Source organism: Clostridium sp. AF21-20LB (assembly GCF_003478795.1).
In the GTDB taxonomy this organism is placed as follows: Bacteria; Bacillota; Clostridia; order Lachnospirales; family Lachnospiraceae; genus Otoolea; species Otoolea fessa.
Genome location: NZ_QUGD01000010.1, coordinates 1 through 57,671, shown reverse-complemented (window position 1 = coordinate 57,671; position 57,671 = coordinate 1). Strand labels below are relative to the sequence as shown.

Sequence of the window (57,671 nt, the reverse complement as noted above, 5' to 3'; positions counted from 1 at the left end):
AGAATATTATCGCTGAGAATGGCAATATCCTGTCGGAGTCAGCGCGATTTGAGAATCAGACGATCTACGCAGATATCGATTTGGAACGTCTGGAATGTGAGCGCCGCCGGATGACGACCTATCAGACAGAAGGCCGTGAGGATTACCGGTTTGTAAGCTTTACGCTGGATCGGAAACCGCTTGCGCTGGAGCGCGCGATCGATCCGACCCCGTTTGTCCCACACGATGCGGGCAGCCGGAACCGCCGTTGCGAGGAGATCCTTTCGATCCAGGCGATGGGATTGAAAAAACGTCTCAAACATACCGGATGCCGCCATGCTGTCGTTGGTATTTCAGGCGGTCTGGATTCAACGCTGGCCCTTTTAGTAACCGTGCGCGCCTTTGATCTGCTGGGGATTCCGCGTGAAAATATCCTGTCTGTGACGATGCCGTGCTTTGGTACGACTGACCGGACGTACCAGAATGCCTGCCAGCTCACGAAAAAGCTGGGTGCAACCTTGAAAGAAGTCGATATCCGAGAGGCAGTTACTATCCATTTCCGTGACATTGAACAGGATCCGTCGGTTCATGATGTAACGTATGAAAATTCACAGGCACGCCAGAGGACGCTGGTTCTGATGAATCTTGCCAATAAGATCGGCGGTCTTGTCATCGGCACCGGCGATATGTCGGAGCTGGCGCTTGGCTGGGCGACCTACAACGGCGATCATATGTCGATGTACGGTGTCAACTGCTCGGTTCCGAAGATGCTGGTGCGCCATCTGGTGCGCTATTATGCAGATACCTGTGGCGAGAAAGAGCTTTCTGATATTCTGCTGGATGTACTGGATACGCCGGTCAGCCCGGAGCTTCTGCCGCCGGAGGAGGATGGAAAGATCGCACAGAAAACGGAGGATTTGGTTGGTCCTTATGAGCTGCATGATTTCTATCTCTACTATATATTAAGATTCGGCTACCGTCCGGGCAAGATTTACCGCCTGGCGCGTCAGGCATTTGACGGTGCTTATGATAAGGAAACGATCCTTAAATGGCTGAAGGTGTTCTACCGCCGTTTCTTCAACCAGCAGTTTAAGCGTTCCTGCCTGCCGGATGGTCCGAAGGTAGGTTCTGCTGCAGTATCGCCGCGCGGCGACCTGCGTATGCCGAGCGATGCGTGCAGCCGCCTGTGGCTGGAGGAGCTGGAAACACTGGATGAGGATTGCGTTTACGGAGTGCCGGAGACGAAAGCGGCAGGAGGCAGCCTGTGATCGCGAGCACGGGCAACGCCCGTGTCAGAGCGGTGACGGCGCTTGCAAAGAAAGCAAAAGCAAGACGGGAACAGGGCGTCTTTTTGGTGGAAGGTCCGAAGATGTTCGGGGAACTGCCGGTGGAGAGACGCCGCGAAGTCTATGTGTCGGAAAATTTTCTGCGCCAGCAGGGGGAAAGAGCAGAAAAACTGCTGGCTGGCTGCCGGTATGAGACGGTGACGGATGAGGTCATGCGCCATATGTCGGACACCCAGACACCGCAGGGTATCCTGGCGGTAGCGGAACAGTTTTCTTATCAGCTCTCAGATGTGCTGAAAAATAGCCCGGACGGAAAGGCACCGGAGCTTGTGATTCTGGAGACGCTGCAGGATCCGGGTAATCTGGGAACAATCCTGCGTGCCGGAGAGGGGGCGGGTGTGACAGGCATCATTCTTGACCGTGGTTCAGCTGATATTTACAGCCCGAAGGTCATCCGTTCCACGATGGGCTCGATCTACCGGGTGCCGTTTATCTACACGGACGACCTGCATCAGACGATCGGGGAAGTAAAAAAGCAGGGAATCCGCCTCTATGCGGCACATTTAAAGGGGAAACATAACTACGAAGAAGAAAATTATACAGGTCCGTCCGGCTTCCTGATCGGAAATGAGGCAAATGGTCTGACCGAGGAGACGGCGGCGCTTGCTGACGCGTGGGTGAGGATTCCGATGGCTGGAAAGGTTGAATCCCTCAATGCAGCGGTGGCGGCTTCGGTGCTGCTGTTTGAGACGGCACGGCAGAGACGGCAGTAAATTGCATTTTTTGAAACAATGTTTTAAGCCGGATAGTTTGTGCAAATAGAGAGCTGTGAAGAAATAAATTGAACTGCAGATCGATATGTTCCATTAAGAAGTTTGTAATAAAACCGTAAGTTCAAAAACAGAGCTGATTGGTTGATAAATGTCAGAAAATATCGTATACTAGTTTTAAGATATCAGGGTCAAAAGACCTATATGGAAGGAGGGGATGACATGGCAGTATGGTGTGTCTGGCTGGCGGTGTTTGTAGTGTGTATCGGGCTGGAAGCAGCGTCGATGGCGCTGACTTCGATCTGGTTTGCTGGAGGCGCTCTGATTGCGTGTGTCCTGTCGATCGCGGGAGTGAATCTTTACATTCAGCTGGCAGTGTTTGTCGTTGTTTCATTCCTTCTTTTGTATTCAACAAGACCATTGGCACTCCGGTATATCAATCAGAAGACGGTGCGAACCAATGTAGACGCGCTGGTGGGTAAAAAAGCGCGGGTAACCGCAGAGATTGATAACGACGAGGCGAGAGGGACGGCGATGGTGTCCGGTCAGGAATGGACGGCACGCTCGGCGGATGGAAGCCGGATTCCGAGAGATACGATGGTACAGATTCAGGCGGTCAGCGGCGTCAAGCTGATTGTCAGCAAATGTAAGGAGGAGTAGGAAATATGGGAGCAGTTATCAGTTTTCTTGTCATTGCGATTGTGGTACTTCTGATTTTGTCATCCTGTATCCGGATCGTGCCGCAGGCACAGGCATTAGTCGTAGAGCGTCTGGGTGCTTATCTGGAGACATGGTCGGTTGGCGTGCATTTCAAGGTGCCGTTCATTGACCGCGTGGCAAAAAGAGTCATTTTAAAAGAGCAGGTTGTAGATTTTGCACCGCAGCCGGTTATCACGAAGGATAACGTTACGATGAAGATTGATACGGTTGTATTTTTCCAGATCACGGATCCGAAGCTGTTTGCTTATGGTGTTGAGAATCCGATCATGGCGATCGAGAACCTGACGGCGACCACCCTTCGAAATATCATCGGTGATCTCGAGCTTGACCAGACCTTAACCTCCCGTGAGACGATCAACACGAAGATGCGCGCTGCACTTGATGTGGCGACAGACCCGTGGGGAATCAAGGTAAACCGTGTTGAGTTGAAAAATATCATTCCTCCGGCAGCTATTCAGGATGCGATGGAGAAACAGATGAAGGCAGAGCGTGAGCGCCGTGAGTCCATTCTCCGTGCCGAAGGCGAGAAGAAATCGACGATCCTGGTAGCCGAAGGTAAGAAAGAGTCCGCGATTCTGGAAGCAGAAGCAGAGAAGGAAGCGGCGATCCTGCGTGCAGAGGCACAGAAGGAAAAGATGATCCGCGAGGCAGAAGGTGAGGCGGAAGCGATCCTCAAAGTCCAGAAAGCGGAAGCAGACGGACTTCGTTTCATCAAGGAAGCAGGCGCGGACAATGCAGTGCTGCAGCTCAAGAGCCTGGAGGCATTTGCCAAAGCAGCGGACGGCAAGGCAACAAAGATCATCATCCGTCCGAGATCCAGGCATTGCCGGTCTGGTAAAGGGTCTGACAGAAGTTGGCGCGGATGGTCAAAAGGCAGAGTAGCCGGGAGTGAGCGGCTCTAAGTTATAAAAAGAAGGTATAAGAAAAGGCTGGTGGTTATGTAAAGCAGGAACCGCAGCCTTTTTCGATTTCTTTTTTGACAAGCCTGCGGACATTCGGTATAATATCCCATAGTGATATGTGTACCCATATATGTTGATGAAAGGGTACGTGCAAGAAGCTATGTGCTATATGAAGAATGAAGCTGTTGTTTGCGAATATAAGTAAGGAGTGGATGCGTTGAACCTGCAGGAAAAAAGAAAGAAAAGCGCGAATATCGCGTTTGCCCTGGATATGCTTCATATCGTAGTGGGTATATTGATCGTGATATTTGCGGTTCTTGCGTTTCTGAACCCGGATGAAAACCGGATTTTGTTTCCGGTAATCTTTCTTCTGGCGGCGGTACTGAATTTTGCCAATGGCTATGACCGCTATCGCCGGGGAAGGGGAAGAAAGCATCTGCGGACCGGCGGAATGATCCTGATGGCTGTGGGAGCAGGATTGTTCCTTTTATGTATTGTCAGTACACTTACAATATGGTGGGGGTAATAAAAGTGAAAACAGAAGTTTTGCGAATGTTAAAAGAAACGGATGATTACCTGTCCGGACAGGAGATCTGTGAGCGTTTAAATGTATCACGGACGGCAGTCTGGAAAGTTATCAAACAGTTGGAGGCAGAAGGATATGAGATAGAGGCGGTCCGGAACCGCGGTTACCGGCTGCGTTTCCTGGGCGATGTTCTCAGCCAGGCAGAGCTGGAGAGCAGCATCGACAGCGAGTGGGCTGGAAAAAATATTTTATATTTTGACGAGACAGATTCAACTAATACTGAGATCAAGAAAGCGGCGGAGAAAGATGCCCCGCACGGTACGCTGGCAGTCGCGGATTATCAGTCGATGGGAAAGGGACGCCGCGGAAGAAGCTGGGCGGCGCCGCATGGCGTCGGCATCTGGATGAGCCTGCTTCTGCGCCCGGAGCTTCCTCCGACCTGCGCGTCGATGCTGACGCTGGTGGCGGCTCTGGCAGTTGCCGACGGGATTCGGGAGGTTTGCGATCTGGAGGCAAAGATCAAGTGGCCGAACGATATCGTCGTCAATGGAAAGAAGGTCTGCGGTATCCTGACCGAGATGAGCACGGAATTAGAGTGTATTAATTATATCGTGACTGGTATTGGCATCAACGTGGCAAATCACGAGTTCCCGGAGGAGATTCGGGATGTGGCAACGTCTCTGTATCTGGAGACAGGAAAAGAAGTGCGCCGCAGCCAGCTTATCGCCGCGATCATGCGTGCGTATGAGGGATATTATGATAAATTCATGGAAAACCAGAACATGAAATCCCTGATGGACGTTTATAACAGCCGTCTGGCAAACTGCGGTACACAGGTGCGCGTCCTGTCTCCGGGCAATGAGTATACTGGAATGGCGCTCGGAATTGAGAGATGGGCGAACTGCTGGTCCGCACAGAAGACGGAAAGGTGTGCAAGGTGATCTCAGGAGAGGTATCTGTCCGGGGCATTTACGGATATGTATAAAGATTTTTATGCGTCGTTGAAGCCTTTAGAGGGGGAAATACCTTATGCGGAAGAAGAGAGGCTGGCGGCATCCGGCGCTCCATTGCTCTCCTGGTACCGGAAAAACCGGCGGCTCCTTCCGTGGCGGGAGAATCCGGAACCGTATTCGGTCTGGATTTCGGAGATCATGCTGCAGCAGACGCGGGTAGAGGCGGTCAAACCGTACTTTGCCCGTTTTATGGAAGCACTCCCGGACATCACCTCGCTCGCGCAGGTGGACGAAGATCGGCTTTTGAAGCTGTGGGAGGGACTTGGGTATTATTCCAGAGCCCGGAATCTAAAAAAGGCAGCGGTCTGCCTGATGGAAGACTACGGCGGTCAGATGCCTGCGTCGCGGGATGAGATATTGAAACTTCCGGGCATCGGAAGTTATACAGCCGGGGCAGTTGCGTCGATCGCGTATGATCTGCCGGCTCCGGCGCTGGATGGAAATGTGGTGCGTGTTCTGACACGCCTGTTTGCTGACCCACAGGACAGCACGAAGCCGGCGCTTCGAAAGAAATATGAGCGGCTCCTGGAGGCGGAACTTGTGCGCCGGACGGAGGAAAGAGATTCCTATTTGTCAGCCGGTGATGATGCCGGTGAGGTTTCCACGGCATTACGGTCAGAAGAGCTATTTCATCCAGGTGAATATAATCAGGCATGGATTGAGCTGGGCGCGCTTGTCTGCATCCCGGGCGGACGTCCGCTCTGTGAGAAGTGCCCGCTGGAATCCCTTTGTCTGGCGCACCGGCGGGGAGAGGAGGAGCAATATCCGGTCAAGCCGCCGAAAAAGCCGCGCCGGATCGAGGAAAAAACGGTCTGCCTGATTGAGTGGGAGGATACGGTGGCGATCCGCAAGCGCAGTAGCAAGGGATTGCTGGCATCTCTCTACGAATATGTCAATCTGGACGGAAAAAAGAGCGCGGCGGAGGCAGCGAAAGAACTGGGGATCGCGGAGGCGGATATCAGGGAAACCGAGGATCTGCCGGATGCAGTCCACATTTTTTCCCATGTTGAATGGCATATGTGTGGACGCAGAATCCGCCTGAAACGGGCGTCCGGCTATCAGGATAAAGCAGTTTTGATGGTGTGCCGGGCACAGCTGCAGGATCGCTATCCGATCCCCAATGCATTTCGCGTGTATACAAATATATTAATATGAAATACTGTTAGTGTGGGGGAGCGGGAGAAATGGCGATTATGAAAAAAATGCTTTTTATCATCAATCCGAGATCTGGCAAAGAACAGATTCGAAGTCGTCTTCTTGAAATTTTAGATAGTTTTGTAAAGGCGGGCTATGGACCGTCTGTTTATATTACGCAGGGCCCGAAGGATGCGGAGTATCAGGCGGCACGTGCGAAAACGAAGGAACTGGTCGTGTGCAGCGGCGGGGACGGTACGCTCAACGAGGTGGTATCGGGGCTGATGACGATCACCCCGGAAAAGCGTCCGGAGTTAGGGTATATCCCGTCGGGTTCCACGAATGATTTCGCATCCAGTCTGGGACTTCCGAAAAATATGCGGAAAGCGGCGCAGACAGCTGCGCTGGGAAAACCATTTCTGGTGGATGTCGGTGTATTCGGTAAAAACCGATATTTCGTCTATGTGGCGGCGTTCGGAGCATTTACTGAGGTATCCTATTCGACCCCGCAGGAGACGAAAAATATTTTGGGGCATCAGCATATATGCTGGAAGCCATCAAACGCCTGACAGGCTTAAATCCTACCGGATGCGCCTTACGTGGGAACATCTGGGGGAGCAGAGAGAATTGGAAGAGGAATTTATTCTGGGAATGGTGACCAATACGACCTCGATCGGAGGTTTTAAAGGACTGGTTGGTATGGACGTGGCGCTGGATGACGGGGAGTTTGAGGTGCTTCTGGTCCGGAAACCGCGCACGCCGCTTGACATTGCAAGTATTGCTGCTTATCTGATTCAGAGAGAGGGCGAAAATGAATGCGTATTCAAGTTCCGCACCTCGAAACTGACGGTACAGTCGGAGGAGCTGGTGGACTGGTCGCTGGACGGTGAGTTTGGCGGAAGCCAGACAGAGGTCGTGATTGAAAATAAACCAAGAGAGATTGCGATCAGGGTGCCTGAAGTTACTGTTCGCGGGTAGCACTTTTGGAACCGAAAGTGCCGTAAGAGAACGTGGTGGCAGCAGGAATTTGCCGTATTTAAATGCGAAGCCACGGCAAATTGCGTTACTGGGCACGTATGCGTGAACAGTAACTGCCTAAATAGAAATAGATCGAAAAATTTCGAAAATTGTTGAAAAATAGAATTTAATCGTATATAATGTACTTTCGGGATATTGCAGGGAAAGGTGCAGGGAAATAAAAGCACACAAACAATCGAGGGACAATATCACGTTAGATATAAAGAAACTTCTAAGCGAAATAAATCGAAAGGACGTTAATTCGTGGAGAAAGAAAATTTTTTAGGTAAGTTAAGGAAACTGGTAGAGTTAGCAAAGTCCAAGCAGAACGCGCTGGACGTGACAGAGATCAATAACTTTTTTATGGGCGATAATCTGCAGACAGAGCAGATGGAGCAGATTTACAATTATCTGGAGCAGAATAATATTGATGTCATTCCGGAGGTGATCGATGATTCGATCCTCAAGGAAAATGATTCGATGCTCGATGATGATGTGGATGATGAATTCCTCAAGAACGAGGAAGAGGATATCGATCTGGATGCGATCGATCTGTTAGAGGGAATCGGCACGGAAGATCCGGTCCGCATGTACCTGAAAGAGATCGGTACCGTTCCGCTTCTGAGCGCGGAGGAGGAGATCCGCCTTGCAAAGCGCAAAGCAGAGGGGGATGTGAATGCAAAAGAGCGCCTGATTGAGGCAAACCTGCGCCTGGTTGTCAGCATTGCAAAGCGCTATACAGGACGCGGCATGAGCTTCCTGGATCTGGTTCAGGAAGGCAATCTGGGTCTTATTAAGGGCGTTGAGAAGTTTGATTATACAAAGGGTTATAAGTTAAGTACATATGCGACCTGGTGGATTCGTCAGTCTGTTACAAGGGCTCTGGCGGATCAGGCGAGAACTATCCGTGTCCCGGTGCATATGGTAGAGACGATCAACAAGATGTCCAAGATGCAGCGTAAGCTGACGCTGGAACTGGGCTATGAGCCGTCGGTGGCAGAGCTTTCCGAGGCGCTTGGCATGTCCGAGGATAAGGTCATGGAGATCATGCAGATCGCACGTGAGCCAGCTTCCCTGGAAACCCCGATCGGTGAGGAAGACGATTCCAATCTGGGTGATTTCGTAGCGGACGGCAACGTGGTAACGCCGGAAGGGAATGTAGAATCTGTTATGCTGCGTGAGCATATCGATGCATTGCTTGGAGACCTGAAGGAGAGAGAGCGTCAGGTTATTATTCTCCGGTTTGGTCTGGAGGACGGACATCCGAGAACCCTGGAAGAGGTCGGAAAAGCATTCAACGTAACGAGAGAGCGTATCCGCCAGATCGAGGCAAAAGCACTTCGTAAATTAAGAAATCCGGTCCGGAGCAAGCGGATTCGCGATTTCCTGTAAGAGTTGTATCATTTTGGTAAAAAGGGAAATTTGTTTGGAATTTCCTGAAAGGTTTAATAAAAAGATAAAGCAGTTTGTACCCGTCCGTGGGTACAGGCTGCTTTTTCAAGTTTTGAAGAATATGAATTATTGTGCATATCTTCATATGACGTCTAAGGATGGAAATGATGTTTGTCAGGAAAGAAGCGTTTCGGATAGAAGTATCGTGTGCTGGAAGGAAAATGCACGGACAGATGGGAACTTATAGAAAGAGGAGAGAAAAATGTCGGAACCAATGAAAAATCCGCCAGCCAGAAAGACACAGACGGCGAAACGGAATTATCAGAAAGAAATGGAAAAAGTGCTGGATGCAGCAGTCCGGGACGGTAGAGTTCCGACTTTATTTCTTCACAGCTGTTGTGCGCCGTGCAGCAGCTACGTGCTGGAATATCTGTCGCAGTATTTTTCGATTACGGTGTTCTACTACAATCCGAATATTTCACCGAAAGAGGAATATGAGGCGCGCACGGAGGAGGTACAGCGGCTGATCCGGGAGCTTCCAGCGGTGCATCCGATCCGGTTTGTAGAAGGAAAATACGACCCGGAATGCTACTATGAGGCAGTCCGGGGGCATGAGAAGGATCCGGAGGGCGGCGAGCGCTGCGGTATTTGTTTTGAGATGCGCCTCCGGGAAGCGGCGAAGCTGGCAGCCGAGGGCGGCTATGACTGGTTCACGACGACCCTCACGATCAGTCCGCTCAAAAATGCCGGGCGCCTCAATACGATCGGGCAGGCGATGGGAGAAGAGTATCATGTGGCATTTCTGCCGTCGGATTTCAAGAAAAAAGAGGGATATAAGCGCTCGATCGAGCTGTCGGCGCAGTATCATCTATACCGGCAGAATTACTGCGGATGCGTGTTCTCGAAGCGGGAGCGTGAAGAGCAGATGCAGAAGGAGAGGCAGGAAACATCGTGATTTGCGGGGCGATATGTTTGGTCGAAGATGAGTTTGTATGGATGATTGCCTGTAGCTGTGAAAGTATGAATCGGCTGTGAGGGGAAAAGTGGTACTGTTCACAGGTAGGCACTTTTGGAACCGAAAGTGCCGTAAGAAAACGTGGTGGCAGCAGGAATTTGCCGTATTTAAATGCGAAGCCACGGCAAATTCCGTTACTGAGCACGTATGCGTGAACAGTAACAAAAAAGTTACAAGAAAAGATGGAAACAGAAAGGAAGAAACGCAATGTACCGCTTATGTATATTTGATTTGGATGGAACTCTTTTAAATACGGTTTATGCGCTGACTTATGTGACAAATTTAACATTGGATGCATTCGGACTGCGCCATGTTACACCGGAGGAAACGAAACGGATCGTGGGAAATGGATACCGGATGCAGATGAAACGCGCGCTGGTGCTGGCGGGGGATGAGAAGCTGGTTCATTATGAAGCGTCGCTTCCGATTTATATGGAGAATTTCTCTAAATACTGCCTGAAAGACGTAGAGCCATATGACGGTATCCGGGAACTGCTGGCGTCGTTAAAAGAGATGGGTGTACATGTGGCTGTCCTTTCGAACAAGCCGCATGATCAGGCAATTGTGAATATTGAGACATTCTTTGGGAAAGGATATTTTGATGTGGTGCGCGGCGAGCAGGCGGGAACGCCGAAAAAACCGGCTCCAGACGGGGCGTTCGCCATCTGCCGGGAACTGGGTATAAAACAGGAAGAGTGTCTGTATCTGGGCGATACGAATACAGATATGGAAACTGGGCTGAATGCCGGAATGGACACGGTCGGCGTGCTCTGGGGCTTCCGTGACCGGGAAGAGCTGGAAGGCTGCCATCCGCAGTATATTGTGGCACATCCGTCGGAAGTAGCGGAGATTGTGAAGAAAAAGAATGAGTCACATGGAAGAATGGAGTAGTGTCTGTGTTTGTTCATAGCTGTGAAAAGAGAAACAGTTGTGAAAGAAAATGATATTTGAAAGAGTAATTCGAAATGTTTATTGAAAAACATTTACTGAAATAGAAGAAGTTAAGGGTAAAAAAGAAATATGGTAAAACACAAGAATGGATTTAAATGTAAATGGATATCATGGATGCTTGCTTTTTTGATTGCCTTTTCCTGTGTTCTTACAGCGTGTACGCCACGGCGGGGAACTGCATCGTCTGATTCATCGTCGAATCCGTTAAAAGGGGCAGATGCGTCTGGTGATACGCGCTTAAACGTTGTGACGACGCTATTTCCGTATTACGATTTTCTCCGGCAGATTGCCGGGGATTCGATCCGGCTGACGATGGTTGTTCCGGCGGGCATGGACAGCCATTCGTTCGAGCCGACGCCGGCGGACATGATCACGATCCAGAATGCAGATCTGTTAGTCTGCAACGGCGGTACGATGGAACAGTGGCTTTCGCAGGTGCTTGATTCCTTCGGGGAAGGTACCGGACCGAAGCGCGTCGTGACGATGATGGACTGCGTGGATGTAGTGCAGGAGGAGATCGTCGAGGGCATGGAAGAGGGAGAGGCGCACGATCATGGACATACGCATGTTCATGCGGATGGAACAGTTCATGCGGGTAATCACGATCATGAGTCGGAAGATCATGCTCACAGTGAAGAAGAACATGAGCCAGAGGACCATGTTTACAGTGAAGAAGAACACGACATAGAAGAGCATATTCACAGCGAGGATGAGCATGATATGGAAGATGTGGCGGTTCATGATGAAGATCACGCTCAAGAGTATCTGGATGAGGACGATGGTCACGGCGTCGAGATTGAATATGACGAGCACATCTGGACATCCCCGGTCAATGCGAAAAAGCTGGCCGGCGTGCTGGCGGAGGTGCTGGCACAGGAAGATCCGGCGCACGCGGCTTCCTATGCGGAAAACTGCGCGTCCTATCAGGATAAATTGACGGAATTGGATGCAGAATTCAGAGAAGTTGTCTCCCATGCCAAGCGCCGTCTCGTCGTTTTCGGTGATAAATTTCCACTCCGGTACTTTTTCGATGAGTATGGGCTGGAATACAGGGCGGCATTTTCAGGATGCAGTACGGATACGGAGCCGAGTGCCAAGACCATCGCCTACCTGATCGATAAGGTGCGGGAGGAACAGATACCAGCCGTCTATTACCTGGAGCTTTCCAGCCCGCGCGTGGCGGAGATCATCGGGGAAGAGACGGGCGCGGAACCACTGTTGTTCCACTCCTGCCACAATGTGACGAGACACCAGTTTGATTCGGGCGTTACCTATCTGGAATTGATGGAGCAGAACGTAAAGAACTTGAAAAAGGGATTGTCATAAAAAGAATAGATGATTATGGGAAAAAGTCTTTAGCCATGGTGAATGTTTATGACAATAGAAGAGTAGAGCAGTAGTGAAAGGAATTATAGATGGGATTACTCTTAAAATGTGAGCATGTAGGTTTTGGTTATGAAAACCAGGATGCGGTGCTGGATGTGAACCTGGAGGTAAATGAGGGCGATTACATCTGCATTGTCGGGGAAAATGGTTCGGGAAAAAGTACCCTGATGAAGGGCATTCTGGGACTTTTAAAACCGACTTCGGGCAGGATTGAATATTCAGAAGAATTAAAAAAAGCCGGTATTGGTTACCTGCCGCAGCAGACCGACGCGCAGAAGGACTTTCCAGCGACTGTGTTTGAGGTGGTTATCTCCGGGTGCCTGGGAAAACGCGGTAGCCGCCCGTTTTATTCGATGAAAGAAAAGAAAGAGGCGCGGGCAAATCTGGATCGTCTGGGAATCCGCGATCTGGAAAAAAGCTGTTTCAGAGAGCTTTCCGGCGGTCAGAAACAGCGTGTTCTGATCGCGCGGGCGCTCTGTGCGACGGATAAGCTGTTGATTCTCGATGAGCCAATCACGGGACTCGATCCGTCGGCGATTCTGGACTTTTACCAGCTGATCCAGAAACTGAATCAGGAAGAAAAGGTTGCAATCCTGATGGTTTCCCATGATATGGCAAATATTGTGCATCAGGGAGGAAAAATTTTGCAGATGCGGCAGAAGCCGCTGTTCTGGGGTACGATGAAAGAATATGTGAAGAGTGAGATTGCTCATTCTTTCCTGGGACGGGAAGAGCTGGCAACTCTGGGGCACAGATGCGGAGTGCCGATGCAGAAGGATGGAATCAGGAAGATGCAGAAGCCGGAAATGGATTCGGAAACTGATTCTGAAACGAAACAGCATTTGAAAGACAGGAATGCGGAGAAGGAGGTGTAGAAGATGGGAATTATATCTGAAATGTTATCATACCCGTTTATGGTGCGGGCGCTGATCGGCGGTCTTTTAGTCTCTCTCTGCGCCTCTCTGCTGGGTGTCAGCCTGGTGCTCAAACGCTACTCAATGATTGGAGACGGTTTATCCCATGTTTCGTTCGGATCCCTTTCGATCGCACTGGCGGCAGGCTGGTCGCCTTTAAAGGTTTCGATTCCGGTGGTCGTGCTGGCGGCATTTTTCCTGCTGCGGATCACGGAACATGGAAAAGTAAAGAGTGACGCTGCGATTGCGATGATCTCGGCCAGTGCGCTTGCAATCGGTATTATCGTAACTTCCCTGACAACCGGTATGACGACCGATGTCAGCAGCTATATGTTTGGAAGTATTCTCGCGATGAGCCGGGAAGATGTCCAGTTTGCGGCGGTGCTTTCCATGGTGGTGCTTGGATTATATCTTTTTTGCTATAACAAAGTATTTGCGGTTACCTTTGATGAGAGCTTTGCCAAGGCGACCGGCGTCAATGTGTCGCTCTATAACGTGCTGATAGCGGTTCTGACCGCGATCACGATCGTGATTGGAATGCGGATGATGGGCGCGATGCTGATCTCCAGTCTGATTATTTTCCCGGCTCTGACCTCCATGCGGGTGTTCAAGAGCTTCCGGGGCGTGGTCGTCGCATCGGGGATTCTGTCGCTGATCTGTTTCTTTGGAGGAATGGTGATGTCCTACACGTACTCAACACCGGCGGGCGCGAGCGTTGTTGTGGTGGATCTGGCGGCGTTTCTGCTCTTTTCGCTGATACAGAGAGGGATAGCTGCTACTGCCCGCAAATAGGATGTTTTTTGTAGAACATACACATTCTGTATGCTCATGTTTCTGTTCACGGGTAGGCACTTTTGGAACCGAAAGTGCCGTAAGAAAACGTGGTGGCAGCAGGAATTTGCCGGGGAGTGGTTGACAAATAAAATGGCTTGCGGTTATAATAATATCCGGTTGCCGGAATGGGCAGATCGCCAGCAAAAGCTTGCAGAGTTGCTGGTCGGCGATAGAAAACGAAAATCGAATAGCTTGTCTAAGCGTTAAAGAGACTATAGGGTTTGTACTGTTTCTGAGATAAACAGTAAAGTCCGTAGTCTCTTTTTTATTTGATAAGAAATGCTTTGCAGAAGAAACCCAGGTGTTTTTTCTGCGAAGAATGTGTCAGAAACGCTCATGAAAAGTGAAAAATAAAAAAGGGAACGGAGATGGAAAAATGGATCAGACCTACATGAAAGAAAAACCAGTTGTCCCGCTGCTGCTTTCGATGGGAATCCCGGTCATCATATCGATGATCGCCGGGGCACTCTACAATATCGTGGACAGCATTTTCGTGGCAATGATCAGTGAGGACGCGATGACGGCGGTTTCGCTTGTCTATCCGATCCAGAACCTTGCGCACGCAGCCGGGGTTGGGTTTGGCGTTGGTATCAATGCGATGGTGGCGAGACGCCTTGGCGAAGGAAAAACACGGATGGCGAACCAGACAGCATCGCAGGGAGTATTTTTAAGTGCCTTACATGGAATGATTTTAACGATTTTAGGAATGGCGGTGATTCCGTATTTCCTGCGGATGTTTACGAGCGATGAGGTAACGATTTCCTACGGACTGACGTATTTTTGCAATGTGTTTCTGTTTTCAACGATCGACACGATGGGAATGGCATATGAAAAGGTCTACCAGTCGGTTGGAAAGATGAAAATATCGATGGCAGCCGTCTTGATTGGATGCGGCGTCAATATCGTGCTGGACCCGATCTTTATCTTTGGATTAGGCCCCATGCCGGAACTGGGAATCTGCGGTGCGGCGTGGGCGACAGGAATCGGGCAGACGGCGTCGCTGCTGTTTTATTTGATTTTAAACCATGTGAAACCGTTAAATGTGGAGATTTCGCTGCGGGAAATGCGTCCGTCGAAGGAGATCTGCGGCGGTATGTATTCAGTCGGAATCGCGGCAACACTCAATATGGCGCTGACATCCCTGCTTCTGACGGCGCTCAATGCGATTCTGGCACCATTTTCGCAGGTATATATTCTGGTGCTGGGTGTTTACTACAAGCTGCAGGCACTGCTTTATCAGGGAGCCAGCGGCGTGGTGCAGGGAATGCGCCCGCTGATCGGTTACAATTACGGTGCAGGCGAGCAGGAGAGGGTGAAAAAGATCTTCCGCGCGGCTCTTATGATTGTTGGCATTATCATGACAGCGGGAACCCTGCTTGGCGAGCTGGTGCCGGATTTCCTGATGGGGCTGTTTACGCAGACGCCTTCGACGGTGGAGATCGGCAGAACGGCGCTCCGGATCATCAGCCCGGGCTTTGTCATGTCAACGGTTTCCGTCATTGCTTCCGGCGCGTTTGAGGGACTTGGAATGGGACTTAAATCTCTGAAAATTTCCCTGATGCGCTATGCCGTGATTATCATTCCGATCGCATTTGTGCTCAGCCGGATCATCGGTCCTACCGGTGTCTGGCACGCGTTCTGGCTGGCAGAGCTTATCACGGCAGTGTATGCTGGGGCGAGCTGGAAGCGGACGATTACTGCGTCTTTATAGGGCGTTTTTGGTCTCAAAAAGGCTGCATATATGTGAGGCTAAAAACGTTACTGTTCACACGTGCCCAGTAACGGGATTTTGCCGATGCTTGACTTTACTAGGTATTTGTGTAAAATAATAAGTGGCTGATCGGAACTTCGGCAGATTCGGGCGATGTAAAGTTATGCATTGCCGGGATGCCAGGTACCGGGCGGACAATGATTTACAGTCAGTACACATTTGTACAGAAAAGAAGGTAAGTAAAATGACAAAGATTGATATTATTTCCGGTTTCCTGGGTGCAGGAAAGACTACGTTTATTAAACAGCTTTTAAAAGAAGCAATTTCAGGCGAGAAAGTCGTTCTGATTGAAAATGAATTTGGACAGATCGGCATTGACGGCGGTTTTTTAAAAGACGCTGGCATCGAGATCCGTGAGATGAACTCCGGCTGTATCTGCTGCTCTCTGGTCGGCGATTTTGGACGTTCCCTCGAGGAAGTTCTGACGAAATATCAGCCGGATCGTGTTATCATCGAGCCGTCAGGCGTCGGCAAGCTGTCTGATGTTATGAATGCAGTAAAAAATGTAGCTTCTGAGATTGAGGTTATGTTAAACAGTGCGGTTACCGTGGTAGATGTCAACAAATGCCGTATGTATATGAAGAACTTCGGTGAGTTTTTCAACAACCAGATCGAAAATGCAGGCACGATCGTGTTAAGCCGTACCGATGTAGCGGATCCGAAGAAGGTACAGGGCGCGGTTGAGATGCTTCGCCAGCACAATGCAAAGGCAACCATCGTGACTACTCCATGCAGCGAGCTGACCGGCGCACAGCTTCTTGAGATGATCGAGCAGGAAGATGATATGGCAGAGGAGCTGATGAAAGAGGCAAGAGAGCATATGCATGAGCATCATCACCATCATGATCATGACGATGACTGCGATTGCGGCTGCCATGACCACGATCATGAGCATCACCACCATGACGATGACTGCGACTGTGGCTGCCATGATCATGATCACGAGCATCATCATCATGACGATGACTGCGATTGTGGCTGTCATGATCACGATCATGAGCACCATCATCATGACCATGATGATGACTGTGGCTGTCATGATCATGACCATGAGCATCATCATCACGACCATGATGACGAGTGTGGCTGTGGCTGCCATGACCACCACCACGATCACGAAGGACACCATCATGCAGATGATGTATTTACAAGCTGGGGCTTGGAGAATGTCGGCGTGATGAAGAAAGAAGATCTGCAGAAGATTCTGGATGATCTGGCTTATGGTGATAAATACGGCGAGGTTCTGCGTGCGAAAGGCATGGTTCCGAGTGAAGAAAAGGGCGTATGGCTGCATTTTGATATGGTTCCGGAGCAGGCTGAGATCCGTGAGGGAGCACCGGATTTTACCGGAAAGGTGTGCGTGATCGGTGCCGAGCTGGACGAAGAGGGTCTGAAGGCAGCGTTCAACGCGTAAATACAAGGAGAATGAACTATGAATGAAGATAAGATGCCGTTGTTTCTCATCAATGGTTTTCTGGAAGCTGGAAAAACCCAGTTTATTAAATTTACAATGCAGCAGGATTATTTCCAGACCGAAGGAAAAACACTTCTGATTGTCTGCGAAGAGGGCGAGGAAGAGTATGATGAGGAGCTTTTAAAGCAGACTCATACAGCGGTTGTCTATATAGAGGAAGCGGAAAAGCTGACGCCGGAATACCTACAGGATCTGGAGCTCCTTTACAATCCGGAGCGAGTTCTGATGGAGTGGAACGGTATGTGGAATCTGGATGCCCTGAAACTTCCGAACGATTGGGATCTGTATCAGCAGATTACGATCATCGATGGTTCCACATTTGATTTATACCTGCAGAACATGAAACCATTGATTGGTGCCATGGTCCGCAACACGGAAATGATTATCATGAACCGTTGCGACGAGATCGAGGATTTGGATGTATACCGCCGTACTTTAAAGGGCATGAACCCGCAGGTTCAGATCGTGTTTGAGGACGCAGAGGGCGAAATTGAGGAAGTGACCGAAGCGGATCTTCCATTTGATGTCAATGCCGAAGTGATCGAGATTCCGCCGGAGGCATATGGTATCTGGTATATTGATGCGATGGATAAACCGGACCGTTACCGTGGAAAGACCGTTGAATTTACCGGCATGGTACTGAAAACCCCGGATTTCCCGAAGAACAACTTTGTTCCTGGACGTATGGCGATGACCTGCTGCGAGGCAGATATGACGTTCTTAGGTTTCATGTGCAAGGCAAAAAATGCCCGTCTGCTTGAGACGAAAGACTGGGTCAAAGTACGTGCCCGCGTAGAATATGAGTATATGCCGGAGTATGAGGGCGAAGGTCCGATGCTTTATGCAGATTACGTGGAAAAGGCAGAGCCGATTGAGGAGATTGTGCAGTTCTAAGATTTGCAACGGAAAGCTGTGTTAAAAAGAAACGGCGTTTTGTGTTATAATGTCTGTAGGTAAAAAATGATGTAAGAGTTCCAAGTGGAACAGTGAAAACCCCGGAGTGTGGAAGACTCCGGGGTTTTTAAAAAAGAAAGAGAAATCGAACAAATGCTCGATTTCTCTTTCTTTTATTTAAAATTGGATTACAGCTTTATCTTACTCCGTCATCTTCGGCACCGGAGTAGGTCTTGACCGGTCAAATACCTCATTGACATCAAACAGGTCACTCAAATGATCGCCGCCGACTCCACTTTCCGGAAGGTCGTAATACATCCGGTAGCCGTCGAGGTTCCGACGCCCCTGTCGCATATAATCGTCGCCGATCTGGACGAAATACTGGGAGGAATCTACGTTACAGAAGTAACGGAATCCCTTGTTGTACAGGTACTGGAAGCGCTCGCTGCTTGTATCATACGGATGCCAGTCCCCAATATCGCTTCCAAACGGGAAGAGGATGATATCACACGGACCGGTCAGCGTTTCGACTTCATTTGCCCATTTATCGGTATCTTCACGGAATTTATCCATTGGGATCGTACCCATGTTGCGGTGTCCCCAGCTGTGGGAGGCAATTTCAAAACCGTCGTCGCGCAGGCACTGGACGACTTTTGCTGCGTTGGCGCGTTCTTCCTCAAAGTTGAAATCCGGGTGTTCCGCTTTGTACTCGTCAGTATTGTAGGCGGAATCGGTGCGGTAGCCCAGGATGCCATTGTAACCGGTAAAAGCAATGCACGCTTTTGCGCCGCGGTAGGAGAAATCCGGGTGCTCTTTGATGAAATCATCCAGTAACGGCACCAGATCATAGGAACCGACGGAAACAGAACCGTCGTCCATCTTCATCTCGTTCGTTGGCTTGCCATCCTCGCCGATAATCATACGGGAGGCAAAGCCATCGCCATCCATGTATTCGTAGTAGCAGACATCATCCTGTGACATGACGAACGGCTTCTTACCTTCCGGAAGCATGATATCGCCCTCCTGGAAATGCCTGGAACCGTCCTCTGCGGTCACCTCATATGCTACATCGTGCAGACGTACCAGAACGAAACCGCGCTCATACATCGACTGGAGAATCTTCATAAATTCATCCTTGGTCGTCATGACCTGATTATAACCCTTTTCGCGGCTGTCGCCGTCAAATGCTTTCGAAGTATCCATAATCAGTGTATGGAAGAATACATGCGTTACCTTGCGCGGATCAGCGCGCACCAGTGTTTCTTTGGTGGCGTTGTATTCGTCGATCGCTGCCGTCACGGACTCGTCAGATGCGTATGTACTGCTGGACAGGAGATTGATTGCCCCGTCATAGTCATAACCGTCTGCCAGAAGCTTTGCCTGAGCGATGACACCCTCGAGGCTGTCATCAGCAGGTGCAGATGCATTATCAAGGGAAATTACTCCATTTTCAGAATCCGTTTCGGTTGCCGCTGGAACCGAAGATACATGTTCTGCCGGAGAGCGGCGCACCCAGAGGAACGCGGCAATTCCAAGCAGTACAATCAGAATGCCGATTAAAATTAAATACGGAAGTTTGGAGGAACCGCCGTGCCGTCGCCTGGAACGTCCGCCACGTGCAGAAAATCCAACGCTTCCAAGGGAGGAATTTCTTCTCATCATAGTTTTCACCTTTTGTTTATTCATATTTATCTGTCGTTTTTTGCGTCAGATAGTAATAACAGGCCGAGAAAGTTTGCCACCGACTCGACACAGCAAGAAAGAGAGCGGAAAACGTTTTTATAAGCCTGTCTGTGTTCTTATAGTATACCATAAAAAGGAAAGGTGGTCTATGACAGTTTCTTACAATTCTCTTTGGCATAGGGACGGGCGGATATGCCATATCTTGAGAAGAGAGTATGTGCAGACGGAGGAAGATATGAATGAAAAATGTATCATGCAGGGAGAGGCGTGGTATTTGAAATGGAAGCGTGTGGAAAAATGGTGTTGGTTTGTGGAAAAGAAGCTGTTTCGGGAAAAAGAATGTATGTGTTGGGACGAAGGGGGCAGAGACAGGAGAAGAGTGTATTTAAACAAAAATGCTTGGAGAGGGCTGGCAGCGATTGGTGTAGTGGTTGTGCTTACGATGGGAGAATGTGTGTCAGGCATACAGCTTGGAATTGATAAATTTGGGGGAAATGGTATGCTCACATCTTACGCGGAGGAACTGTGGATTCCTGTTTCAGTAACCGCAGAGACAGCGCAGGCAGCAGAAAATGCCGCTGAGCTTCCCGTCCAGGCACCGGAGGCGATCCTTATGGAGGCCTCCACCGGAACTATTTTGTACGAAAAAAATGCGGACGAGGCGCGAAATCCAGCCAGCGTGACGAAGATTATGACGCTGCTTCTGATTTTTGATGCGTTACATTCGGGAAAAATTCATTTGCAAGATGAGGTCACGACCAGCGCGCATGCGAAATCCATGGGGGGATCCCAGGTGTTTTTGGAAGAAGGGGAGGTACAGACGGTCGAAACGCTGATCAAGTGCATCGTCATTGCATCGGGAAATGATGCCAGTGTGGCAATGGCAGAGTATATCGGCGGCAGTGAGGAGACATTTGTTGCGATGATGAACGAGCGGGCGAAAGGGCTTGGAATGGAGACAGCAAAGTTTGAGGATTGCTGCGGTCTGACGGCGTCTACGACGCACGCGATGTCGGCGCGTGATATTGCCCTCATGTCGCGGGAATTGATCACGAAGTATCCGGAAATTTTTCAGTATTCAACGATCTGGATGGAAAATATAACGCACCGGACCAAGCAGGGAGAGAAGGAATTTGGACTTTCCAATACGAATAAGCTGCTGAAAATGGTGACAAATTTTGAGGTGACGGGACTGAAAACAGGTTCTACATCGCTGGCAAAATATTGTCTGTCCGCAACCGGGCGGAAAGATGGCGTTGATCTGATTGCCGTCATTCTGGCAGCACCGGATTATAAGGCGCGGTTTGCGGATGCGGTCACATTATTAAATTATGGGTTTGCAAATTGTCATCTTTACAAAGATGAAAATCCGGGAGCTGTGCCGGAAACGACGGTGGCAGGCGGCATCCAGGAACAGGTTGCAGGGCGTCTGCGGGGAACCTTTTCTTACCTTTCGATGGGAGGAGAGAATCTGGATGGAATCGAAAAAGAGTGGATGATGGAAGAATCCTGCAAAGCACCGGTTCGGGAAGGTGATGTGATCGGACATCTGGTCTACCGGCTGGATGGACGGGAATTGGGAAGTGTGGAGATAGAAGCGGCAGAAACGGTGGAGAAAGCGGGACTATGGGACTATTTTAAGAAGGTAATGGGAGTGTTTGCGGCATAGAAATAAAGAGCTGTCATGTTTGAATAGTGATACATGACAGCTCTTTTTTGTGTAATAGGAATTCCTTGGAATTTCCTATTACACAAAAAGGCACTAACGTGCCAATGATGCGCACTCGCGCGAAGATGTAGGTTGTCGCAAGCGACCGCGCTCGGCGCGAGAATGTGCCAAGGCACATTCTTTTTTGCTGGTTATTCATTCTGCAATCCAGCCGCTTTTTCAGAATACGTGGTCGTTACCAGTTTTTCATAAGGAATCCGTTCCTTGAGTTCACCTGCTTCTTCCAGAATGTTTTCCAGAAGCTCAAAGCTGTCCTTGTGGAAAATGGTATCATTTTTCCAGGTGTCCTGCGCTTTGTAGCGTTCAACAATGCGGGCGATTGCCGCGCGGTCTGTTTCCGGAAACTGAGGTTGGATTGTCTCGGCGATTTCGTCCGCACTGTGGGAGTTGACGTAAGCTAAGCCCTTTTGGATGGCATTCGTGAACGACTGGATAATTTCCGGATGCCTATTTAGATAGCTCTGCTTTGCACAGTAGGCGGTGTAGGGGACATAACCGGAATCGACGCCGAGCGAGGCGACAACGGTGCCATTTCCTTCGGTTTCAAGGGTGGTGGCGAAGGGCTCGAACTCGATCGTGTAATCCGCATCATTACTCGTAAATGCCGCCGCTGTCAGCCCGAAATTGATACTCTGATCGATGGTCAGGTCGTTTTTTGGATCGATGCCATTTTTCTTTAAAATATACTCAAAGACCATTTCCGGCATTCCACCCGCACGCCCGCCAAGCACCTTTTTGCCTTTCAGATCCTGCCAGGAAAAGTCTGGTTCGGCGCTGCGTCCAACGAGGAAGTTTCCGGCACGCTGGGTCAGCTGGGCAAAATTGACAGCATAATCGGCGGAACCTTCCTGGTAGACATAGATACTTGCCTCTGAGCCCATGAATCCGATATCGGCATCCCCGGAGATGAGCGAGGTCATAACCTTGTCGGCACCGGCACCGTTTACGAGTGTCAGAGCGATGCCTTCATCCTTAAAATAGCCCAGCTCGATCGCGGCGTACTGTGGCGCATAAAAAATCGAGTGGGCTACCTCATTGAGTGTGACCGGTTCAAGCGCCCCGTCCGCCTCCTTCGCCTGTCCACACCCGGTCAGGGTGGTAAGCAGAGTGAGCACAGCCAGGGCAGCTGCAAATTTAGTTCGTTTCATGGTTGCCTCCTGCGGTTCGTTCATACTATTAAGATATGGGGAATACAGGAAGGTGTGAGCGGTCTGATGATTTTTCTTTCTGTCTCCAGAGAAGTCCAATACAAAGCCCGACAAGCGACGGCAGAATCCATCCGAGGTTCAAATCAAACAGCGGAAGCGTATGTCTGGCAAATGCGATGACGGGTTCCAGATGTAGGGCAGACTGCATTTCGTCTGGCAGAGCTGCTAAAAAGTCAAAGATGGAAGCTGCCCAGGAACAAATGGTAACGCAGACATAGACTTTTTTGTTATGCTGGAATGCATTTCCAACCAGCGCGAGGAGAATCAGCGTGATGGCTGGCGGATAAATCAGCATCAAAACAGGAACCGAGTAAGTGATGATAGCGGACAGTCCTATATTTGACACAATGAGTGAAAACAGGGTAAAAACGACCGCCCATGCACGGTAGGAAAGGGCATGGGGAAACAGTTTCACAAAGGTTTCCGCACAGCTCGTTACAAGCCCGATGGAGGTCTTGAGGCAGGCGAACGTGATCGCGATGGCGAGAATCCAGGTGCCCATCCGTCCAAGGTAGTAGTCTGCAATCTGGGAGAGGGCGATGCCGCCGTTTTCTGAAAGTTCGAATTGTCCCAGTGACTGTACTCCAATCAGGATGGTAAGCAGATAGATAAATGCCATCAGAAGCCCAGCCAGCATACCGGAATGCAGAACCTCTTTTGCAATGGTTGAATCTTCCCGCACGCCCATCTGGCGGATAACCGAAATGACCACGATCCCGAATGCGAGTCCGGCAATCGCATCCATGGTTTCATAGCCCTGGGAGAGCGCGGAAAAGAAAGCTCCATTCTGATAAGAGGCATCGGGAACTGCCGCTGAAACCTCGATGCTCGGATGAAGCAGGGCAGTCACAATCAGAACGCCTAGAAACAGAAGAAACAGCGGATTGATGATTTTTCCGATCCAGAGCGTGATGCTGCCAGGACGAATGGAAAATACAAACACCAGCGCAAAGAAGATCAGCGAAAACAAAAACAGCATAGTCTGTTCGGAAAGCTGTGTTCCTAAAAGGGGTCTGACTCCGGCGGTAAAGGAGGTCGTAGCGCACCGCGGAATAGCGAAAAACGGTCCGATTGTCAGGTAGAGCAGACAGGTAAAGAAATAGCTATATCTGTGTCCGACGCGGCGGGACAGATCCTGAAGTCCCTCCGAATGCGTGCTTCCGATCGCGGCAACACCCAGGATCGGAATGCCGACGGCAGTCAGAATAAATCCAATCGCTGCCGGGAGAAACTGGCGTCCGGCAAGCTGACCGAGATGTACCGGAAAAATCAGATTTCCGGCGCCGAAGAACATACCGAATAATGTTCCGGCAACTAAAAGCCGTTGCTTATGGGAAAGACAGGTCTGCGTCATAGATATTCACTCCTTTTACATGAGAATTGAAAACTTTTTTGTAATCATCATTATAAAGCCTTCCTTGTGGTTTGTGAAAATCTAGTTTATAATAGAAATATGACAAAATGTAATATTCTAAAAGGAGGTGCGGCATGGATGCCAAAAAACTGGAAATATTGATGACGGCGGTAGATCTTGGAAGTTTTTCGAAAGCATCCGAGGTAGTTGGCTACACGCAGTCGGGGCTGACCCATCTGGTGGACAGCCTGGAGCGGGAGATTGGATTTCCGTTGATCCGCCGCAGTTACAGCGGCATCGCGCTGACGGAGGCGGGAGAAAACCTGTTGCCGGATATCCGCCAGTTTTTGCAGGCAAATGCCACTCTGGAAAATAAAATTCAGGCGGTGCGGGAACAGCAGGAGGAGTCGATCCGTGTGGCGGCATATGCGAGCATCGCGATGTACTGGATGCCGGAGATTTTATACCGGTTCCGCCGCCTCTGCCCGAAGGTGGACGTTGATCTCCGCATGGTCGATCATGCGCTGGAACCATTTGAATTATTACAGAGCGGAAAGACGGATGTCATTTTTGCGAGCAGACAGAAAGAACCGAAATGCGAGTGGATTCCGCTGTATCATGAACTTTTGTATGCGATTCTGCCAAAGCAGTATCCCTTAAATGGGCGCAAAGAATTTCCGCTGCGTGAATTTGAAGGAAAAGATTTCCTGATGCCTTACGGGCGGTTTGACATCGATGTACACGCCGCATTTGCAAAAGAGGGAGTCAGGGCAAAGGAGCAGTCCGTCTATGTGGATGACGAGACGGTGATCCGCATGGTGGGAAAAGGACTGGGCATTTCAATGATGTCTGAACTGATGATCCGCGGAAATACGGAAGATGTCTACTGCGTTCCGGTTTCCCCGACCTGCATCCGGGAAATAGGAATGGGTATGAAGCCGGGGACGGAGGAGAATGGGAGCATTGCAAAGCTGAGAGAATGTGTGATGCAGTTTGTGAGCACGTTAAACAAAGGCGGAAACGTCTCTTTGAAATAACCGGAATCACAGACCAAACAGTCCAAGCCTTGCCATTTTCCCAGTATAGAGTATATAATTAAATACAGATAAATATATGGAAGGAATACACCGTGAGTATAAATAAAAACCTTTTTGACGCTCTCCCAATCGGCTTTTTCAACTGCCTGGCAAGCGGCAGCAGCAACCGCATTTATTCGGACTGTCTTCTGCTCATTTATCATGAGTATGATCGGGAGATCACCTACCGCATTGCCCGCAGCCGCATCCGGGATGCGCTTGCCATCTATCTTCTGGAAAATCACATTGATTATTTGGACGATGAGATGACAACCGACCGGAATTACAACCAGCTTGCCAATTCTGTGATCCGCAAATTCTGCTCGAAAGAGGTCGGATGGCTGGAGGAGGACACGGACGATGCGACGTATGAGAAGCATATCATGATGACGGAGCAGGGCGTCTTTCTGGCAGAATTTCTCCAGAAGATGATGAAGCCGGAGTGGGAAGAATTTTCAAGTTATATTTTCAATATTTATAATATTTTGCAGAATCCCGACCAGTGGGAACCGGATATCTATGTCAATGCGCTGCGCTCGGTCTACCGCAACGCGAAACAGCTCTCCGGTGCGCTCAAGCGCCTGGCGACCTTTATCAAAAAAATCATCGAGCGGATGGTGCGCGAGGAAAGCCTGGAAAGTCTGACCGAGAACGTCCTCGAATACTGTGAGGGCGATTTTATCCGCGAGTACGCGCGTCTGACGAAACAGCAGAATATTCATATGTACCGTTCCTTTATCCGGTCAAAGCTGGAAGCGATGCAGAACCGGCAGGAGCTGTTTGAGGGCCTGGTGGCGGGATGCGCGAAGGAAGAAGAACTGGAACACATTGAGGCGGAGAATAAGGTGCTGGATATGATCCAGACGATTCTGCAGTTTTTCTCAGTCGATTACGACCAGATCATGCGGGATATCAAGCATAAAATTAATATCTATTTACAGATTGCGATTGGACGCGCGAGATTTCTTCAAAACCGGGACAGCGATGTGCGCGGGCATGTCGAGCAGACGATCCGCGTGATTGCGGCGGAGATGAACACACTCGGTTGGAAGGAAGAACTGCCAGAGTCGATGAACGGGTTGTTTTTGCTGGAAAATAATGAGTTTATCGATACCGACTCGATCCGCTATCCGCGACGGGAGCAGATGATCCGCGAGGCAACCTATGCAAAGCTGGAAGAAATGACACAGGAGGACATCGATCGTGCGAGGGAGGCACAGGAGAGGGAGGCAGAGAACCCGTATTCGAAGGATAAGATGAAGAATTATCTGGAGGCGCTTTTAGGAGATCGGACGGAGATATCCAGCGAGGAGGTTCCGATGAAGAGCAAGCGGGATCTTTTAAGCGCGCTCTCGGCGGTTGCCTATGGTTCGGAAAATGGGTATGAGATACAGGCGGAGGATGGTTATCTGGAAACGCAGCAGATGCTTCTGCGGCGCTTTAAAATCGAACGCCGGAAGGAGAAATAAAACATGGGATTTGAAGAAATATGGAATGAATATACATCCTCTGAGAAGGACATGTTCCAGAAAAGTGTCAGGCGTCTTCTGAAGCAGACCTTTATCGTGCGCGACCGTGACGAGGACAGCAAAAAAGCGTACTATTTTGTCTCCAAGCGTTCGGAACCATTTTCAGCGTACCTGGGATATATCGGATACGATATTGTAATTGACCGGGAAAATGGCGTGATTATGCTGCAGAACTGCCGGGATCTCGGCGAGAATGGAAAACTGCAGATCAACCATGTGACACTCAAAAAGATGGAGAGTGTGGTTTTATGCTGCCTCTGGACTCTCTATGCGGACCGGGTGCGTTCTGGAAATCTTTCGAAAAATATTGAGATTTCGGTGACCGATCTGCGCTATGAGATGGAAAATACGGCATTCGGGATCAGATTGACAAGAGCAGTTTTGCATCGATTCTGACGCTGTTTACCAAATATCAGCTTCTGCAGGTGATTGGAAAGCTCGGCGAGGAGGACTGCCGGATCTGTCTTTATCCGTCGATGCAGTTTGTGCTGGAACCACAGGAGTTTGGCAAATTTGTGGAAAATGTCAACCGGCGGATGCAGGAAAAGTGGAGCCGTGAGGACGAATGGGAAACGGAGCTGACAAAAGAGGAGGAAGACGGCGATGAAGAATCAGACGATCATGAATAGGAAATCGGCGAAAAAACTTTTGATGGTCCAGTGGTCGCGTTTCCAGAATGTCTGTATCGAGCTGGAAGGTTCGACCCTGGTGACCGGTGTCAACGGAAGCGGAAAATCGACGGTGCTTGATGCGATGACCTATCTCCTGACGGGCAACACGCAGTTTAACAAGGCGGCGAAGGACCGAGACCGGACGGTGCTTGGCTATGTGCGCGGCGACACGCGCAGTAATGGCGAGGCGCGTTATTTGAGAAATGGCAGCGTTGTCAGCTATATTGCGATGGAATTTTCCGATCCGACGCTGGGAGTGCCGCTCACGGTCGGAGTATGCATTGAGTCTCCAAGTGAGTCTGGCAAGCCGGTCAGCAGCTGGTTTATCTGTCCAGGGGCGGCGATTGACGATATCGATTTTACACGGATTGAGGGAAATGCACTCCGCATCACGCCGAAAAATGAGCTGACAGTGAATGGCGAGGCGATGAAGCTTTCCTCTTTTATGGGACGGGACCGCGGCACGGAGGCGGTACTCCGGGCGCTGGGACTCCGCGTGGACGCAGCCAAATACCGGACAAAGCTTCTGAAAATGATGGCATTTAACCCGGAAAATAATATCGACCAGTTTATTCAGGACTGTGTCCTGGAACCGGGAAAAGTCCAGTCGTTGGAGGAACTACGCGAGCAGAAGCGCCAGTTTGAGCGCCTGCGGGAACTCTATGAGAGTCTCAGACAGGGCAAAATCCAGCTCGAAGAGGTGCTTCGCCAGAGTGACGAATACGAGAAGAAAAAGCGGGTACTCCGCATCCGGGAGCTGATGCTTTCGTACCAGGCGCTCCGGGAGAAGGAAGAGGAAGAAAAGCAGACGAAAAACCGTTATCAGGCTTTAAAAGACCAGTACGGGCGCCTGACCGAGCGGGCGGGAGAGCTCGCAAGACAGCAGGAAGCCGCACAGGAACGCCTGCGAATTGCAGAAAATAACGATATGGTCAAGGGAATGCAGGAAAGCCTGGATTCCCTGAAACGCCAGATCGAGGAAGCGGATCGTGAGAAAAAGAACTGGGAGGACAAGCTGGCGCAGATTTTGAAATTGAAGAAGAAGATAAGCGCGCTTATCAAGCTTCTGGAAGCAGATCTTCCGTCCTTATCCTCGGAAAACACCTATCTGGAGACACTGGAACAGGCGGATGGGGAGACGGCGAAGAAGCGGGAGGCGTTTGACGCATTCCGCGAGAAGGTGCACCGTCAGGACGGCATCTATGAGGAAAATAAGATCCACCTGCAGGATCAGTGTAAAGAGCGCGAAAAAGAGATAGGGGCGCTGCAGGAGAAGATCCGCCGTCTGGAATCGAATATCCTTGTGTTCCCGGCGGAGGTGGAAAATGCCCGAAATAAGATTCAGAGAGGGTTGGAAAAACAGGGTATCCAGACCGAGGTCCACATTTTTGCCGAATTGGTCCAGGAGGTGACCGCTCCAGAGTGGAGAAAGGCGGTTGAGACATTTCTGGGAAGAAAGCGTTTCTATATCATCGTGGACGGCGCGCACTGCCATAAGGCGATGCAGATTTTACAGAAAGAGCGGATCTATGATGGAAATGTCGTGATCACGGATAAGCTTCCGGAAACAGAGGCGGTGGAAGGTTCCGCGGCGGAGATTCTGCGGATCCCGAACGTCTATGCGAGACGTTACGCCAATTATCTGTTAAACGGCATTCATCTCTGTGAAAATCTGGAAGAGCTGCATGAATACCCGAAGGGCGGACTCATGCGGGATGGCATGCTGGCGAAGAGCTATGCGGTTGCGATGATGGATATGAGACGGACCGAGCTGTGTCTCGGCGCAGACGCGATCCGCTGCCAGCTGGAACAGTCCAGAAAAGAACTGGAAGAATTACAGGTGGTTCAGCGGGCCGATAAAGAGGCACTTTCACAGGTTATCAAATACCGTGATGCGATCAAGGAGATCGACTGGGACGGCGGACACTACGATTTCGGCGCGGCATATGGGCTGAAGGACTGCGGAAGGCGCAGGGACAACCTGGTAAAGGACCGCGAGGAGATCGAGGCAAATCCGGACTTTACCGCAGTCCTGAAAGAACTGGAGACGGCGGGACGGCTGGCACGCGAGGCAAATGAGAGTGTGAACCAGAACCAGAGTGAGCTCGGCGGCTGTAAGAATGATTTAAAGGGCTGCGAAGGAACACTGGGCCGTATCAGCACGGAGATCTATTTATGCCAGAAGGCATATGAGGAAAAATGCCTTGTCAACATGGAACTCAAAGAGGCGATGCTGGAGGAATATAACCGCGAAAGCGAGAAGCGCGGCACGATCCGCGTGACGACACAGCTTTCCATCGACAAGAGCAAAAATATGCTGGCAGAGCGGGAGCGCCAGCTGGAGGACGCACAGCTGGCGTATTGCCGCCTGGCGGGAATCGATGTCGGAAAGCGCGGCATCGGTTACATCCCGTGGTACCGGGAAGAATACCGGAACCTGGCGCACGTCAAGGTGGAGGAAGCCCAGCAGAAGCTGCAGGAGCAGGCAGGACGGCTGGAGAGCGCGTTTATGAACGATTTCGTGGCGGAGATTGACGAGAATGTCCGCGAGGCAAAACGTGAGATGGACGCGATCAACCGCGAACTGCGCCATATGCCGTTTGGCAACGATACCTACAAGTTTGTGATGAAAGAAAAGCCAGACCGCGCTCTCTTCTTCCGCATCTGCAGGCGTCTGGAAAAATATATGAGTTCCCCGCAGGTCTATATGAATTCGGCGCGCGACGACGAGGAGATGGAGAATGATATTCAGGAGTTTATGAGTATCATTCTGGCGGAAGAAGATGAGTGGGAATACACGGATTACAGGAGATATTTCTCTTACGATATGGAGATCAGCAGCCGTCAGGGACAGACCGAGATCACGGCAGAGTTATCAAAAAAACAGGGTTCCGCCAGCAACGGCGAGAAGCAGACCCCGTATTTCATCATTCTGGCGGCGAGTCTTTTGCAGTGCTACCCGGCAAACACCTGCTGCGCCCGTCTGGCATTCATTGACGAGGCGTTCTCGGCATTGTCGAGAGAGCGGATCGAGCAGATGGTCCGTTATTTCGAAGAAAATCACTTCCAGGTATTCTATGCAGCCCCGCCGGAGAAGATCAACAGTATCGGTCAGTTCATCGATTCAACCGTCAGCCTGATCGTGACAGGACGGTATACGAATGCGGTAGAAGGATTGGTGAAGCAGGCATAGGAAACGAGGAGAAAAAATGGCGGATCGGAAAGAGTGGAAAGAACAGCTTTTAAGTAAATTGCTGGATCAATATGAAAAAAGCGTCACCTACGTCGGTGAAAACAAGGTAAAACAAGTGTTTTTGGTCAAACCATCCGATATTTTCAAGGGCTACAACAAAGATTTTCTCCCGCCGGAACAGCTTTTCCAGGAAAAAGAATTTGAACGACTGATCCGTCAGATGGAATCGGAGGGACTTATTCATGTAGTTCCTCCGAATACGGGTATTCTCCGTCAGATCTGTGCTGTCCCGGAACGCTGGGAAGATTACTATGCCTGCCTGAACCGGACAGAAAAGAATATTCTAAAAAAACGGCTGGAAGAGGTTTATCATCGCTTCTGCCAATGCGATTTATTGGAGGCATATGGAAAAGAAAAGCTTCAGACACTGAAAAACAGCCGTGCGAGAAAGCTGGATGAAAAGAAGGTAGAAAAAGAGATAACCGAGGCAGAAGCTATCTGGAATCTGGTGCAATTTTTAAAAGAAAATCAGGAAAAGCAGAGAACTACGCTGGAGCGGGAAATGTCAGAGGCAGTTCTGCATGACAGTAAACAGTGGGAAAAGATATACCGGAAAAAGGTGTGTGGAATTTTGGAGCACACGGGGCGGTATGATGAACCGCTTGCGGAGCTGGAAGAAGAACGGGAGCGGCAGACGGCGCTTCTGGAGGAATTTTACATTTATTCCAATCCGGCGTATATCTATCTGAAAGGGGATGCGCGGATCTGCCTTGAAGACGGACGTGAACTTCGGATTTATCACGATCTGCCGATGTCGATCCCGTTTGAGACATTCCAGAAGGCAAAAAGCATCCAGATCCGGGATGCGGCGCTGATGACGGTGGAAAATCTGACCTCGTTTCACCGGCTGGAGCGGGAACATATATTTTATCTGTTTCTGAGCGGCTACCATACCCGCACGAAACAGGCGCTATTGCAGCGGATCGCCAGAGAAAATCCGGGACTTTCCTGGCATCATTTTGGCGATCTCGATCCAGATGGTCTGGCGATCGCGGGGCATCTGATCCGAAAGACGGGACTGCCGTTTCAGCTGTGCGCGATGGGTGTGCAGGAATTGCAGCGGTTTCAGACATATGCGAAGCCATTGGAAGCACCCGATCGGGCGAAGGCGGAAGCGATGATAAAACAGGGCAGCAGCTATGCGGGAATATTGCGGTATATGTTGGAGCACAACTGTAAATTGGAGCAGGAGATTATAAGCTGGCAGGAGACGAGATTGGAGAGTTTTCTGTAAAAAGAATCTTTTCGGTCCAATCTGGATTTTTATATATGATATGATAAAGACAAAGTGAAAGGAATGCAGCGTCTATGGAAAAACAGGAAAAAGCCTACAAAGGCGTCATCGAATATTTCAAGAATCGCATCATGGCGGGCGAGCTGCGTCCGGGGGAGAAGCTTCCTCCGGAGCGGGAGATTGCGCAGATGCTGGAAGTCAGCCGCAATTCCGTCCGGGAAGCGCTGCGGATCATGGATATGACGGGAGTGATTTCCTCCCAGCAGGGCTCGGGGAATTACATCACTTGTGAATTTCAGAAAAGCATTGCGGAGACGATGGGGATGATGTTTGCGATGTCCCAGATTAATTATCAGCAGATCAGCCAGATCCGCTATGCGCTGGAACAGCAGGCGTTTTCCCTGGCGGTTGAACATGCGTCGGAGAGCCAGATGGACGCGCTGGAAGAACTGGTAAAACGTCTTGACCGTAGCATGGACGAGCAGGAAAACGCCCGGATTGATAAACAGATCCATTTTACACTGGCACAGGCGTCGGGAAATGTGCTGCTGCTCAATATTTTAGAGGCGTGTTCCGGCGTGATCGATACCTTCATCCGGAATATGCGCGCGGAAATTCTGCGGACAAAAGAGGCGAAAGAAGCACTGAATCTCTGTCACCGGCAGATTGCGGAAGCGCTGCGGAACAAAGATAATGCAGCGGGGAAGGATGCACTGGACCGGCATTTCCGGATGATAGATGAAATTTTGGAAAAAAATGAAAAAACACATTCTATGTGAAAAGATAAACAATCGTTGACAACCAGAACGCAGCCCACTATACTAACGAATAAAGAAAATTGGTTCTACCAAAATTCTTTTTCTTTTCAATAAATTGGTAGAACCAATATGCGGATTAAAAATTCTTTAAAATTTGTGAGGACCTGAAGAGCATCCATCATTTAAAGATTTTTACAAAGCATCCATATGAAGGAGGAAACAGAATGAAGATTCTTGTCTGTATCAAACAGGTACCGGAAAGCAATAAAGTAGAAGTCGATCCGGTTACCGGCGTGCTGAAACGAGACGGCGCGGCTTCGAAGATGAACCCATACGATCTGTACGCGCTGGAGACGGCGTTCCGGATCCGGGAAGAAGTGGGCGGAAGTGTTCACGTCATTTCCATGGGACCGCCGCAGGCGCAGCAGGTGATCCGCGAGGCATTTGCGATGGGCGCGGACGGCGGAACGCTTTTATCGGATCGCAAATTTGGCGGTGCGGATGTACTGGCGACCAGCTATACACTTGCGCAGGGCATCAAGAGCTGCGGCGATTTTGACCTGATCCTCTGCGGCAAACAGACAACGGACGGCGACACCGCGCAGGTTGGTCCGGAGATCTCCGAGTGGCTGAATATCCCGAGTGTGGCAGATGTTGTCAAGATCAATCAGATTGATGAGGACGGCATCACCGTCAGCATGGATCTGCCGGAAGAGGTCGAGGTGGCGAAAGTGCAGTTTCCGTGTCTCTTAGCCGTTGACAAGGACATTTTTCAGCCAAGACTTCCTTAGTATGTCCGGAAAATGAACACGAAAGACCGTGAAATCCGGATTCTTTCCCTGGCGGATATGGACGATAAAGACGCGATGCACTATGGACTCAATGGTTCCCCGACGCAGGTTCAGCGCATTTTTCCACCAGCTGTCAATGACAAAAAGGAAATGTGGGACGGAAGCGGCGAAGAGCTGGCAGACCGGCTGTATCAGAAGATCGTGGATATGAAATTCGTGTAGGAGGTGGAAGCATGGCTGAGTTAATCATACATCAGGACAAAATCCCGGATAATCAGGAACTTATCAAGCTCTGTCCGTTCGGGGCGATGGAAGAAAAAGACGGAAAGGTGACGATCAGCGCCGCCTGTAAAATGTGCCGTCTCTGCGTGAGAAAAGGTCCGAAGGGCGCGGTTGAATATGTAGAAGACGCGGTAAAACCAAGCGTCGATAAGAGTGCATGGAAGGGCATTGCCGTTTACGTAGATCACGTGGATGGAAAGGTGCATCCGGTTACATTGGAACTTCTTGGAAAAGCGAGAGAACTTTCCAAGGTAACGGGACATCCGGTTTACGCCCTGTTTATGGGAAATGGAATCGAAGCGGCTGCACACGAACTGCTTCATTATAATGTAGATAAAGTATTCGTCTATGATGCACCGGAACTGGCACGTTTCCAGATCGAGCCGTACACGGTTGTTTTTGAAAACTTCATCCAGACAGTAAAACCATCGTCTATTCTCGTCGGTGCGACCACGGTCGGCAGACAGCTGGCGCCGCGTGTGGCTGCCCGTATGAAGACAGGTCTGACCGCGGATTGTACGATCCTGGAAATGGATGAAAATACTGATTTATCCCAGATCCGACCGGCTTTTGGCGGCAATATCATGGCGCACATCAAGACCCCGAACCACCGTCCGCAGATGGCGACCGTGCGCTATAAGATCATGAACGCACCGGAGCGTGCCGAGAAAGAGAGCGGTGAGATTGTGGTCTGTACAATTGAGAAGGAAAAACTGCTTTCCCACGTGAGGGTTCTGGATATCGTAGAAAAGCCGAAGGAAACCTTTATCGAAAATGCTGATGTCCTGGTGGTAGCCGGACGAGGCGTGAAGAAGCCGGAAGATTTGAAAATGCTGGAAAAACTGGCAGATCTGCTGGGAGGTCAGCTTGCCTGCACCCGTCCAATGGTGGAAGCCGGATGGCTGGATGCCAAGTGCCAGATCGGTCTGAGTGGCCGTACGGTCCGCCCAAAACTCATCATCACCTGCGGCGTGTCCGGTGCGGTCCAGTTTACTGCCGGCATGAATCACGCGGAGACGATCGTCGCGATCAATAAAGATCCGAAAGCGCCGATTTTCAAGACGGCACATTACTGCCTGACTGGTGATCTCTATGAGATTCTCCCGAGACTGATTGAGAAGATTGAGATGGGAAGATAAAGATTCACAGGAAGGAGAGCAGGATATCATGGGAAATTACAAGAAAATAGATAAAGATGATATTTTATATATAAAAAACACAATTCAGGATGACGAGCGTGTCCTCGTAGGTGAAAATATCAATGAAGAGTACAGCCACGATGAGCTGAGCGGCACCAGCAGTTATCCGGATGTGGTGGTAAAGGCAAAATCAGCCGAAGAGATCGCGGCGATCATGAAATATGCATACGAAAATACGATTCCGGTGACACCGAGGGGCGCCGGAACGGGTCTGGTTGGTTCTTCGGTTCCGATGGAACATGGCATCATGATCGATACCACCCTGATGAACCAGATTCTCGAATTGGACGAGGAAAACCTGACGGTCACGGTGGAACCGGGCGTCCTTTTGATGGAATTGTCCGCCTATGTAGAAGATCACGATTTCTTCTACCCGCCGGATCCGGGTGAGAAATCAGCGACCATCGGCGGCAACATCAGCACGAATGCGGGCGGTATGCGTGCGGTCAAATACGGTGTGACGAGAGACTATGTCATGGGGCTGGAAGTGGTTCTGCCGGATGGCACGATCACTCAGTTTGGAGGCAAAGTCGTAAAGAATAGTTCAGGCTATGACTTGAAAGATCTGATTATTGGTTCCGAGGGAACTCTTGGCTTTATTACCAAGGCGATCTTAAAGCTTCTGCCGCTTCCGAAGCGTGTTATCAGCCTTCTGATCCCGTTCCCAACACTGAAACAGGCGATCGACACCGTCCCGGTTATCATCAAATCTAAGACGATCCCGACCGCGATCGAGTTCATGCAGCGGGAAGTGATTGAAGACGCCGAGGAGTATTTAGGAAAAGCGTTCCCGGATAAACAGTCGGATGCGTATCTGCTTTTGAAATTTGATGGTAATTCCACCCAGGAAATCGAAGAAGCGTATGACAAGGTGGCCAAACTCTGCCTGGAACAGGGCGCACTGGACGTGCTGATTTCCGATACCCAGGAGCGTGAGGAATCCATCTGGAAAGCCAGAGGCGCTTTCCTGGAGGCAATCAAGGGATCCACGACTTACATGGATGAGGTCGATATGGTTGTTCCGAGAAGTCGCGTCAATGAGATGGTAACGTATCTGCACGATCTCCACAATGAGATTGATATCCGTATCAAGAGCTTCGGTCATGCGGGCGACGGAAATCTGCACGCGTACATCCTGAAAGACGATTTGAGTGATGAAGAGTGGGAAAAACGGATGTCTGCTGCAATGGAGAAGATCTATCAGAAAGCCCATGAACTCGAGGTCAGGTGTCCGGCGAGCACGGCATCGGATATGCGAAAAAGCCGTATTTAAGAGAATCCCTGCCGGAGAAGAACCTGGATCTGATGAACGGAATCAAGAAAGTGTTTGATCCGAAGAATATCCTGAATCCGCATAAGGTGGCGCAGAGATAGAAGAAAATAACTGCATTGATATTTTTTAGCCACAAGTGTTGCAAAAACGTTTGAGCACCACGCGGTAAGGCTGATTCTAGGAACTGCAGAAGATTTTTGGCAGAAAAACAGAATAGAACAGCAGGTTTTTGAGAAAGCCACGATCTGAATCAAAGAGTTCAAATCGTGGCTTTTTATAGTTGTTGAACTATTTTATAGTTTATATCTATCGACCTATCTTTTCTTCTTCAACGCCTGCATCACCCGAACCAGCGGAATCGTCTTCCTGTAAATCCGTTTCCCACTCTTATTTTCCAAAAATTCCCGAAACGCGCCAATTGCTTTCAAATTCTGGCTCTCATCCGAATTTGAACGGGACCCCGCGCTTGCGTCAATCCCCTTTTTCGGCACCATATACCCGCCGTAGGAATCGCGGAACAGATAGAAATAATCGCGGTCCTCACCCAGCTTTTCAAATTCATTGTAAGCCAGTGTGCTTTCGCGGGTGTTTTTCGGAAGAGAATAGACTTCCAGATGATTTTCACGGAATTCATAGCGGGACGCCGGGAACGGCATGCCGCTTTTTTTGATCTGTTCGGCGAGCTTGTGGGCGGTGTGGTTGGCGGAGCTGTAGGTGCTGGTCGTCAGATAGCAGCCGTAGGCGGCTAAGAGGATGCCCCACCACTCGCTTAGATTGATGATACCTCCGGCGATGAACAGGATGCTTAAAATTGTCCGCGTGATCCGGTTGGAAGCGCAGAAGAGATCGTACTGCATCCGGGACAGGGATTCGAAGGTTTTTTCGTTGTGGTGCATTTCTATCTTATAGTAAATCATGGTAAGCCCTTTCATATAAAAAATCAATCATCACCTATATAAAAACAGTATATAGAAGCATAGAAAATATCTTAAGAAGTAGTATACTGTTTCTTCCCTGTTTCCGCAACTGGATCTGTTAAATCTGTAATGTTGATAAAAAATAAACAAGATTGTTACAAAAATATCACACAAAAATCGACTAAAATCGAGAAAAAATTATATAATTTCGACAAAATAGCTTGCCTAATCGTAAAATAAGTGTTAAAATTAGGTAAAAGATGAATAAAGGACCAAAAGCAGAGACGAAGAGATGCGCCATGGTTAGAAACAGCTGGAAAAGACTGTTTTTTAAAAATGGTGCTATTTTTTTGCCTAAATGCTGAAATGGTAATTTATTTAGAAAGTAGTAGAAACTGTTGATGAACCGGTCAGAAAGATGACTGGGGGAGGTTAAGAAGAAGGAGAGAAAACGTATGAGAAAAGTATTATCAGTAGTACTGGCAGCGACGATGGCGATGAGCCTGGCGGCCTGCGGCGGTAGCGGCGCAAAGACTGACACAAAGGCAGCAGACGCAGGAACGGCAGCAGGTGACGAGGCATCTGCAGATGATTACTACATCACCATCAAGTTTTCCAACGTATTCCAGCCGGCAGAGTGGAACTACAAAGCCAGCGAATATCTGGCAGACCTGGTAAAAGAGAAGACCGATGGTCATATCACTCTGGAGTATTACGGACAGAACCAGCTTGACTGCTATGCGGAGTCTGTAGCACAGGCACACAACGGCGCTGTCTGGATGGGTCTGGAGGAGCCGTCCTACTTTGCTGATTACATCGGCGATTACAACGTATTAGTTGGACCGATGCTTTACAAGAACAATGCAGAGTATAATGCAGTGATGGATTCTGATATTGTAAAAGATCTGAATGCAAAACTGGCAAGCGAGCACAACATCCACGTTCTGGATACACATTATTCGTTCGGATTCAGAAGCGTATGTACAAACAAGGTAGTTGAGAAACCGGCTGACTTAAATGGTCTGATCATGCGTTCGACCGAGTCTCCGCTGTTTGTTAAGACGATTACCTGTCTGGGTGCTACCCCGTCTGCAATGAGCTTTACGGAGTGCTTATCCGCTATGTCCAGTGGTGTTGTTGATGGTTTCGAAGGTTCCATCTCCACCCTGAAGGATACAGGTGCTTATGAGTACACCAAGAAAGTTGCAAACACGAACCACTTCATCGCAACCCGTTGGTTATTCATGGCTGAGGACGTATATCAGTCCATCCCGGAAAAATGGAGAAACATCCTGGATGAGTGCTGTGTAGAAGCTGGTAAGTGGGAGCAGGAAAATGCTGAGAACGACGAAGCTCCATGATCGAGTTCCTGAAAGACAAAGGCGTTGAGTGGAACGATGTAGATATTGACGCATTCACAGAGGCTTGTGCTCCGGTTTATGACTGGATCGTAGACGAGTACGGCGCAGATCCGGAACTTCATCAGAAACTGGTTGATTTCCTGAATGACTACCGTGCAAAGAACGAATAATGTAGATTGTTCCGAACAAATACAGTATTTTAAAGCAATTATGAAATGGTAAAACGTAACGGTTATCAGAACCGCTGCGGAGAAGAAAGTATATTTGCCCGGGCTGTCAGAACAAAGAAGATTGTCTGAGGTCCGGGCAGACTTCCGACAAACGTATAGTGCCGGAAATATGAAACTGCTGGTAACTGTTCAGTAGGTCTGCGCATTTACTGCGCTGACCGTACGAAAACATGGGCCAGCAGGCAAAAATCCCATTGCCGTAGGCAATTTTTAATGGATTTTTGCGCGTGACTGTGAAGGTACTGAACAGTTACAACTGCTGGAAAGATGGCTGTATGACAGAACAGTCGTCGGTTATGCAAAACTGACTGCCATTATGAATGCATGAGGATAGACTATGGAAAAGAAAAAAATCACACTGGGGTCGGTGCTGGTAAACCTGGATGCAATTATTACCTGCGTGACACTGACACTCTGTACAATCGTTGTAAACGCAAACGTCCTTATGCGCTATTTCCTGAAAAGACCGTTGTATTGGTCGGAAGAGGTCGCTACGGGGCTCTTCGTCTGGACCGTCTTTATTGGAAGCGCATATGCGTACCGTAAGCACGCACATCTGGGCGTAGACATCCTGATCAACATTCTTCCGGAGAAGATAAGAAAAGTTGTTAAGGTTATTATGGATCTTCTGGAGCTTGTTACTCTGATTATGCTGACCAGAACAAGCGTCCAGTATGTGATGAACACGATGGATAAGCTGACGAATACGCTGCGTGTTCCGAGTTGGTATATTTCCGGCGCGGTTCCGATCGGATTTGGGCTTTCACTGATTTTCTGTATTTACTTTTTGGTTAAGGATATTATCAAGGTATTTAAAGGGAAAGGGGGAAATAACTGATGGGACTCGAATTAATTGAACTCGTTCCGATTTTTATGGTATTTATTCTCTATTTCCTGGGAATGCCGATTGTATATGCACTGTTTGGTTCAACCTTCTTTTATTTTACATTTATTGATACAACCAGTAAAAACTGGCTGATCTTACAGAAGGTTATGACCTCTACACAGTCGTTCTCGATGTTAGCGATTCCATTTTTCGTTATGGCTGGTTCCGTCATGAACTACGGCGGCATCAGTGACAAGATGATGGATTTCGCGGAAGTGCTGACCGGTCATATGAAAGGCGGTCTGGCACAGGTAAACGTAGTACTTAGTATGCTGATGGGCGGATGCTCCGGTTCGGCCAACGCAGATTGTGCGATGCAGTCCAAGATGCTGGTTCCGGAGATGGAGAAGAGAGGTTACTCCAAGGCGTTCTCCGCAGCGATCACAGCGGCTTCCTCGGCTGCTACACCGGTTATTCCGCCGGGAGTAAACCTGATCGTTTTTACACTGATTGCACAGATTTCCCTGGGTCGTACGTTTGCGGCTGGTTATATTCCGGGTATTCTGATGGCAATCTCGATGATGATCGTTGTTTCGATTATTGCACATAAGAGAAACTACCCGACCACCCGTGAAAAATTCCCGTCTCTGAAAGAGATCGTGAAACAGGGTATTACCTCTTTCTGGGGTCTGTTCTTCCCATTTGGTATCATCCTGGGAATGCGTTTTGGCATGTTTACCCCGTCTGAGGGCGGTGCGGTAGCCGTTCTTTACTGTATTATTATCGGACGTTTCGTTTACAAGAAACTATCCCTGAAAGAGCATCTGGTTCCGATCCTGCTTGACAGTATCGCCGGTACTTCCAGCGTTGTCCTGATCATGGTTGCAGCGAATGTATTCGGTTACTACATGACCTGGATTAACCTGCCGAGAGTCGTGGCAACTGGTATGTTAAGCCTGACAACCAACAAGTGGCTGTTCCTTATGGCATGCAACGTAATTCTTCTGATTATGGGTATGTTCCTGGAAGGCGGCGCGGCGCTGATGATTATTACACCTCTGCTGCTTCCGGTTGCAAGACAGCTTGGAATCAATGATTACCACTTTGGACTGGTAGCGATCGTTAACATCATGATCGGTGGTATCACACCTCCGTTCGGTTCGATGATGTTCACGACCTGTGGTATCACGGGATGTCCGATCAGTGAGTTCCTGAAGGAAGTATGGCCATTTATCGTGTCCCTTCTGGTTGTTCTTCTGCTTCTGACCTTCTGCCCGTTCTTAATTACATGTGTACCGGATCTTCTGTACGGCGCAGCATAGAAACAGATTGACAAAATGTTAATAAATTGGATATAATAAAGCCTGTGAGATTAAGAGCAGAAAGGCAAACGTAGAAATACGGGTGCTTTCTGCTCTTTTTTGTTTCATAAAAGATACCGATATCGGTCATGGAAGAGTCTTGTGGAGCAAAAAAAGGCTGTGTTTTAGAAGTTTTACGGGCTGGCAGGGGGAGAAAAAATGGCAGTTTGGAAATGGATTGTGGAGACAGCGGCGACCTGGACAGCGGTCGGCATCTGGATTCGTCTGCTGTTTTCACTGGCGGTGGGAATGTTCATTGGAATTGACCGTGGTCTGAAACGGCGCGGTGCGGGTATCAAGACGCATGTGCTGGTCTGCCTGGGTTCAGCGATTGTCATGCTGACGAGTGAATATATGTTCCGGACATTTCCGTCCGCGAAAGCGGACATGGCGCGGATGGGCGCACAGGTTATCAGCGGCATCGGATTTTTAGGAGTCGGCACGATCATGGTAACCGGGCGCAATCAGGTGCGTGGACTGACCACGGCGGCGTGTCTCTGGGTCTGCGCCTGTGAAGGACTGGCAGCCGGTATCGGATTTGTGGACGGCGCGTTTTATGGTCTGATTCTGATTGCAGTTACCTTGAAGCTCCTGACACGCGTGGATACAATGATTCACGAGCATGCGAAGGTGTTTGATTTCTATCTGGAATTTACCAGCAGCCGGTGTGTTGGGGCGTTCATGGATACCATGCGTTCCAAGGATGTGAAAATCGTGTCTTTTGATATTGCCAAGAATAAGTTAAAGGGCGAGGGTCCCTCCGCGACGATGTCGGTCGAGGTGCAGGACAAGTCGCTCCGGAAAACGCTTCTGGGCGACATTCAGGCGATGGAGGAGATCCGGTTTGCAGAGGAGCTGTAGCAGCTAAAGGGTTCAGATGGGCTTACGCATGAAATGCAGCAGAAATAGGATGAATTGTCCAAACAAACAGGATAGTTGAAACGAGAATAAGAAAACATTTAGTATAAATAATGGAGGATCACAGTATGAACGGAAATACATACGACGTAGTGATTATCGGAGGCGGCGTCATCGGCAGCAGCATCGCCAGAGCGCTTTCGAAATATGAGTGCCGCACCGTGCTTCTGGAAAAAGAAGAGGATGTCTGCTCCGGCACATCGAAGGCAAACAGTGCTATCGTCCATGCGGGCTATGACGCAAAGACAGGTTCTTTAAAAGCAAAGCTCAATGTAAAAGGCAACGCCATGATGGGAGATTTATCCAAAGAACTCGATTTTGATTTCAAGCGGAATTCCTCCCTGGTACTCTGCTTCGCGCAGGAGGACCTCCCGGCGCTGCAGGCACTCTATGAGAGAGGCGTGGCAAACGGTGTGCCGGATATTTCCATTCTGACCGGCGATGAGGTCCGCAAGATGGAGCCGAACGTCAGCGGGGAGGTTGTGGCAGCGCTCTATGCACCGACCGGCGGCATCGTATGTCCATTTGGTCTGACGATCGCGCTGGCAGAGAATGCCTGTGATAACGGCGTTGAATTTGTATTCAACACAAAAGCAGAAAAAGTTGAAAAAACGACAGGAGGATACCGTGTGATAACCAACAACGGTGTCTTCGAGACAAAATATGTCGTGAACGCAGCCGGCGTGTATTCTGACGAGATCCACAACATGGTTTCGGAAAAGAAGCTTCACATTGTGCCGCGCCGCGGCGAGTACTGCCTGCTCGATAAAGAGGCAGGCAACCACGTATCAGCGACTGTCTTCCAGCTTCCGGGCAAGTATGGCAAGGGAATCCTCGTCAGCCCGACGATTCACGGAAATCTCTTAGTCGGACCGACCGCGGTGGATCAGGAAGATAAGGACGGAACCTACACGACCGCCGAGGGACTGGCAGAGGCATGTGAGAAGGCAGCCAAGAGTGTCAACAACATTCCGTTCCGTCAGGTCATCACTTCTTTCTCCGGCCTGCGTGCCCATGAGGAAGGCGATGATTTCATCATCGGTGAGGCGGAGGACGCACCGGGCTTCTTTGATGCAGCCGGAATCGAGTCTCCGGGACTTTCCTGCGCACCGGCGATCGGTGAATATCTGGCTGGGATGATCGAGGAAAAAGCTGGATTTGGCAAGAATCCGAATTTCAATCCGATCCGCAAGGGCATCGTGAAAGCAGCACGTTTAAATACGGAAGAACGCGCAGAACTGATCCGCAAGAACCCGGCATACGGCGCAATCGTCTGCCGCTGCGAGACAATCAGCGAGGGGGAGATCGTGGATGCGATCACCCGTACACTCGGCGCACGCTCGATGGATGGCATCAAACGGCGCGTCCGTCAGGGTATGGGACGGTGTCAGGCAGGCTTCTGCACTCCGAGAGCGATGGAAATTCTCTCCCGTGAGACGGGAATCCCGATCACAGAGATCTGCAAAAACCGCAAAGGTTCCGAAATGATAAAAGGTGAGGAGGCATAACCATGATTCAGCATGACATTGTAATTATCGGCGGCGGTCCGGCCGGACTGGCAGCGGCAGCAGCGGCAAAAAAAAGCGGCGCAGAGGATATCCTGATTCTCGAGCGCGACAGCGTGCTGGGCGGTATCTTAAATCAGTGTATCCACAATGGTTTTGGTCTTCATACCTTTAAAGAAGAGCTGACAGGACCGGAGTATGCGGCACGTTATGAAGAAGAAGTGAAAAAGCTGGAAATTCCGTACCGCTTAAACAGCATGGTACTGGATATCAATAAAGACAAAGAGATCACAGTCGTAAGCCGGAGCGAGGGACTGGAGCTCATCAAGGCAAAAGCGATTATCCTGGCGATGGGATGCCGCGAACGTCCGAGAGGCGCCCTGAACATTCCGGGGTATCGTCCGGCAGGTATCTACACTGCTGGTACGGCACAGCGTCTCATGAACATCGAGGGACATATGGTCGGTAAAGAGGTTGTCATCCTCGGTTCCGGCGATATCGGACTGATCATGGCGAGACGTATGACACTGGAGGGCGCAAAGGTTAAGGTTGTAGCGGAGCTGATGCCGTATTCGGGCGGTCTGAAGAGAAATATCGTACAGTGCTTAAATGACTTTGATATTCCGTTGAAGTTAAGCCATACGGTTGTGAATATCGAGGGAAAAGAGCGCGTGAAAGGCATTACGCTGGCACAGGTCGGACCGGACCGCAAACCGATTCCGGGTACCGAAGAGCACTATGACTGTGATACGCTTCTGTTATCCTGTGGCCTGATTCCGGAGAATGAGCTGACGAGAAATATGGGCGTGGCGATGAACCCGGTTACCTCCGGCCCAATGGTCAATGACCGTCTGGAAACAGGCATCGAGGGTGTATTTGCCTGCGGCAACGTGCTTCATGTACATGATCTGGTTGACTATGTATCCGAGGAGGCAGCGCTGGCAGGACAGAACGCAGCGAAATATGTGAAATCCGGCGAGACGAAGAAAGGTCACAGCGTGACACTCAAGGCAGAAAATGGCGTCCGCTACACGGTACCGCAGTCGATCGATACCGAGGCGATGGCAGACAAGCTGACGGTTCGTTTCCGTGTGGCAGATGTTTATAAAAACCGCAGCATTTCCGTTTATTTTGACGGAGAGCGTGTGAGCAGCCGCAAAAAACGCGTGCTGGCACCGGGTGAGATGGAGCAGGTAATCCTGACGAAGGAAAGTCTGGAGAAATATCCGGATCTGAAAGAAATAACCATTTGCACGGAGGTGGATGAGTGATGGAAGTAAGAGAACTGACCTGTATCGGATGTCCGCTGGGCTGTCAGCTCACTGTGACGATGGGAAATGACGAGATCAAGGTAGAAGGAAATACATGCCCGCGCGGCGAGGCGTATGCAAAGAAAGAGGTAACCAATCCGACGAGAATCGTTACCTCAACGGTACGCGTTGAGGGCGGCACGATCGAGAGAGCAGCGGTCAAGACGGCTTCAGATATCCCGAAGGGCAAAATCTTTGATTGCATGAAGGAGATCCGCGCCGTGAAGGTGGCAGCTCCAGTGCATATCGGGGATGTGATTATCGCAGACTGCGCTGGAACCGGGGTTGCGGTTGTGGCGAGCAAGAATGTAGGGCGGGCGTAAAAAACGTAAAAGTGACGCCGCCAGCCTGTCGCAGAATATAAAGATGAGAGATGGGAGGTTGTACAGACTCATAGAAGAGATTTGTACGGCTTCCCATTTTTGAAATTAAGATTTATGAAAAACGTGCTTGCATATTTGTGCAGGATTGGATAAAGTTGTTTTGGAAAAAATTTTAATGTTTACGTATTTACAAAGATAAAAATTACAAGGAGAGAGGCATGGAAAAACGTGAAATTTTAAAGGAGACAGAACTGTTTGTCCTCGATATGGACGGGACGTTTTATCTGGATACGGATGTGCTCGACGGGGCGTTGGATTTCCTGGAGGAAGTGAAGAAAGCAGGGAAGAGATATGTATTTTTTACGAATAATTCGTCGAAATCTCCGAAAACATATATTGACAAACTGGCAAAAATGGGGTGTTATATTAAAAGAAATCAGATCATTACATCCGGGGATGTGATGATTCAGTATCTGAAAGAGTATTATCCTGAAAAGAAAGTCTATCTGGTGGGAACGCCGGATCTGGAGGAGAATTTCCGTGAAAATGGCATTCTTCTGACAAGGGAGATGCCGGATGTGGTCGTGATTGGCTTTGATATGACATTGACCTATGAGAAGCTGGAGCGCGCCTGCACGTATATCCGCAACGGCGCTGTGTTCCTGGCAACGCATCTGGATATCAACTGCCCGACGAAGGATGGTTTTATCCCGGACTGCGGCGCAATGTGCGCGGCAATCTCCTTATCGACCGGAAAGAAGCCGAAGTATGTCGGAAAACCATTCAAGGAGACCGTGGATATGGTTCTGGAGATGACCGGGGCAAAGCGCGAGGCAATGTCGTTTGTCGGCGACCGGATCTACACGGATGTGAAAACCGGCGTGGTAAATGGGGCACACGGAATCCTGGTGCTGACCGGCGAGACGAAGCTGGAGGATGTACCGAAGGCGGATGTCGTGCCGGATGCGATTTTCACAGGGCTGAAAGAGATGGGAGAAATACTCAAGACTATGAGAGAAGAGGAAGCATAGAATGACAATGCTTGAATTACTGGAGGAATCTCCGATAATCGCAGCGATTAAGAGCTGGGAAGGGCTGGAAAAAAGTCTTAAATCTGAATGTAAGGTAGTATTTGTGCTGTTCGGCACGATCTGTGATATTGATCAGATTGTAGCGCGCATCAAGGACGCCGGGAAGGTGGCGATCGTCCATGTGGATATGATCCAGGGACTGAGCAACAAGAGGGTGGCGGTCGATTTTATCGCCCACAATACGCGGGCGGACGGTATTATCAGCACAAAAAACACACTGGTGGAACACGCGAAGGAGATGGGACTTTATGCGATCCAGAGAACCTTTGTTGTGGATTCGATCGCACTTGATACGTTGAAAAAACAGATCGAAATGTTCCGACCGGATGCAGTCGAGATCATGCCGGGGGTGATGCCGAAGATTCTTAAGATCATGCGCGAGTACACCGATATTCCGCTGATCGCCGGGGGCCTGCTGTCTGACAAAAAAGATGTGATGGCGGCCTTTGAGGCGGGTACGGATGCCATTTCAGCGACGAATGAAGCGGTGTGGTACGTGTGATTTTAGAAATTAAACGATTTAGATGCCGTGAGTGACAGATATATTTGAAATGATGAAATTGACAAAAAAATATCAATCATTTCGCGATTTCGCTTGATTTTTTACCATGAATGCATTAGAATGATGAAGTAATCTCTTTTGGTGAAAATAGATAAAGAGAAGAAAAGGCGAGCTTTCGCATTGTACAAAATATAAGAACCGTGAAAAGGTAAAGCGGTTGCAAACTATACACATGTACAGTGGGGGACACTGAAATCCCCGGTTCGGTGAGAAATGTCAGACAAAATTCAAGTCGAACGTCCGTGAGACTTGGCGCATGATTCTGGTCAGCGAAGCTGACAATTTCACACAGACGGGAGCTGCCGGATAACAGGAAAGGGGTATTAAGATGGCTAAGATCGATTTAAGCAAGTACGGAATCACAGGAACAACGGAGATTGTTTACAACCCTTCTTATGAGATGCTGTTTGAAGAAGAAACCAAACCGGAGCTGGAGGGCTATGAAAAAGGTCAGGTCAGCGAGCTTGGTGCAGTAAACGTTATGACAGGTATTTATACCGGACGTTCCCCGAAAGACAAATTCATCGTTATGGATGAGAACTCTAAGGACACAGTATGGTGGACTTCAGACGAGTACAAGAACGACAACCATGTAGCATCCAAGGAAACCTGGAGCGCAGTAAAGGATATCGCTTTAAATGAGCTCTCCAACAAGAGACTGTTTGTAGTAGATGCGTTCTGCGGCGCAAACAAAGATACTCGTATGGCGATTCGTTTTATCATGGAGGTTGCTTGGCAGGCTCATTTCGTAAAGAATATGTTCATCATTCCGACCGACGAAGAGCTGGCTGATTTCGAACCGGACTTCGTAGTATACAACGCTTCCAAAGCAAAAGTTGAGAACTACAAAGAGCTTGGATTAAACTCTGAGACAGCCGTTGTCTTCAATATCACAAGCCGCGAGCAGGTTATCATCAACACCTGGTACGGCGGAGAGATGAAGAAAGGTATGTTCTCCATGATGAACTACTACCTGCCGTTAAAGGGCATCGCTGCTATGCACTGCTCTGCTAACACCGACTTAAATGGCGAGAATACCGCTATCTTCTTCGGACTTTCCGGAACCGGCAAGACGACTCTTTCTACCGACCCGAAACGTCTTCTGATTGGTGATGATGAGCACGGCTGGGATGACAATGGTGTATTCAACTTCGAGGGCGGCTGCTATGCGAAGGTTATCAACCTGGACAAAGAGTCTGAGCCGGATATCTACAACGCTATCAGACGTGATGCACTGCTTGAGAATGTTACCCTGGATGAGAATGGAAAGATCGATTTTGCTGATAAGAGCGTAACCGAGAACACCCGTGTATCCTACCCGATCGATCATATTCAGAATATTGTGCGTCCGGTATCCTCTGCACCGGCGGCTAAGAACGTTATCTTCCTGTCCGCAGATGCATTCGGAGTACTTCCGCCTGTATCTATCCTGACACCGGAGCAGACACAGTACTACTTCTTATCCGGATTTACAGCAAAACTGGCTGGTACCGAGCGCGGCATCACCGAGCCGACCCCGACCTTCTCTGCTTGCTTCGGACAGGCTTTCCTGGAGCTGCATCCGACCAAATATGCAGAAGAACTGGTTAAGAGAATGGAGAAGAGCGGAGCAAAAGCTTACCTTGTAAATACAGGCTGGAACGGAACCGGCAAACGTATCTCCATCAAAGATACCCGTGGTATCATCGATGCTATCTTAAACGGAGATATCCAGAAGGCTCCGACCAAGAAGATCCCGTACTTCAACTTCGAAGTACCGACCGAGCTTCCGGGCGTAGATCCGACTATCCTGGATACCCGCGATACCTATGCAAACGAGGCTGAGTGGGAAGAGAAAGCAAAAGACCTGGCAAGCCGCTTCATCAAGAACTTTGTTAAATACGAAGGCAACGAAGCTGGCAAGGCTCTGGTAAAGGCTGGTCCGCAGTTATAATGCCAGAAATAAATGGTAAATAAATCCAAGAGGTAAACTTGGTGAGATAGAAAACCTCCGGTTTGTTTGGATGAGAAATGTGATTCTCATTCGAATGGACTGGAGGTTTTTTGTTTCATAGGAAATACGTCCTATGAAACCAAAAATGCTCCGCGAGGATGCACACTCGCGCGAAGCAGAAACATGTCGCAAGCGACCGCGCGAGACGCCCGGATGTGCCAAGGCACATTTTTTATTGCTGCTGCAAAACACATGTTTGGATTTGAGTATTTCGTGAAGCTGATGGTTATGCTATAATAGAAGCACTTAGTGAGTTTTTAACTGGATTTTCATGTGTACGCTCGGAATCTTTCTGTGCTTGATTTTGTGAGATGATTTTTTACCAGTGGCGCTCAAATTTTAAATTCATAGAGAAGGGAGGATCCTGCCATGCAGAAACCAGTTTCCAGGCGTGCGTATATTGCCATCGATTTAAAATCGTTCTACGCATCGGTCGAGTGCGTAGAGCGCGGTCTGGATCCGTTGACGACGAATCTGGTCGTGGCGAATCCGTCGCGGACGGAGAAAACGATTTGTCTGGCGGTGTCACCGTCACTGAAATCCTATGGTGTGCCGGGGCGTCCCAGGTTATTTGAGGTGATTCAGCGGATTAGGGAAGTCAATGAGGAACGCCGCAGACTGGCGCCGGGACGCCAGTTCCGGGATAAATCGTGGAGAAATGAAGAATTAAAGGCGGATCCGTCGCTGGCGGTCAGCTATCTGGTTGCGCCGCCGAGAATGGCGCACTATATGAAATGGAGCACGCAGATCTACCAGATTTATCTCCGGTATGTGGCACCGGAGGACATCCATGTGTATTCGATCGACGAGGTATTCATGGATGTTACGGAATATCTGGGAATTTACAAGGTTTCGCCGCGTGAGCTGACAAAGCGCATCATCCGCACGGTGTTAGAGGAAACGGGCATCACGGCGACGGCGGGGATCGGGACGAATCTGTATCTGTGCAAGGTAGCGATGGATATTGTGGCGAAGCACGTGGAAGCGAACAAGGATGGCGTGCGGATTGCCGAGCTGGATGAGCAAAGCTATCGGGAACTTTTGTGGACGCATGAGCCGCTGACCGATTTCTGGCGGGTTGGCCCAGGATACCAGAAGAAACTCTGGCAGGCGGGGCTTCGGACGATGGGCGATATTGCGCGTTGTTCACTGGGAAAACCGGGCGAGTTTTACAGCGAGGAACTGCTGTACCAGATGTTCGGCGTCAATGCTGAGCTTCTGATTGACCATGCGTGGGGCTACGAGCCGTGCACGATCGCACAGATACGGGCATACAAGCCGCAGAGCAGCAGCCTGGGCTGCGGGCAGGTGCTTCCCTGTCCGTACACGGCGGATAAGGCGCGGATCGTGGTACAGGAGATGATTGACGGGATCTCGCTGGAGCTGGTGGAAAAACGGCTGGTGACCGATCAGCTCGTTCTAACGGTCGGATATGACATCGAAAACCTGACCCGCCCGGAGATACGGAAAGTATACAAGGGACCGATGACAACTGATCGCTACGGGCGGCGTGTGCCGAAGCATGCACATGGAACGTGGAATCTCCCGCGTGCGACTTCGTCCTCGAGCGAGCTTCTGGAGGCGATGGCGGCTCTGTATGATAAGATTGTCAACCCGGCGCTTCTCATCCGCCGGATGTCGCTCTCGGCATGTCATGTGGTAAATGAGAAAATGGCGAAAGAGCGTGAACAGAAGGAAACATTTGAACAGCTTGATTTGTTTACCGATTACGCAAAAAAGGAAGCAAAAGAGAAGGAAGAACAGAAAAAACGCGAGCGGGAGCGCCGGATGCAGGAAGCGCTTCTGACGATCAAGAAAAAATACGGAAAAAACGCGGTGCTGCGCGGGATGAACTTTGAGGAAGGCGCGACCGCCAAGGAGCGCAACGGGCAGATCGGGGGACATCAGGCGTAGATGGAAGATCAATATAGAGTGAATGAATTTGAAAACTTAAAAGGTGGACGAAGCCAAACCCAAAAAGGGCAGGAAAGTGACGCCCAGCGCCGCTACGGCGATATCCTCGGTCATTCTTACCCATTTCCCTTGCGCCATGCACGGATGCCGGTGGAGGACCGGGCGGCGCAGTTTGCCTCGTTTGCTGCACTGAATGGCTATGAGGAGGCGGTAGAGGAGGAAGCGCGTCTGACCGAGCGGGAGATCGATCTGGATGACAGCGTGCGTGAGATGATCAATCAGACGCTTGTGGAAGCGGAGGAGCAGCTGATGCGTGGCGAGACGGTTCGGCTTTCTGTGACCTGGTTCCAACCGGACGTGCACAAGGATGGCGGCGCTTACCGAACGGCAGCAGGACGATTGAAGAAAATCGACTATTACCAGCAGGTTTTGTGGTTGGCGGAAATAAGGAGTGGAAATCAGCCTGGACTTGAAAATATAGGCGGGGAGATCGCGGTAAATTTTCCACAGATCTGCCGTGTGGAGCTGATAGAAGAGGAAGTGGAGTGAAATGTTACATGGCAGCACAGTTGCTGAAGCTTTGTATGGACCTCCTGACCGGCAAAGGAAAATATCGTTACTGTTTACGGGTAGGCACTTTTGGAACCGAAAGTGCCGTAAGAAAACGTGGTGGCAGCAGGAATTTGCCGTATTTAAATGCGAAGCCACGGCAAATTCCGTTACTGGGCACGTATGCGTGAACAGTAATAAAATATCAGAAATCCGTAAGAAAAAAGCACTTTTACTTTTGAATGAAATAGGGTAGACTGTTAGAACAGAGAAAACCAGATAGAAGAGCTGAATACAGAGTATAAAGAAAAATATTTCACTGGTTTTAGAAACTAAAAAGTGCCTGGGAAGTTTTGAAAAATTTCAGAGAAGTCCCTGGGAGCAGACAGGGAGCAGGCATAAGAACAGCGGAAGGAGATTCAAATTATGAAAAAAAATTCGTTATATATTGCAGGAATTTGTGCAGCACTGTCGGTAGGTGCGCTTGGGTGCGCTTCCAGTGCAAAAGCGGGCGATGAGGAGACAAAGCCGGTTGTCGAAGATACGGAGGCAGCTGGGGAGGCCACTGCAGCGGAAACTATTTGTGTTTATGGTCCGGTTTCGGAGGTTACCAGCGATTCCGTCACGATCGACAATCAGTCGGGAATCAGCAGTGCCGGCGAGATGGTGATCACATTTTCACCGGAAACGCCGATTTTTGACGCAGAGACAGGCAAGCCGGTCGATATGACCGAGGCGGAGACGGGAACCGTTGTATATGCCTACATCGGGGATGCGATGGCGATGAGCGAGCCGCCAATCACGAACGGACAGCTCTTCTTCGTCCATGTAACCGATGTGAGCGCCGTGCCGGTTTACACGGAGATCGAGTCGGTGAAAAAGAGTGCCGAGAATGATGATACCGTCTGTGTGAAAGCAAAGGATGGCGTGACCTATACGGTCAGCGCTGAGACACGTATTCTGCCGTATTTAACCCGGAATATCGTGACCGCAGACGATCTGGAAGCGGGAAAAAAATGCGCGATCTGGGCGGACGCGGAAGGAAAGGTATCGAGACTGGTGCTGTTTCAGCAATAAGGGTGGATGTGCATAAAGCGATAAAATTATAAATATGTCATGTAGATCGGACGGTTTGAACAGCGAAAAACCGTCCGATTTTTGATTTGACTTTTTGTTGCACAGTAAAATACATTTGTGAAACAAAAAAATTGCATAAATGCATATTGGCTGCTCTGCTTGAAGCGCCGGCAAAGCAGACTTTCAGTCTGTATGTAGATGAATTGCTATGTGACAAGACAGATGTAATAAAAAGTGTCAAAATTTCATTGACACAGCTTTTCTCTTAGAGGTATAATCACAGAAGTTTACCATGTGGAAGCTATATGGACAGAGAAATATGGCGTGGCAAAGATGTCGGATACATAGTAAAGAAGAAAATGAACCGCAGCTGTCGGAAAAATGGTATGGTTTCTGTCAATCGATGGGGATTCGGAAGCGTGAACAGAGCGGTGAAAAAAGGAGAGGGAAAAGAGATGGATCAGGAGATAAAGCAGCGGATCGAGACATTAAAAAAAGAGAAGGATGCCGTGATTCTGGCACATTATTACGTAGATGGAGAAGTGCAGGAGATTGCCGATTATGTGGGCGATTCGTATTATCTGGCGGAGCTGGCGACGACGGTGCCGCAGAAGACGATCATTTTCTGTGGCGTGTCATTTATGGGCGAGAGTGCGAAGATTTTAAGCCCGGAGAAGACGGTTATCATGGCAGACCGGAGCGCGGACTGTCCGATGGCTCACATGGTTGAGGTGGAGAAGATCCGCGAAGTACGCAAAGAGTATCCGGATGTAGCCGTTGTCTGTTATGTGAACTCGATGGCGGAGATCAAGGCAGAATCGGATGTCTGTGTTACCTCATCGAATGCACTCAAAATCGTGAAAAAACTGCCGAACAAGGATATTTTCTTTATTCCGGATGAGAATCTGGGACGTTTTATCGCAAAAAAAGTGCCGGAGAAACATTTTATTTTCAATGACGGTTTCTGCCATGTACATAAGAGTATTCATGCGGAAGATGTAAAGAAGGCAAAAGAGCTGCATCCGGAGGCAGTTGTGCTGGCGCATCCGGAGTGTACCGGCGATGTGCTGGAGCTGGCAGATTTTGTCGGAAGTACCTCCCAGATTATTGATTATGCGACGAATTCGGATGAGAAAGTCTTCCTGATCTGCACCGAGATGGGCGTGTTCTATGAACTGCTGCAGAAGAACCCGGAGAAGAAGTTTTTCTCCGTAGGTCACCGTCAGTTTTGCCCGAATATGAAGAAGATTCATCTGGACAGCGTACTGCGGGCGCTGGAAAATCCGGAAGAGGAAGTGGAGATGGATGAGGCGATGCGGCAGAGGGCGGTTGGTCCGCTGGCGCGGATGCTGGAATTGGCAAAATAAAGGAATAAATAAAGATACAATATAAACAAATAGACCCAAAAGGATCTTTCAAAGGATTCCCACAGAAAATACTGCAAATCAGCGTTTTCGGCTGTGATTGCCTGTCAGGAAAACATACAATCACAGCTAGAGACCAGACAGCGGCATTCCCTGTGGGATTTAAATTTTAAATGGAACGGCTCTGCTTATTCAGCCACAACCGCTTTCACAATCTCCGCAATATACATATCATGATAGTCCTTTTCCGGATAGAACTTGCTGTCAGCGTCCTTATCGATAAAATCTGCCGGATTCATGGATGTGCGGTACATTTTGCGGCAGATGAGGATGGTGTCAGCTTCTTCAAATGCCGGTACGCCGTCGATGAAGACCGGGGTCAGGCCGGCTTCCTTGATTTTGTCGTGGTCACGGCCAGATACGGAGCCGCAGAGTTTGAGAGCATCGCGGTGTCCGTCTTTTAAGAAGCTGACGGAGAAGAGTTCTTCTTTGTCTATAAATTCTTTGGTGTAGCGCTGGGGACGGATATAGCAGGTAACAGCCGGTTTGCCCCAGAATACGCCTGCGCCACCCCAGCTGGCAGTCATGGTGTTGAATTTATCCTCGGTGCCGGCGGTTAAAAGCATCCAGTCGGAACCGATGCGGGTAAACGGGTTAAAATTTAATTCTTCTGGCTTTATTTCTTTGAAGCTCATCGAAAAATCCTTCCTTTCCTGTCTGAATTGATTATTCTGTGAGTACCTTACCATTATCAGAGAAGAAAATCAAATATATTTTCGAAAATTCATTGACAGATGAGAAAAAAAGAGGTAGTCTTTAAATTAAGGTTAGAGACATCTAACTTGAGTTGCGGCATTCTAACCCGAGTTTGTTCATGCTAATTATGTTTTGTTTTTGATGAAACACAATATAATATGAGCACTTAGTGCGAGTCGTATCTAAGGACTTAATGAGGCTGAGCCAGAGGCAAAAGCGGAATTTAGTACTTGCAAAAAGAGTGGCAAGCAGAGTATGCTATATATTTTAAACGAACAGTTAGTCTTCGCTAATAAAAAGCCGGGTTGTGGACGGAAACGGCAGATGTGCGGAAAAATAATTTAGAAGATATGGAAAGAGAGATGATACGATGCAGCAGAGAGAGCAGATTATCAGCGAACTGAAGAGACGGGGGAAACGGATGACCGATCAAAGAAAGATCATGTTGGATGTGATCCTGGAGGGAAGATGGAGCAGTTGTAAGGAGATCTACTACGAGGCATCCAAGCGCGACCCGGGGATCGGCAAGGCAACGGTGTACCGGATGATTGCAGTGTTGGAAGAAATCGGCGTTTTAAACCGTTGCCGCCAGTATTCTCTGCGGAATGAGGATGAGCTGTCAAGTATAACTTCGGATGCTAGCTGATAAAAAATCTCAATAAGGAAAGTTAGGTTTGACTATCATGGGGGTAAGCTGTTACCATCTACTTGTACCTCAGAAATGAGTCATTAAACGCAGCTATATTCGCATTTGAAATGGAATAAAGAGTTTTCAAAAATCATATGTGAATATAATTAGATAATATCAGAGGAGGAGTAATCATGATGGACATTTTCAAATTAAAAAAATTAGGTTTATTTGCAGGCGGCGTTTTGTTCGGAACAGCAGGTGTTAAGATTCTTGGCAGCGAGGATGCAAAGAAATTTTACGTAAACTGCGTAGCAGCCGGACTTCGTGCACGTGATTGTGTGATGACCACCGCTACCAATATTCAGGAGAACGCTGAGGACATCCTGGCTGAGGCAAAGCAGATCAACGAGGCTCGCGGCTATGAGAGCTTTGGTGAGGATGAGGATTTCAACGAGACTGTTGAGACAACCGAGGCCGCACCGGAGGCTGAGAAGGCAGAGCAGTAATTGCGGATGTCTGGAGTGAATCAGAAGAGACTCTGAGAATACATTAAAAATAAAAGGGGGCTGCCGCAGGATAGCATACGATGCTGTTTCGCGGCAGCTCTTCTATAACCGGAGGAAGATGAATCATGAAATTCATTATAAAGCATGAAATCAAAGGAAGAATTCGTATCAGCCTTGCCCGGAAATTCCATACCGTGCGCGAAGCGGATGTTCTGGAACAGTATCTGCTTGGTCTGGACGGCGTGACGGCGGCTAAGGTGTATGAGCGGACAGCAGATGCGGTTATCTATTATAAGGAGGATCGGGAGGCGGTACTCGTACAGGTAGCGGCGTTTGATGGTCAGATTACCGAAAAACAGGAGATGGCAGTTAAAAGCAGCGGACGCGCCCTGAATCAGGAGTACAAAGAAAAGCTGATTCAGAAGGTACTGACCCGCTTTGTGACGAAGACATTTCTCCCGGCGCCGGTCCGGGCGGTGTATACGTCCGTGCAGGCGATCCGTTATATCGTGAAAGGTATCCACTGCCTCGTATTTAAGCGCAAGCTGCATGTGGAGGTGCTGGATGCGACGGCGATCAGTGTTTCCCTGCTGCGCCGCGATTTCAATACGGCTGGATCTGTTATGTTCCTGCTCGGCATCGGTGAGCTTCTTGAGGAGTGGACACATAAGAAATCCGTCGGTGATCTGGCGCGGAGCATGTCCTTGAACGTGGAAAAGGTATGGAAGAAAGCGGACGGAACCGAAGTCCTTGTACCGCTTTCGGATGTTACCGCGGGCGACGAGCTGACCGTCCATATGGGTACAGTGATTCCACTGGATGGTGTCGTAGTAAGCGGCGAGGCGATGGTAAACCAGGCTTCGATGACCGGCGAATCCCAGCCGGTCAGAAAAGAGCCGGGCAGCTATGTTTACGCAGGAACCGCGCTGGAAGAGGGAGAGATTACCTTCAAGGTAGAAAAATCCGCCGGTTCCACCCGTTATGAGCGTATCGTACAGATGATCGAGGATTCGGAGAAGCTCAAATCATCCGTTGAAGGCAAGGCGTCGAACCTGGCAGATGCACTCGTTCCGTGGAGTCTGGGCGGTACCGCGCTTACCTATCTGTTGACCCGCAACGCGACGAAAGCACTGTCGATCCTGATGGTTGATTTCTCCTGCGCACTGAAGCTGGCAATGCCGCTTGCAGTCCTGTCTGCGATGCGTGAGGCAAGCCAGCATCACATTACGGTCAAGGGCGGCAAGTTTCTGGAGGCTGTTGCCGAGGCGGAGACGATCGTATTTGACAAGACCGGAACCCTGACCAAGGCAAAACCGGTTGTATCCGATGTAGTATCTTTCAATGGCATGGAGAAGGAAGAACTGCTTCGTATCGCAGCCTGCCTGGAAGAACATTTCCCGCATTCGATGGCAAACGCGGTCGTACAGGAAGCGAAAAAACGTCATCTGGTACATGAGGAGATGCACTCGAGAGTGGATTACATCGTAGCGCACGGTATCGCTACCTATGTGGGCGAAGAACGCGTCGTGATTGGAAGCCACCATTTCGTATTTGAGGATGAGAAGTGCACACTGCCGGAGGATGGAAAAGAGAAGTTTGAGAACCTTCCGGAAAATTGTTCCCATCTTTACATGGCAATCGGCGGACAGCTTGCAGCCGTTATCTGCATCGAGGATCCGCTGCGTGAGGAAGCACCGTCTGTCATCCGCCAGTTAAAAGAGGCTGGATTTAAGCGCATTGTCATGATGACCGGCGACAGCGAGCGGACCGCAGCGGCGATCGCGAAGAGGGTCGGCGTGGATGATTATTTCTCCGAGGTACTTCCGGAGGATAAGGCGCGCTTTGTTGAGGAGGAGAAGGCGAAAGGCCACAAAGTTATCATGATCGGTGACGGCATCAACGATTCACCGGCCCTGTCAGCGGCAGACGCGGGCATCGCAGTCAGCGAGGGCGCGGAGATTGCCAGAGAGATCGCGGATATCACGATCAAGAAAGATTCCCTGGATGAAGTCGTGCTTCTGCGTCATCTGAGCATGGATCTGATGAAACGTGTCCATGGAAACTACCGTTTCGTTATCAGCTTCAACCTAGGTCTGATTCTCTTAGGCGTGGCTGGTATCATCACACCGTCGATGTCGGCGCTGCTGCATAACAGCTCGACACTGGCGATCAGCTTAAAGAGCATGACGAACCTGCTGCCGGAGGAAGAGCGGGAAGAGGCATAAAAATGCGCCCTGCTTAGTTGACTTTTAATAAAATATAATAAAAATAGACGGGCAGAAAGAATGAAAAGGAAATTTTATTCTTTCTGTCTGTTTTTTTGCGTTAAATTGCGAAAAAGTAAAACTAAATACTGTACTATATTCTGTAAAAATCTAACAATGAATCAAATGACACTAAACATATAAATGTGTGTTTCTAAACATATAAATGTGTGTTTATAACAGTTATAAATTTTT

The 57,671-nt window shown here is 49.4% G+C and carries 48 protein-coding genes and 4 pseudogenes (1 of these 52 running past the window's edge); 47 read left to right on the top strand and 5 right to left on the bottom strand.

The annotated features are described in order from the left end of the window. From DWX76_RS07190 to DWX76_RS07105, 18 genes and pseudogenes are all read left to right on the top strand, one after another. A protein-coding gene (locus DWX76_RS07190) for an NAD(+) synthase (RefSeq protein ID WP_181986239.1) crosses the window boundary here: on the top strand, nucleotides 1-1,247 show its 3' portion. The gene continues 721 nt to the left of window position 1, outside the view; the window shows 1,247 of its 1,968 coding nt (coding positions 722-1,968); its start codon lies beyond the left edge, outside the window; its stop codon occupies nucleotides 1,245-1,247. After that, nucleotides 1,244-2,038: a TrmH family RNA methyltransferase gene (locus DWX76_RS07185; RefSeq protein WP_118293277.1), complete on the top strand. Its 795-nt coding sequence runs from the start codon at nucleotides 1,244-1,246 to the stop codon at nucleotides 2,036-2,038. The genes DWX76_RS07190 and DWX76_RS07185 overlap by 4 nt, the downstream gene beginning before the upstream one ends. 219 nt (nucleotides 2,039-2,257) lie before the next feature. Then, on the top strand, nucleotides 2,258-2,695 hold the full coding sequence (locus DWX76_RS07180) for an NfeD family protein (RefSeq protein ID WP_118481789.1): 438 nt from the start codon (nucleotides 2,258-2,260) through the stop codon (nucleotides 2,693-2,695). A 5-nt stretch (nucleotides 2,696-2,700) separates the two neighbouring features. Continuing rightward, nucleotides 2,701-3,637 (top strand): annotated as a pseudogene (locus DWX76_RS07175) (SPFH domain-containing protein). Nucleotides 3,638-3,874: 237 nt separating this feature from the next. Then, on the top strand, nucleotides 3,875-4,183 hold the full coding sequence (locus DWX76_RS07170) for a DUF6637 family protein (protein ID WP_022359804.1): 309 nt from the start codon (nucleotides 3,875-3,877) through the stop codon (nucleotides 4,181-4,183). Nucleotides 4,184-4,209: 26 nt separating this feature from the next. Then, the gene (locus tag DWX76_RS07165; protein ID WP_412694012.1) at nucleotides 4,210-5,124 is read left to right on the top strand and encodes a biotin--[acetyl-CoA-carboxylase] ligase; all 915 of its coding nucleotides are present in this window, start codon (nucleotides 4,210-4,212) and stop codon (nucleotides 5,122-5,124) included. 36 nt (nucleotides 5,125-5,160) lie between these two features. Next, entirely contained in the window at nucleotides 5,161-6,351 is a 1,191-nt protein-coding gene (locus tag DWX76_RS07160) for an A/G-specific adenine glycosylase (RefSeq protein ID WP_118570390.1), read from the top strand. Nucleotides 6,352-6,389: 38 nt separating this feature from the next. Further along, the gene (locus tag DWX76_RS15010; protein WP_412694011.1) at nucleotides 6,390-6,899 is read left to right on the top strand and encodes a diacylglycerol kinase family protein; all 510 of its coding nucleotides are present in this window, start codon (nucleotides 6,390-6,392) and stop codon (nucleotides 6,897-6,899) included. Nucleotides 6,900-6,957: 58 nt separating this feature from the next. Further along, on the top strand, nucleotides 6,958-7,308 hold the full coding sequence (locus DWX76_RS15005; protein ID WP_347475013.1) for a hypothetical protein: 351 nt from the start codon (nucleotides 6,958-6,960) through the stop codon (nucleotides 7,306-7,308). A 303-nt stretch (nucleotides 7,309-7,611) separates the two neighbouring features. Beyond that, the gene (gene rpoD, locus DWX76_RS07150) at nucleotides 7,612-8,739 is read left to right on the top strand and encodes an RNA polymerase sigma factor RpoD (protein ID WP_022359808.1); all 1,128 of its coding nucleotides are present in this window, start codon (nucleotides 7,612-7,614) and stop codon (nucleotides 8,737-8,739) included. Between the two features lie 262 nt (nucleotides 8,740-9,001). Continuing rightward, nucleotides 9,002-9,694, top strand: coding sequence for an epoxyqueuosine reductase QueH (locus DWX76_RS07145; protein WP_022359809.1), 693 nt, complete (start codon nucleotides 9,002-9,004; stop codon nucleotides 9,692-9,694). A 267-nt stretch (nucleotides 9,695-9,961) separates the two neighbouring features. Then, the gene (locus tag DWX76_RS07140) at nucleotides 9,962-10,645 is read left to right on the top strand and encodes an HAD family hydrolase (protein WP_118522130.1); all 684 of its coding nucleotides are present in this window, start codon (nucleotides 9,962-9,964) and stop codon (nucleotides 10,643-10,645) included. A gap of 174 nt (nucleotides 10,646-10,819) precedes the next feature. Further along, on the top strand, nucleotides 10,820-12,031 hold the full coding sequence (locus DWX76_RS07135; RefSeq protein ID WP_182429749.1) for a metal ABC transporter substrate-binding protein: 1,212 nt from the start codon (nucleotides 10,820-10,822) through the stop codon (nucleotides 12,029-12,031). Between the two features lie 89 nt (nucleotides 12,032-12,120). Beyond that, nucleotides 12,121-12,822: pseudogene (locus tag DWX76_RS07130) on the top strand (metal ABC transporter ATP-binding protein); the annotation flags it as partial. 147 nt (nucleotides 12,823-12,969) lie between these two features. Then, the gene (locus tag DWX76_RS07125; RefSeq protein WP_107000157.1) at nucleotides 12,970-13,797 is read left to right on the top strand and encodes a metal ABC transporter permease; all 828 of its coding nucleotides are present in this window, start codon (nucleotides 12,970-12,972) and stop codon (nucleotides 13,795-13,797) included. Between the two features lie 418 nt (nucleotides 13,798-14,215). Beyond that, nucleotides 14,216-15,550 carry an MATE family efflux transporter gene (locus tag DWX76_RS07115; RefSeq protein ID WP_118570387.1) on the top strand — a complete coding sequence of 445 codons (1,335 nt, stop codon included), beginning with the start codon at nucleotides 14,216-14,218 and terminating at the stop codon, nucleotides 15,548-15,550. Between the two features lie 244 nt (nucleotides 15,551-15,794). Continuing rightward, nucleotides 15,795-17,024 (top strand): CobW family GTP-binding protein, encoded by a 1,230-nt coding sequence (locus DWX76_RS07110; protein WP_118491949.1) that lies wholly within the window; start codon nucleotides 15,795-15,797, stop codon nucleotides 17,022-17,024. Between the two features lie 18 nt (nucleotides 17,025-17,042). Beyond that, nucleotides 17,043-17,978 (top strand): GTP-binding protein, encoded by a 936-nt coding sequence (locus DWX76_RS07105; protein WP_022359817.1) that lies wholly within the window; start codon nucleotides 17,043-17,045, stop codon nucleotides 17,976-17,978. A 201-nt stretch (nucleotides 17,979-18,179) separates the two neighbouring features. On the opposite strand, the gene DWX76_RS07100 is transcribed toward DWX76_RS07105, so the two are convergent. Further along, entirely contained in the window at nucleotides 18,180-19,640 is a 1,461-nt protein-coding gene (locus tag DWX76_RS07100) for a polysaccharide deacetylase family protein (protein WP_118570386.1), read from the bottom strand. 256 nt (nucleotides 19,641-19,896) lie between these two features. Here DWX76_RS07100 and DWX76_RS07095 point away from each other — a divergent pair, with 256 nt between their 5' ends. After that, nucleotides 19,897-21,330 carry a D-alanyl-D-alanine carboxypeptidase family protein gene (locus DWX76_RS07095; protein ID WP_412694010.1) on the top strand — a complete coding sequence of 478 codons (1,434 nt, stop codon included), beginning with the start codon at nucleotides 19,897-19,899 and terminating at the stop codon, nucleotides 21,328-21,330. Nucleotides 21,331-21,521: 191 nt separating this feature from the next. Here DWX76_RS07095 and DWX76_RS07090 read toward each other — a convergent pair whose 3' ends face one another. Both DWX76_RS07090 and brnQ read right to left on the bottom strand, forming a co-directional pair. Continuing rightward, a complete protein-coding gene (locus tag DWX76_RS07090; RefSeq protein WP_118570385.1) occupies nucleotides 21,522-22,538 on the bottom strand; it encodes an ABC transporter substrate-binding protein in 1,017 nt (338 codons plus the stop codon). A gap of 28 nt (nucleotides 22,539-22,566) precedes the next feature. Next, nucleotides 22,567-23,952 carry a branched-chain amino acid transport system II carrier protein gene (gene brnQ, locus DWX76_RS07085; protein WP_118570384.1) on the bottom strand — a complete coding sequence of 462 codons (1,386 nt, stop codon included), beginning with the start codon at nucleotides 23,950-23,952 and terminating at the stop codon, nucleotides 22,567-22,569. Nucleotides 23,953-24,086: 134 nt separating this feature from the next. Between brnQ and DWX76_RS07080 the strand changes: the two genes are divergently transcribed. The 10 genes and pseudogenes from DWX76_RS07080 to DWX76_RS07040 all read left to right on the top strand — a co-directional run bounded on the left by DWX76_RS07080 (nucleotide 24,087) and on the right by DWX76_RS07040 (nucleotide 36,119). After that, nucleotides 24,087-24,989, top strand: coding sequence for a LysR family transcriptional regulator (locus tag DWX76_RS07080; protein ID WP_022359822.1), 903 nt, complete (start codon nucleotides 24,087-24,089; stop codon nucleotides 24,987-24,989). A 92-nt stretch (nucleotides 24,990-25,081) separates the two neighbouring features. Then, the gene (locus tag DWX76_RS07075) at nucleotides 25,082-26,497 is read left to right on the top strand and encodes a Wadjet anti-phage system protein JetA family protein (protein ID WP_107000148.1); all 1,416 of its coding nucleotides are present in this window, start codon (nucleotides 25,082-25,084) and stop codon (nucleotides 26,495-26,497) included. Nucleotides 26,498-26,500: 3 nt separating this feature from the next. After that, nucleotides 26,501-26,953: a DUF4194 domain-containing protein gene (locus DWX76_RS07070; protein ID WP_118570383.1), complete on the top strand. Its 453-nt coding sequence runs from the start codon at nucleotides 26,501-26,503 to the stop codon at nucleotides 26,951-26,953. Nucleotides 26,954-26,982: 29 nt separating this feature from the next. Continuing rightward, the gene (locus DWX76_RS13815) at nucleotides 26,983-27,186 is read left to right on the top strand and encodes a hypothetical protein (RefSeq protein WP_147353840.1); all 204 of its coding nucleotides are present in this window, start codon (nucleotides 26,983-26,985) and stop codon (nucleotides 27,184-27,186) included. Next, complete coding sequence (locus tag DWX76_RS07065; protein WP_118570382.1) at nucleotides 27,161-30,421, top strand: ATP-binding protein; 3,261 nt, start codon at nucleotides 27,161-27,163, stop codon at nucleotides 30,419-30,421. Before DWX76_RS13815 ends, DWX76_RS07065 begins: the two co-directional genes overlap by 26 nt. 16 nt (nucleotides 30,422-30,437) lie before the next feature. Then, nucleotides 30,438-31,715 carry a Wadjet anti-phage system protein JetD domain-containing protein gene (locus DWX76_RS07060; RefSeq protein WP_118570381.1) on the top strand — a complete coding sequence of 426 codons (1,278 nt, stop codon included), beginning with the start codon at nucleotides 30,438-30,440 and terminating at the stop codon, nucleotides 31,713-31,715. A 74-nt stretch (nucleotides 31,716-31,789) separates the two neighbouring features. Further along, on the top strand, nucleotides 31,790-32,494 hold the full coding sequence (locus tag DWX76_RS07055) for a FadR/GntR family transcriptional regulator (protein ID WP_118468026.1): 705 nt from the start codon (nucleotides 31,790-31,792) through the stop codon (nucleotides 32,492-32,494). Between the two features lie 203 nt (nucleotides 32,495-32,697). Further along, nucleotides 32,698-33,486 (top strand): annotated as a pseudogene (locus tag DWX76_RS07050) (electron transfer flavoprotein subunit beta/FixA family protein). Between the two features lie 11 nt (nucleotides 33,487-33,497). Further along, nucleotides 33,498-34,685, top strand: coding sequence for an electron transfer flavoprotein subunit alpha (locus tag DWX76_RS07045; RefSeq protein ID WP_118570380.1), 1,188 nt, complete (start codon nucleotides 33,498-33,500; stop codon nucleotides 34,683-34,685). A 28-nt stretch (nucleotides 34,686-34,713) separates the two neighbouring features. Beyond that, nucleotides 34,714-36,119 (top strand): annotated as a pseudogene (locus DWX76_RS07040) (FAD-linked oxidase C-terminal domain-containing protein). Nucleotides 36,120-36,332: 213 nt separating this feature from the next. On the opposite strand, the gene DWX76_RS07035 reads toward DWX76_RS07040, so the two are convergent. Then, nucleotides 36,333-36,935 (bottom strand): YcxB family protein, encoded by a 603-nt coding sequence (locus DWX76_RS07035; protein WP_182427276.1) that lies wholly within the window; start codon nucleotides 36,933-36,935, stop codon nucleotides 36,333-36,335. A gap of 455 nt (nucleotides 36,936-37,390) precedes the next feature. Between DWX76_RS07035 and dctP the strand changes: the two genes are divergently transcribed. The 15 genes from dctP to nadA all read left to right on the top strand — a co-directional run bounded on the left by dctP (nucleotide 37,391) and on the right by nadA (nucleotide 53,322). After that, nucleotides 37,391-38,296, top strand: a complete 906-nt coding sequence (dctP, locus tag DWX76_RS07030) for a TRAP transporter substrate-binding protein DctP (RefSeq protein ID WP_118570379.1) — start codon at nucleotides 37,391-37,393, stop codon at nucleotides 38,294-38,296. Then, nucleotides 38,293-38,466, top strand: coding sequence for a hypothetical protein (locus DWX76_RS13940; protein ID WP_182429748.1), 174 nt, complete (start codon nucleotides 38,293-38,295; stop codon nucleotides 38,464-38,466). The genes dctP and DWX76_RS13940 overlap by 4 nt, the downstream gene beginning before the upstream one ends. Before the next feature lie 397 nt (nucleotides 38,467-38,863). Beyond that, nucleotides 38,864-39,364, top strand: coding sequence for a TRAP transporter small permease (locus DWX76_RS07025; protein WP_107000140.1), 501 nt, complete (start codon nucleotides 38,864-38,866; stop codon nucleotides 39,362-39,364). Beyond that, nucleotides 39,364-40,674: a TRAP transporter large permease gene (locus DWX76_RS07020; RefSeq protein ID WP_181357154.1), complete on the top strand. Its 1,311-nt coding sequence runs from the start codon at nucleotides 39,364-39,366 to the stop codon at nucleotides 40,672-40,674. The genes DWX76_RS07025 and DWX76_RS07020 overlap by 1 nt, the downstream gene beginning before the upstream one ends. A 198-nt stretch (nucleotides 40,675-40,872) precedes the next feature. After that, on the top strand, nucleotides 40,873-41,574 hold the full coding sequence (locus DWX76_RS07015) for an MgtC/SapB family protein (protein ID WP_022359837.1): 702 nt from the start codon (nucleotides 40,873-40,875) through the stop codon (nucleotides 41,572-41,574). Between the two features lie 125 nt (nucleotides 41,575-41,699). Next, nucleotides 41,700-43,139, top strand: coding sequence for an NAD(P)/FAD-dependent oxidoreductase (locus tag DWX76_RS07010; protein ID WP_118570378.1), 1,440 nt, complete (start codon nucleotides 41,700-41,702; stop codon nucleotides 43,137-43,139). 2 nt (nucleotides 43,140-43,141) lie between these two features. Next, complete coding sequence (locus DWX76_RS07005) at nucleotides 43,142-44,407, top strand: NAD(P)/FAD-dependent oxidoreductase (protein WP_022359839.1); 1,266 nt, start codon at nucleotides 43,142-43,144, stop codon at nucleotides 44,405-44,407. Then, the gene (locus tag DWX76_RS07000; RefSeq protein WP_022359840.1) at nucleotides 44,407-44,769 is read left to right on the top strand and encodes a DUF1667 domain-containing protein; all 363 of its coding nucleotides are present in this window, start codon (nucleotides 44,407-44,409) and stop codon (nucleotides 44,767-44,769) included. Before DWX76_RS07005 ends, DWX76_RS07000 begins: the two co-directional genes overlap by 1 nt. 218 nt (nucleotides 44,770-44,987) lie before the next feature. Then, nucleotides 44,988-45,800, top strand: coding sequence for an HAD-IIA family hydrolase (locus DWX76_RS06995; protein WP_118468035.1), 813 nt, complete (start codon nucleotides 44,988-44,990; stop codon nucleotides 45,798-45,800). A 1-nt stretch (nucleotide 45,801) separates the two neighbouring features. Continuing rightward, the gene (locus DWX76_RS06990) at nucleotides 45,802-46,362 is read left to right on the top strand and encodes a glycerol-3-phosphate responsive antiterminator (protein ID WP_118570377.1); all 561 of its coding nucleotides are present in this window, start codon (nucleotides 45,802-45,804) and stop codon (nucleotides 46,360-46,362) included. A 388-nt stretch (nucleotides 46,363-46,750) separates the two neighbouring features. Beyond that, nucleotides 46,751-48,355: a phosphoenolpyruvate carboxykinase (ATP) gene (gene pckA / locus DWX76_RS06985; protein ID WP_118570376.1), complete on the top strand. Its 1,605-nt coding sequence runs from the start codon at nucleotides 46,751-46,753 to the stop codon at nucleotides 48,353-48,355. 429 nt (nucleotides 48,356-48,784) lie between these two features. Beyond that, nucleotides 48,785-50,329 carry a DNA methylase gene (locus tag DWX76_RS06980; RefSeq protein ID WP_118570375.1) on the top strand — a complete coding sequence of 515 codons (1,545 nt, stop codon included), beginning with the start codon at nucleotides 48,785-48,787 and terminating at the stop codon, nucleotides 50,327-50,329. Then, complete coding sequence (locus DWX76_RS06975; protein ID WP_118570374.1) at nucleotides 50,330-50,878, top strand: hypothetical protein; 549 nt, start codon at nucleotides 50,330-50,332, stop codon at nucleotides 50,876-50,878. It begins immediately after the preceding gene. Nucleotides 50,879-51,304: 426 nt separating this feature from the next. Then, nucleotides 51,305-51,955, top strand: coding sequence for a hypothetical protein (locus tag DWX76_RS06965; RefSeq protein ID WP_118570373.1), 651 nt, complete (start codon nucleotides 51,305-51,307; stop codon nucleotides 51,953-51,955). 455 nt (nucleotides 51,956-52,410) lie between these two features. Further along, entirely contained in the window at nucleotides 52,411-53,322 is a 912-nt protein-coding gene (nadA, locus tag DWX76_RS06960; RefSeq protein ID WP_117796479.1) for a quinolinate synthase NadA, read from the top strand. Between the two features lie 185 nt (nucleotides 53,323-53,507). Here the strand turns inward: nadA and DWX76_RS06955 are convergent, their stop codons facing one another. Beyond that, nucleotides 53,508-54,014, bottom strand: a complete 507-nt coding sequence (locus tag DWX76_RS06955; RefSeq protein ID WP_107000129.1) for a flavin reductase family protein — start codon at nucleotides 54,012-54,014, stop codon at nucleotides 53,508-53,510. 431 nt (nucleotides 54,015-54,445) lie between these two features. Here DWX76_RS06955 and DWX76_RS06950 point away from each other — a divergent pair, with 431 nt between their 5' ends. From DWX76_RS06950 to DWX76_RS06940, 3 genes are all read left to right on the top strand, one after another. Further along, nucleotides 54,446-54,721, top strand: a complete 276-nt coding sequence (locus DWX76_RS06950) for a Fur family transcriptional regulator (RefSeq protein ID WP_107000128.1) — start codon at nucleotides 54,446-54,448, stop codon at nucleotides 54,719-54,721. Nucleotides 54,722-54,897: 176 nt separating this feature from the next. Further along, nucleotides 54,898-55,212, top strand: coding sequence for a DUF6110 family protein (locus DWX76_RS06945; protein ID WP_118570372.1), 315 nt, complete (start codon nucleotides 54,898-54,900; stop codon nucleotides 55,210-55,212). A 125-nt stretch (nucleotides 55,213-55,337) separates the two neighbouring features. Beyond that, entirely contained in the window at nucleotides 55,338-57,437 is a 2,100-nt protein-coding gene (locus DWX76_RS06940; protein ID WP_118570371.1) for a heavy metal translocating P-type ATPase, read from the top strand. Nucleotides 57,438-57,671 lie beyond the last annotated feature (234 nt).

What these genes read in the sequence shown, in the direction of transcription:
- DWX76_RS07180 (WP_118481789.1), top strand. Translation starts at nt 2,258, where the DNA reads ATGGCAGTATGGTGTGTCTGGCTGGCGGTGTTTGTAGTGTGTATCGGG.
- DWX76_RS07165 (WP_412694012.1), top strand. Translation starts at nt 4,210, where the DNA reads ATGTTAAAAGAAACGGATGATTACCTGTCCGGACAGGAGATCTGTGAG.
- DWX76_RS07160 (WP_118570390.1), top strand. Translation starts at nt 5,161, where the DNA reads ATGTATAAAGATTTTTATGCGTCGTTGAAGCCTTTAGAGGGGGAAATA.
- DWX76_RS15010 (WP_412694011.1), top strand. Translation starts at nt 6,390, where the DNA reads ATGAAAAAAATGCTTTTTATCATCAATCCGAGATCTGGCAAAGAACAG.
- DWX76_RS07145 (WP_022359809.1), top strand. Translation starts at nt 9,002, where the DNA reads ATGTCGGAACCAATGAAAAATCCGCCAGCCAGAAAGACACAGACGGCG.
- DWX76_RS07140 (WP_118522130.1), top strand. Translation starts at nt 9,962, where the DNA reads ATGTACCGCTTATGTATATTTGATTTGGATGGAACTCTTTTAAATACG.
- DWX76_RS07135 (WP_182429749.1), top strand. Translation starts at nt 10,820, where the DNA reads ATGCTTGCTTTTTTGATTGCCTTTTCCTGTGTTCTTACAGCGTGTACG.
- DWX76_RS07125 (WP_107000157.1), top strand. Translation starts at nt 12,970, where the DNA reads ATGGGAATTATATCTGAAATGTTATCATACCCGTTTATGGTGCGGGCG.
- DWX76_RS07115 (WP_118570387.1), top strand. Translation starts at nt 14,216, where the DNA reads ATGGATCAGACCTACATGAAAGAAAAACCAGTTGTCCCGCTGCTGCTT.
- DWX76_RS07110 (WP_118491949.1), top strand. Translation starts at nt 15,795, where the DNA reads ATGACAAAGATTGATATTATTTCCGGTTTCCTGGGTGCAGGAAAGACT.
- DWX76_RS07105 (WP_022359817.1), top strand. Translation starts at nt 17,043, where the DNA reads ATGAATGAAGATAAGATGCCGTTGTTTCTCATCAATGGTTTTCTGGAA.
- DWX76_RS07100 (WP_118570386.1), bottom strand. Translation starts at nt 19,640, where the DNA reads ATGATGAGAAGAAATTCCTCCCTTGGAAGCGTTGGATTTTCTGCACGT.
- DWX76_RS07095 (WP_412694010.1), top strand. Translation starts at nt 19,897, where the DNA reads ATGAATGAAAAATGTATCATGCAGGGAGAGGCGTGGTATTTGAAATGG.
- DWX76_RS07090 (WP_118570385.1), bottom strand. Translation starts at nt 22,538, where the DNA reads ATGAAACGAACTAAATTTGCAGCTGCCCTGGCTGTGCTCACTCTGCTT.
- brnQ (WP_118570384.1), bottom strand. Translation starts at nt 23,952, where the DNA reads ATGACGCAGACCTGTCTTTCCCATAAGCAACGGCTTTTAGTTGCCGGA.
- DWX76_RS07080 (WP_022359822.1), top strand. Translation starts at nt 24,087, where the DNA reads ATGGATGCCAAAAAACTGGAAATATTGATGACGGCGGTAGATCTTGGA.
- DWX76_RS07070 (WP_118570383.1), top strand. Translation starts at nt 26,501, where the DNA reads ATGGGATTTGAAGAAATATGGAATGAATATACATCCTCTGAGAAGGAC.
- DWX76_RS07065 (WP_118570382.1), top strand. Translation starts at nt 27,161, where the DNA reads ATGAAGAATCAGACGATCATGAATAGGAAATCGGCGAAAAAACTTTTG.
- DWX76_RS07060 (WP_118570381.1), top strand. Translation starts at nt 30,438, where the DNA reads ATGGCGGATCGGAAAGAGTGGAAAGAACAGCTTTTAAGTAAATTGCTG.
- DWX76_RS07055 (WP_118468026.1), top strand. Translation starts at nt 31,790, where the DNA reads ATGGAAAAACAGGAAAAAGCCTACAAAGGCGTCATCGAATATTTCAAG.
- DWX76_RS07045 (WP_118570380.1), top strand. Translation starts at nt 33,498, where the DNA reads ATGGCTGAGTTAATCATACATCAGGACAAAATCCCGGATAATCAGGAA.
- DWX76_RS07035 (WP_182427276.1), bottom strand. Translation starts at nt 36,935, where the DNA reads ATGATTTACTATAAGATAGAAATGCACCACAACGAAAAAACCTTCGAA.
- dctP (WP_118570379.1), top strand. Translation starts at nt 37,391, where the DNA reads ATGAGAAAAGTATTATCAGTAGTACTGGCAGCGACGATGGCGATGAGC.
- DWX76_RS13940 (WP_182429748.1), top strand. Translation starts at nt 38,293, where the DNA reads ATGATCGAGTTCCTGAAAGACAAAGGCGTTGAGTGGAACGATGTAGAT.
- DWX76_RS07025 (WP_107000140.1), top strand. Translation starts at nt 38,864, where the DNA reads ATGGAAAAGAAAAAAATCACACTGGGGTCGGTGCTGGTAAACCTGGAT.
- DWX76_RS07020 (WP_181357154.1), top strand. Translation starts at nt 39,364, where the DNA reads ATGGGACTCGAATTAATTGAACTCGTTCCGATTTTTATGGTATTTATT.
- DWX76_RS07015 (WP_022359837.1), top strand. Translation starts at nt 40,873, where the DNA reads ATGGCAGTTTGGAAATGGATTGTGGAGACAGCGGCGACCTGGACAGCG.
- DWX76_RS07010 (WP_118570378.1), top strand. Translation starts at nt 41,700, where the DNA reads ATGAACGGAAATACATACGACGTAGTGATTATCGGAGGCGGCGTCATC.
- DWX76_RS07005 (WP_022359839.1), top strand. Translation starts at nt 43,142, where the DNA reads ATGATTCAGCATGACATTGTAATTATCGGCGGCGGTCCGGCCGGACTG.
- DWX76_RS07000 (WP_022359840.1), top strand. Translation starts at nt 44,407, where the DNA reads ATGGAAGTAAGAGAACTGACCTGTATCGGATGTCCGCTGGGCTGTCAG.
- DWX76_RS06995 (WP_118468035.1), top strand. Translation starts at nt 44,988, where the DNA reads ATGGAAAAACGTGAAATTTTAAAGGAGACAGAACTGTTTGTCCTCGAT.
- DWX76_RS06990 (WP_118570377.1), top strand. Translation starts at nt 45,802, where the DNA reads ATGACAATGCTTGAATTACTGGAGGAATCTCCGATAATCGCAGCGATT.
- pckA (WP_118570376.1), top strand. Translation starts at nt 46,751, where the DNA reads ATGGCTAAGATCGATTTAAGCAAGTACGGAATCACAGGAACAACGGAG.
- DWX76_RS06980 (WP_118570375.1), top strand. Translation starts at nt 48,785, where the DNA reads ATGCAGAAACCAGTTTCCAGGCGTGCGTATATTGCCATCGATTTAAAA.
- DWX76_RS06975 (WP_118570374.1), top strand. Translation starts at nt 50,330, where the DNA reads ATGGAAGATCAATATAGAGTGAATGAATTTGAAAACTTAAAAGGTGGA.
- DWX76_RS06965 (WP_118570373.1), top strand. Translation starts at nt 51,305, where the DNA reads ATGAAAAAAAATTCGTTATATATTGCAGGAATTTGTGCAGCACTGTCG.
- nadA (WP_117796479.1), top strand. Translation starts at nt 52,411, where the DNA reads ATGGATCAGGAGATAAAGCAGCGGATCGAGACATTAAAAAAAGAGAAG.
- DWX76_RS06955 (WP_107000129.1), bottom strand. Translation starts at nt 54,014, where the DNA reads ATGAGCTTCAAAGAAATAAAGCCAGAAGAATTAAATTTTAACCCGTTT.
- DWX76_RS06950 (WP_107000128.1), top strand. Translation starts at nt 54,446, where the DNA reads ATGCAGCAGAGAGAGCAGATTATCAGCGAACTGAAGAGACGGGGGAAA.
- DWX76_RS06945 (WP_118570372.1), top strand. Translation starts at nt 54,898, where the DNA reads ATGATGGACATTTTCAAATTAAAAAAATTAGGTTTATTTGCAGGCGGC.
- DWX76_RS06940 (WP_118570371.1), top strand. Translation starts at nt 55,338, where the DNA reads ATGAAATTCATTATAAAGCATGAAATCAAAGGAAGAATTCGTATCAGC.